Origin of the sequence: Nocardioides sp. Root240 (genome assembly GCF_001428825.1) — a bacterium.
In the GTDB taxonomy this organism is placed as follows: Bacteria; Actinomycetota; Actinomycetes; order Propionibacteriales; family Nocardioidaceae; genus Nocardioides.
Map to the genome: position 1 here is coordinate 1 of NZ_LMIT01000001.1, position 54,742 is coordinate 54,742.

General features: G+C 71.0%; 59 protein-coding genes and 1 riboswitch (1 of these 60 cut by a window edge). Of the genes, 10 read left to right on the forward strand and 49 right to left on the reverse strand.

The window, feature by feature from the left end:
- Positions 1-298: 298 nt before the first annotated feature.
- From argH to ASE20_RS00095, 19 genes are all read right to left on the reverse strand, one after another.
- Positions 299-1,726: an argininosuccinate lyase gene (gene argH / locus ASE20_RS00005; RefSeq protein ID WP_056892500.1), complete on the reverse strand. Its 1,428-nt coding sequence runs from the start codon at positions 1,724-1,726 to the stop codon at positions 299-301.
- 16 nt (positions 1,727-1,742) lie between these two features.
- The gene (locus ASE20_RS00010; RefSeq protein WP_056892501.1) at positions 1,743-2,234 is read right to left on the reverse strand and encodes an NUDIX hydrolase; all 492 of its coding nucleotides are present in this window, start codon (positions 2,232-2,234) and stop codon (positions 1,743-1,745) included.
- On the reverse strand, positions 2,234-3,664 hold the full coding sequence (gene argG, locus ASE20_RS00015; RefSeq protein WP_056892502.1) for an argininosuccinate synthase: 1,431 nt from the start codon (positions 3,662-3,664) through the stop codon (positions 2,234-2,236). The genes ASE20_RS00010 and argG overlap by 1 nt, the downstream gene beginning before the upstream one ends.
- Positions 3,661-4,176 (reverse strand): arginine repressor, encoded by a 516-nt coding sequence (locus tag ASE20_RS00020; RefSeq protein WP_056892503.1) that lies wholly within the window; start codon positions 4,174-4,176, stop codon positions 3,661-3,663. Before ASE20_RS00020 ends, argG begins: the two co-directional genes overlap by 4 nt.
- Positions 4,173-5,090 (reverse strand): ornithine carbamoyltransferase, encoded by a 918-nt coding sequence (gene argF / locus ASE20_RS00025; protein WP_056892504.1) that lies wholly within the window; start codon positions 5,088-5,090, stop codon positions 4,173-4,175. The genes ASE20_RS00020 and argF overlap by 4 nt, the downstream gene beginning before the upstream one ends.
- Entirely contained in the window at positions 5,087-6,283 is a 1,197-nt protein-coding gene (locus tag ASE20_RS00030; RefSeq protein ID WP_056892505.1) for an acetylornithine transaminase, read from the reverse strand. Before ASE20_RS00030 ends, argF begins: the two co-directional genes overlap by 4 nt.
- Positions 6,280-7,227 carry an acetylglutamate kinase gene (argB, locus tag ASE20_RS00035; RefSeq protein ID WP_056892506.1) on the reverse strand — a complete coding sequence of 316 codons (948 nt, stop codon included), beginning with the start codon at positions 7,225-7,227 and terminating at the stop codon, positions 6,280-6,282. The genes ASE20_RS00030 and argB overlap by 4 nt, the downstream gene beginning before the upstream one ends.
- Positions 7,224-8,375: a bifunctional glutamate N-acetyltransferase/amino-acid acetyltransferase ArgJ gene (argJ, locus tag ASE20_RS00040; RefSeq protein WP_056892507.1), complete on the reverse strand. Its 1,152-nt coding sequence runs from the start codon at positions 8,373-8,375 to the stop codon at positions 7,224-7,226. Before argJ ends, argB begins: the two co-directional genes overlap by 4 nt.
- A gap of 46 nt (positions 8,376-8,421) precedes the next feature.
- Positions 8,422-8,844, reverse strand: coding sequence for an ACT domain-containing protein (locus ASE20_RS00045; RefSeq protein ID WP_200952669.1), 423 nt, complete (start codon positions 8,842-8,844; stop codon positions 8,422-8,424).
- Positions 8,841-9,896 carry an N-acetyl-gamma-glutamyl-phosphate reductase gene (gene argC / locus ASE20_RS00050; protein ID WP_056893031.1) on the reverse strand — a complete coding sequence of 352 codons (1,056 nt, stop codon included), beginning with the start codon at positions 9,894-9,896 and terminating at the stop codon, positions 8,841-8,843. Before argC ends, ASE20_RS00045 begins: the two co-directional genes overlap by 4 nt.
- Before the next feature lie 53 nt (positions 9,897-9,949).
- Positions 9,950-12,436: a phenylalanine--tRNA ligase subunit beta gene (gene pheT, locus ASE20_RS00055; RefSeq protein ID WP_056892508.1), complete on the reverse strand. Its 2,487-nt coding sequence runs from the start codon at positions 12,434-12,436 to the stop codon at positions 9,950-9,952.
- A 1-nt stretch (position 12,437) separates the two neighbouring features.
- Complete coding sequence (pheS, locus tag ASE20_RS00060) at positions 12,438-13,556, reverse strand: phenylalanine--tRNA ligase subunit alpha (protein WP_056892509.1); 1,119 nt, start codon at positions 13,554-13,556, stop codon at positions 12,438-12,440.
- 46 nt (positions 13,557-13,602) lie between these two features.
- Positions 13,603-14,214, reverse strand: a complete 612-nt coding sequence (locus tag ASE20_RS00065; RefSeq protein ID WP_056892510.1) for a DinB family protein — start codon at positions 14,212-14,214, stop codon at positions 13,603-13,605.
- Between the two features lie 4 nt (positions 14,215-14,218).
- The gene (locus ASE20_RS00070) at positions 14,219-15,253 is read right to left on the reverse strand and encodes a PAS domain-containing sensor histidine kinase (protein WP_056892511.1); all 1,035 of its coding nucleotides are present in this window, start codon (positions 15,251-15,253) and stop codon (positions 14,219-14,221) included.
- Positions 15,250-16,017: a TrmH family RNA methyltransferase gene (locus ASE20_RS00075; RefSeq protein ID WP_225868971.1), complete on the reverse strand. Its 768-nt coding sequence runs from the start codon at positions 16,015-16,017 to the stop codon at positions 15,250-15,252. The genes ASE20_RS00070 and ASE20_RS00075 overlap by 4 nt, the downstream gene beginning before the upstream one ends.
- Positions 16,018-16,034: 17 nt before the next feature.
- Positions 16,035-16,421: a 50S ribosomal protein L20 gene (gene rplT, locus ASE20_RS00080; RefSeq protein ID WP_056892513.1), complete on the reverse strand. Its 387-nt coding sequence runs from the start codon at positions 16,419-16,421 to the stop codon at positions 16,035-16,037.
- Positions 16,422-16,461: 40 nt separating this feature from the next.
- Positions 16,462-16,656, reverse strand: a complete 195-nt coding sequence (rpmI, locus tag ASE20_RS00085; RefSeq protein ID WP_028654205.1) for a 50S ribosomal protein L35 — start codon at positions 16,654-16,656, stop codon at positions 16,462-16,464.
- 30 nt (positions 16,657-16,686) lie between these two features.
- Positions 16,687-17,439, reverse strand: coding sequence for a translation initiation factor IF-3 (gene infC, locus ASE20_RS00090; RefSeq protein ID WP_318655565.1), 753 nt, complete (start codon positions 17,437-17,439; stop codon positions 16,687-16,689).
- 189 nt (positions 17,440-17,628) lie between these two features.
- Positions 17,629-18,159 (reverse strand): SseB family protein, encoded by a 531-nt coding sequence (locus ASE20_RS00095; protein WP_056892514.1) that lies wholly within the window; start codon positions 18,157-18,159, stop codon positions 17,629-17,631.
- A gap of 26 nt (positions 18,160-18,185) precedes the next feature.
- Here ASE20_RS00095 and ASE20_RS00100 point away from each other — a divergent pair, with 26 nt between their 5' ends.
- The 3 genes from ASE20_RS00100 to ASE20_RS00110 are packed head-to-tail and all read left to right on the forward strand — an operon-like array spanning position 18,186 to position 20,873.
- Entirely contained in the window at positions 18,186-19,430 is a 1,245-nt protein-coding gene (locus ASE20_RS00100) for an amino acid deaminase/aldolase (protein WP_056892515.1), read from the forward strand.
- Positions 19,408-19,968 carry a uridine kinase gene (locus tag ASE20_RS00105; RefSeq protein WP_225868970.1) on the forward strand — a complete coding sequence of 187 codons (561 nt, stop codon included), beginning with the start codon at positions 19,408-19,410 and terminating at the stop codon, positions 19,966-19,968. Before ASE20_RS00100 ends, ASE20_RS00105 begins: the two co-directional genes overlap by 23 nt.
- A 20-nt stretch (positions 19,969-19,988) precedes the next feature.
- Positions 19,989-20,873 carry an aldose 1-epimerase family protein gene (locus ASE20_RS00110; RefSeq protein ID WP_056892516.1) on the forward strand — a complete coding sequence of 295 codons (885 nt, stop codon included), beginning with the start codon at positions 19,989-19,991 and terminating at the stop codon, positions 20,871-20,873.
- 274 nt (positions 20,874-21,147) lie between these two features.
- Here ASE20_RS00110 and ASE20_RS00115 read toward each other — a convergent pair whose 3' ends face one another.
- The 7 genes from ASE20_RS00115 to ribD are packed head-to-tail and all read right to left on the reverse strand — an operon-like array spanning position 21,148 to position 26,178.
- The gene (locus ASE20_RS00115; RefSeq protein WP_225868969.1) at positions 21,148-21,603 is read right to left on the reverse strand and encodes a PH domain-containing protein; all 456 of its coding nucleotides are present in this window, start codon (positions 21,601-21,603) and stop codon (positions 21,148-21,150) included.
- A complete protein-coding gene (gene hisG / locus ASE20_RS00120) occupies positions 21,603-22,445 on the reverse strand; it encodes an ATP phosphoribosyltransferase (protein WP_056892518.1) in 843 nt (280 codons plus the stop codon). The genes ASE20_RS00115 and hisG overlap by 1 nt, the downstream gene beginning before the upstream one ends.
- 13 nt (positions 22,446-22,458) lie before the next feature.
- On the reverse strand, positions 22,459-22,722 hold the full coding sequence (locus ASE20_RS00125) for a phosphoribosyl-ATP diphosphatase (RefSeq protein WP_056892519.1): 264 nt from the start codon (positions 22,720-22,722) through the stop codon (positions 22,459-22,461).
- A gap of 59 nt (positions 22,723-22,781) precedes the next feature.
- Positions 22,782-23,270: a 6,7-dimethyl-8-ribityllumazine synthase gene (gene ribH / locus ASE20_RS00130; RefSeq protein ID WP_056892520.1), complete on the reverse strand. Its 489-nt coding sequence runs from the start codon at positions 23,268-23,270 to the stop codon at positions 22,782-22,784.
- Between the two features lies 1 nt (position 23,271).
- Entirely contained in the window at positions 23,272-24,519 is a 1,248-nt protein-coding gene (locus tag ASE20_RS00135; RefSeq protein WP_056892521.1) for a bifunctional 3,4-dihydroxy-2-butanone-4-phosphate synthase/GTP cyclohydrolase II, read from the reverse strand.
- Complete coding sequence (locus ASE20_RS00140) at positions 24,516-25,124, reverse strand: riboflavin synthase (RefSeq protein ID WP_056892522.1); 609 nt, start codon at positions 25,122-25,124, stop codon at positions 24,516-24,518. The genes ASE20_RS00135 and ASE20_RS00140 overlap by 4 nt, the downstream gene beginning before the upstream one ends.
- 1 nt (position 25,125) lies before the next feature.
- On the reverse strand, positions 25,126-26,178 hold the full coding sequence (gene ribD / locus ASE20_RS00145; protein ID WP_056893034.1) for a bifunctional diaminohydroxyphosphoribosylaminopyrimidine deaminase/5-amino-6-(5-phosphoribosylamino)uracil reductase RibD: 1,053 nt from the start codon (positions 26,176-26,178) through the stop codon (positions 25,126-25,128).
- A gap of 140 nt (positions 26,179-26,318) precedes the next feature.
- Positions 26,319-26,448: riboswitch (FMN riboswitch) on the reverse strand.
- Between the two features lie 82 nt (positions 26,449-26,530).
- Between ribD and ASE20_RS24525 the strand changes: the two genes are divergently transcribed.
- Genes ASE20_RS24525 through ASE20_RS00155 form a run of 3 tightly spaced genes read left to right on the forward strand, consistent with a single transcriptional unit; the run spans position 26,531 to position 27,995 of the window.
- Complete coding sequence (locus ASE20_RS24525; RefSeq protein WP_157538348.1) at positions 26,531-26,674, forward strand: hypothetical protein; 144 nt, start codon at positions 26,531-26,533, stop codon at positions 26,672-26,674.
- A gap of 29 nt (positions 26,675-26,703) precedes the next feature.
- The gene (locus ASE20_RS00150; protein WP_056892523.1) at positions 26,704-27,201 is read left to right on the forward strand and encodes a cupin domain-containing protein; all 498 of its coding nucleotides are present in this window, start codon (positions 26,704-26,706) and stop codon (positions 27,199-27,201) included.
- A gap of 26 nt (positions 27,202-27,227) precedes the next feature.
- Positions 27,228-27,995, forward strand: a complete 768-nt coding sequence (locus tag ASE20_RS00155; RefSeq protein WP_225868968.1) for a DUF817 domain-containing protein — start codon at positions 27,228-27,230, stop codon at positions 27,993-27,995.
- Here the strand turns inward: ASE20_RS00155 and ASE20_RS00160 are convergent.
- From ASE20_RS00160 to ASE20_RS00180, 5 genes are read right to left on the reverse strand one after another with little or no spacing between them, the layout of a single operon-like run.
- Positions 27,985-29,157, reverse strand: coding sequence for a lipid-transfer protein (locus ASE20_RS00160; protein ID WP_056892524.1), 1,173 nt, complete (start codon positions 29,155-29,157; stop codon positions 27,985-27,987). The two genes, ASE20_RS00155 and ASE20_RS00160, sit on opposite strands and share 11 nt — an antisense overlap.
- On the reverse strand, positions 29,154-29,543 hold the full coding sequence (locus ASE20_RS00165; RefSeq protein ID WP_056892525.1) for a MaoC family dehydratase: 390 nt from the start codon (positions 29,541-29,543) through the stop codon (positions 29,154-29,156). The genes ASE20_RS00160 and ASE20_RS00165 overlap by 4 nt, the downstream gene beginning before the upstream one ends.
- Entirely contained in the window at positions 29,540-29,929 is a 390-nt protein-coding gene (locus ASE20_RS25110; protein WP_056892526.1) for a Zn-ribbon domain-containing OB-fold protein, read from the reverse strand. Before ASE20_RS25110 ends, ASE20_RS00165 begins: the two co-directional genes overlap by 4 nt.
- Positions 29,926-30,450, reverse strand: a complete 525-nt coding sequence (locus tag ASE20_RS25115; RefSeq protein ID WP_056892527.1) for an FAS1-like dehydratase domain-containing protein — start codon at positions 30,448-30,450, stop codon at positions 29,926-29,928. Before ASE20_RS25115 ends, ASE20_RS25110 begins: the two co-directional genes overlap by 4 nt.
- Complete coding sequence (locus ASE20_RS00180) at positions 30,447-32,618, reverse strand: acyl-CoA dehydrogenase (protein ID WP_225868967.1); 2,172 nt, start codon at positions 32,616-32,618, stop codon at positions 30,447-30,449. The genes ASE20_RS25115 and ASE20_RS00180 overlap by 4 nt, the downstream gene beginning before the upstream one ends.
- 34 nt (positions 32,619-32,652) lie before the next feature.
- On the opposite strand from ASE20_RS00180, the gene ASE20_RS00185 reads away from it, so the two are divergent.
- Complete coding sequence (locus tag ASE20_RS00185) at positions 32,653-33,570, forward strand: alpha/beta fold hydrolase (protein ID WP_056892529.1); 918 nt, start codon at positions 32,653-32,655, stop codon at positions 33,568-33,570.
- 131 nt (positions 33,571-33,701) lie between these two features.
- Here the strand turns inward: ASE20_RS00185 and ASE20_RS00190 are convergent, their stop codons facing one another.
- Positions 33,702-35,111 (reverse strand): WS/DGAT/MGAT family O-acyltransferase, encoded by a 1,410-nt coding sequence (locus ASE20_RS00190; RefSeq protein WP_056892530.1) that lies wholly within the window; start codon positions 35,109-35,111, stop codon positions 33,702-33,704.
- A gap of 67 nt (positions 35,112-35,178) precedes the next feature.
- On the opposite strand from ASE20_RS00190, the gene ASE20_RS00195 reads away from it, so the two are divergent.
- The gene (locus tag ASE20_RS00195; RefSeq protein ID WP_056892531.1) at positions 35,179-36,462 is read left to right on the forward strand and encodes an alpha/beta hydrolase; all 1,284 of its coding nucleotides are present in this window, start codon (positions 35,179-35,181) and stop codon (positions 36,460-36,462) included.
- A 52-nt stretch (positions 36,463-36,514) separates the two neighbouring features.
- Here ASE20_RS00195 and ASE20_RS00200 read toward each other — a convergent pair whose 3' ends face one another.
- On the reverse strand, positions 36,515-38,560 hold the full coding sequence (locus ASE20_RS00200; protein WP_056892532.1) for an acyl-CoA dehydrogenase: 2,046 nt from the start codon (positions 38,558-38,560) through the stop codon (positions 36,515-36,517).
- A gap of 90 nt (positions 38,561-38,650) precedes the next feature.
- Here ASE20_RS00200 and ASE20_RS00205 point away from each other — a divergent pair, with 90 nt between their 5' ends.
- Positions 38,651-39,325, forward strand: coding sequence for a class I SAM-dependent methyltransferase (locus tag ASE20_RS00205; protein ID WP_225868966.1), 675 nt, complete (start codon positions 38,651-38,653; stop codon positions 39,323-39,325).
- Between the two features lie 190 nt (positions 39,326-39,515).
- On the opposite strand, the gene ASE20_RS00210 is transcribed toward ASE20_RS00205, so the two are convergent.
- Genes ASE20_RS00210 through ASE20_RS00220 form a run of 3 tightly spaced genes read right to left on the reverse strand, consistent with a single transcriptional unit; the run spans position 39,516 to position 42,682 of the window.
- Complete coding sequence (locus tag ASE20_RS00210) at positions 39,516-40,634, reverse strand: prenyltransferase (protein ID WP_225868965.1); 1,119 nt, start codon at positions 40,632-40,634, stop codon at positions 39,516-39,518.
- A gap of 11 nt (positions 40,635-40,645) precedes the next feature.
- Positions 40,646-41,395, reverse strand: a complete 750-nt coding sequence (locus ASE20_RS00215) for a class I SAM-dependent methyltransferase (protein ID WP_056892534.1) — start codon at positions 41,393-41,395, stop codon at positions 40,646-40,648.
- A 12-nt stretch (positions 41,396-41,407) separates the two neighbouring features.
- The gene (locus tag ASE20_RS00220; protein ID WP_056892535.1) at positions 41,408-42,682 is read right to left on the reverse strand and encodes a glycosyltransferase family 4 protein; all 1,275 of its coding nucleotides are present in this window, start codon (positions 42,680-42,682) and stop codon (positions 41,408-41,410) included.
- Positions 42,683-42,833: 151 nt separating this feature from the next.
- Between ASE20_RS00220 and ASE20_RS00225 the strand changes: the two genes are divergently transcribed.
- The gene (locus ASE20_RS00225; protein ID WP_082612021.1) at positions 42,834-43,445 is read left to right on the forward strand and encodes a TetR family transcriptional regulator; all 612 of its coding nucleotides are present in this window, start codon (positions 42,834-42,836) and stop codon (positions 43,443-43,445) included.
- A gap of 1 nt (position 43,446) precedes the next feature.
- Here ASE20_RS00225 and ASE20_RS00230 read toward each other — a convergent pair whose 3' ends face one another.
- The 13 genes in view from ASE20_RS00230 to ASE20_RS00290 are tightly spaced (at most 20 nt apart) and all read right to left on the reverse strand, a layout consistent with a single transcriptional unit that may run on beyond the window.
- Complete coding sequence (locus ASE20_RS00230) at positions 43,447-44,217, reverse strand: SDR family NAD(P)-dependent oxidoreductase (protein WP_056892536.1); 771 nt, start codon at positions 44,215-44,217, stop codon at positions 43,447-43,449.
- A gap of 2 nt (positions 44,218-44,219) precedes the next feature.
- Positions 44,220-45,125 carry a 3-oxoacyl-ACP reductase gene (locus ASE20_RS00235; protein WP_056892537.1) on the reverse strand — a complete coding sequence of 302 codons (906 nt, stop codon included), beginning with the start codon at positions 45,123-45,125 and terminating at the stop codon, positions 44,220-44,222.
- 2 nt (positions 45,126-45,127) lie between these two features.
- On the reverse strand, positions 45,128-45,322 hold the full coding sequence (locus tag ASE20_RS00240) for a ferredoxin (RefSeq protein WP_056892538.1): 195 nt from the start codon (positions 45,320-45,322) through the stop codon (positions 45,128-45,130).
- Between the two features lie 11 nt (positions 45,323-45,333).
- Positions 45,334-45,801 carry a pyridoxamine 5'-phosphate oxidase family protein gene (locus ASE20_RS00245; RefSeq protein WP_056892539.1) on the reverse strand — a complete coding sequence of 156 codons (468 nt, stop codon included), beginning with the start codon at positions 45,799-45,801 and terminating at the stop codon, positions 45,334-45,336.
- 1 nt (position 45,802) lies between these two features.
- Positions 45,803-46,795, reverse strand: coding sequence for an NAD(P)/FAD-dependent oxidoreductase (locus ASE20_RS00250; protein ID WP_056892540.1), 993 nt, complete (start codon positions 46,793-46,795; stop codon positions 45,803-45,805).
- 20 nt (positions 46,796-46,815) lie between these two features.
- The gene (locus ASE20_RS00255; protein ID WP_056892541.1) at positions 46,816-47,634 is read right to left on the reverse strand and encodes a hypothetical protein; all 819 of its coding nucleotides are present in this window, start codon (positions 47,632-47,634) and stop codon (positions 46,816-46,818) included.
- 8 nt (positions 47,635-47,642) lie between these two features.
- Positions 47,643-48,287 carry a hypothetical protein gene (locus tag ASE20_RS00260; protein ID WP_082619246.1) on the reverse strand — a complete coding sequence of 215 codons (645 nt, stop codon included), beginning with the start codon at positions 48,285-48,287 and terminating at the stop codon, positions 47,643-47,645.
- Complete coding sequence (locus ASE20_RS00265) at positions 48,254-49,525, reverse strand: MCE family protein (protein ID WP_082612022.1); 1,272 nt, start codon at positions 49,523-49,525, stop codon at positions 48,254-48,256. Before ASE20_RS00265 ends, ASE20_RS00260 begins: the two co-directional genes overlap by 34 nt.
- On the reverse strand, positions 49,522-50,859 hold the full coding sequence (locus ASE20_RS00270) for an MCE family protein (RefSeq protein WP_056892544.1): 1,338 nt from the start codon (positions 50,857-50,859) through the stop codon (positions 49,522-49,524). The genes ASE20_RS00265 and ASE20_RS00270 overlap by 4 nt, the downstream gene beginning before the upstream one ends.
- Complete coding sequence (locus ASE20_RS00275; protein ID WP_056892545.1) at positions 50,859-52,109, reverse strand: MCE family protein; 1,251 nt, start codon at positions 52,107-52,109, stop codon at positions 50,859-50,861. The genes ASE20_RS00270 and ASE20_RS00275 overlap by 1 nt, the downstream gene beginning before the upstream one ends.
- Positions 52,109-53,089, reverse strand: a complete 981-nt coding sequence (locus ASE20_RS00280; RefSeq protein ID WP_056892546.1) for an MCE family protein — start codon at positions 53,087-53,089, stop codon at positions 52,109-52,111. The genes ASE20_RS00275 and ASE20_RS00280 overlap by 1 nt, the downstream gene beginning before the upstream one ends.
- Entirely contained in the window at positions 53,089-54,192 is a 1,104-nt protein-coding gene (locus ASE20_RS00285) for an MCE family protein (RefSeq protein WP_056892547.1), read from the reverse strand. The genes ASE20_RS00280 and ASE20_RS00285 overlap by 1 nt, the downstream gene beginning before the upstream one ends.
- On the reverse strand, positions 54,189-54,742 hold the 3' portion of the coding sequence (locus ASE20_RS00290; protein ID WP_056892548.1) for an MCE family protein. The gene runs 766 nt beyond the window's last position; 554 of the gene's 1,320 nt are visible here — the last part of the coding sequence; its start codon lies beyond the right edge, outside the window — the gene reads right to left on this strand; its stop codon occupies positions 54,189-54,191. The genes ASE20_RS00285 and ASE20_RS00290 overlap by 4 nt, the downstream gene beginning before the upstream one ends.

Consider the following 54,742-nt stretch of genomic DNA (forward strand, 5'->3'; position numbering starts at 1 on the left):
GCACACAAACGTCACAAACAATCTATGCATGACACACTGTTGAGTTCTCAAACATCACACGCTCTCGCGCCTCAGCCCTTCTGGGCCTCGGTCGCGGGGCAACCTGTGAAACGTTACTGGTTCGGATCTTGCTCGTCAACTCCGGGGAACCGGAGCCTCGGACCGGAGTCCGAACCAAGCTGCGGGCACACCGAAAACCTCTTGTTTGGGCCCTTGGCCCGGAGGTTTTCGCTGCGTTCCCCGCAACGAGAAGAACATTAACAGCACACGTCCCCCCCGTTGCAAATCGGGGTGCCCCTCAACTTCCGGAGCGGGCCCCTGTGACGCGTTTGCGCAGGTCAGCGAGCTGTTCGGCCACACGGACGGGTGCGGTGCCACCCCGCCCGGAGCGGGAGGCGACCGATCCCTCGACCGTCAGGACGGTGCGAACTTCGGGGGTCAGGTGCTCTGAAATGGCGGCGAACTGCTCGTCGGACAGCTCGTCGAGCTCGATGCCGAGCTCCTCGCAGCGTCGTACGCACGCGCCGGCGACTTCGTGGGCGATGCGGAAGGGCACTCCCTGGCGCACCAGCCACTCGGCGATGTCGGTCGCCAGGGAGAAGCCCTGGGGCGCGAGCTCCCCCATCCGTGCGGTGTCGAACACCAGGGTGGCGATCTGGCCGGTGAAGGCCGGCAGCAGCACCGCGAGGGTGTCGACGGAGTCGAAGACGGGCTCCTTGTCCTCCTGGAGGTCGCGGTTGTACGCGAGCGGGAGGGCCTTGAGGGTGGTCAGCAGGCCGGTCAGGTTGCCGACGAGGCGGCCTGCCTTGCCCCGGGCCAGCTCGGAGATGTCGGGGTTCTTCTTCTGCGGCATGATGCTCGACCCCGTCGACCAGGAGTCGTGGAGCGTCGCGAAGCCGAACTCCTTGGTCGCCCAGAGGATGACCTCCTCGGCGATCCGGCTGATGTCGATGCCGGTCTGGGCGGCGACGAAGGCGAACTCCGCGACGAAGTCACGCGACGCCGTGCCGTCGATGGAGTTCGCGGTGGAGCCGGTGAAGCCCAGCTCGCGGGCGACCAGCTCCGGGTCGAGGCCCAGGCTCTGGCCGGCCAACGCCCCGGAGCCGTACGGCGAGTCGCCGGCCACACGGCGGCGCCAGTCCCCGAGCCGTTCGACATCACGCAGCAACGCCCAGGCGTGGGCCAGCAGGTGGTGCGAGAGGAGCACGGGTTGCGCGTGCTGGAGGTGGGTGCGGCCCGGCATGATCGCCGGTCCCCCGTCGACCGACGTCAGGTGCGTCTCGGCCTGCCCAGCCAGCGCGTCGACCAGGTCGAGGACGAGTCCCCCGACGGTGAGCGAGTGGTCGAGCAGGTAGCAGCGGAAGAGGGTCGCGATCTGGTCGTTGCGGGAACGACCGGCGCGGAGCTTGCCGCCGACGTCCGTACCGACCTCCACGATCAGCAGGCGCTCGAGGGCGCCGTGGACGTCCTCGTCGGAGGGATCGGGCCGCAACGAGCCGTCGGTCAGGCCCTGGGCGAGGACGTCGAGCCCGCGGTGCAGCTCGGCCTCCTCGGCGGGCGTGAGCAGGCCGGCCGCCGCGAGCGCCTTCGCGTGCGCGTGCGAGCCGGCGATGTCGTAGAGGCCCAGGCGCCAGTCGAAGTGGGTCGAGCGCGACAGCGCCTCCAGCTCCGGGGACGGCCCGCCCTCGAAGCGTCCGCCCCACAGCTTGCCGGTGTTGGTGCTCATCCGCTGGTCTCCTTCGTCACTGCGGAGTGCGGACGTGCGCGATCGCCGCCCGCATCTGGTCGATCAGGCGCGGGTCGACCGCGCCGCCGTCGTCGTCGAGCTCCTCGGGCGTCCACCAGCGCGCGTCGAAGATCGACTGCGACTCCAGGTGGTCCAGGCCCTCGAAGCTGATGGGCGTCTCCTCCAGCGCGACGGCGAAGAGGGTCGACTCGTTGGTGTAGCTCCGGCCGTCCCACGCGAAGGTCACCTCGAAGGTGCCGAACGGCTCCCCCAGCAGGTCCGGCGCCACCTCGACGCCGGTCTCCTCGCGCAGCTCGCGGGCCGCCGCCTCGGCGAGGGTCTCCCCCGGGTCGACGCCGCCGCCGACGGAGAACCAGTACCGGACCTCGGGCACCGCCGGGTCGCTGCCGAGCAGCAGGAGGACGCGGTCCTCGCTGCTGACCGGCAGCACCCGTGCGACGGTACGGCGGGTCGGCTCGCCCGGGAGCCCGCCCGGTGAGGCAGGCATCAGTCGGTCCCGGACTCCATCGCCACCTCGTCGAGGATCGCCTCGGCCTCGTCGCCGCCGTCGGGGTTGGCGGTGATCTGGTCGTAGCCGCCCGGCGGCAGCTCGCCGAAGAGCGTGCCGTTCTCCACCAGGACGGTGCCCTGGTCGAGCGGCTGGCCGGCGTACAGCTCGAGCTTGGCGCGCGAGTCGGCGATGTCGAGGTTGCGCATCGTCAGCTGGCCGATCCGGTCGGTAGGGCCGAAGGCGGCGTTCTCGACGCGCTCCATGGAGAGCTTCTCGGGGTGGTAGGAGAAGTTCGGGCCCTCGGTGCTGACGATCGTGTAGTCGTCACCGCGGCGCAGGCGCAGCGTGACGGTGCCGGTGACGAGCGAGGCGATCCAGCGCTGGATCGACTCCCGCAGCATCAGCGCCTGCGGGTCGAGCCAGCGGCCCTCGTAGAGCAGGCGACCGAGCTTGCGGCCCTCGAGGTGGTAGTTGGCGAGCGTGTCCTCGTTGTGGATCGCGTTGAGCAGGCGCTCGTAGGCCGCGAACAGCAGCGCCATTCCGGGCGCCTCGTAGATGCCGCGCGACTTGGCCTCGATGATCCGGTTCTCGATCTGGTCCGACATGCCCAGGCCGTGGCGGCCACCGATGGTGTTGGCCTCGAGGACCAGGGCGACCGCGTCGTCGTACCGCTTGCCGTTGAGGGCGACCGGACGGCCGGCCTCGAAGGTGACCGTGACGTCCTCGGTCTCGATCGCGACGGACGGGTCCCAGAACTTCACGCCCATGATCGGCTCGACGATCTCGAGCGAGACGTCGAGGTGCTCGAGCACCTTGGCCTCGTGGGTGGCGCCCCAGATGTTGGCGTCGGTGGAGTACGCCTTCTCGGTGGCGTCGCGGTAGGGCAGGTCGTGGGCCACGAGCCACTCCGACATCTCGTGGCGGCCGCCGAGCTCGCGGACGAAGGTCTCGTCGAGCCACGGCTTGTAGATGCGCAGCTCGGGGTTGGCCATCAGGCCGTAGCGGTAGAACCGCTCGATGTCGTTGCCCTTGTAGGTCGAGCCGTCACCCCAGATGTTGACGTCGTCGGCCTGCATCGCGCGCACCAGCATGGTGCCGGTGACGGCGCGGCCCAGCGGCGTGGTGTTGAAGTAGGCCTTCGCGCCCGAGCGGATGTGGAAGGCGCCGCAGGCGAGCGCGGCCAGGCCCTCCTCGACGAGCTGCGGCTTGATGTCCACGGCACGGGCGATCTCGGCGCCGTACTGCCGGGCACGGACCGGCACGCCGCTGATGTCGGGCTCGTCGGGCTGGCCGATGTCGGCCGTGTAGGTGCAGGGCACCGCGCCCTTGTCGCGCATCCACGCCACCGCGACGGAGGTGTCGAGGCCGCCGGAGAAGGCGATGCCGACGCGCTCTCCCACGGGGAGGGAGGTCAGGACCTTGCTCAACTTTCGTTCCTTTCGGCAAGGGAGGTGAACCGGAGCGCCAGGGCTTCGCCTCCGGCGGGGTCGCGCCCGATCACGAGCACGGTGTCGTCGCCGGCGATGGTGCCGAGGACGTCGGGGATCTCGACCTTGTCGACGGCGCTGGCCAGGAACTGGGCAGCTCCGGGCGGGGTACGCAGCACGACGAGGTTGGCGCTCGCCTCCGCGCTGACCAGCAGCTCGGAGCAGAGGCGGGCGAGGCGGTGCTGGGCCGCCGGGCTGTCGCCGGCGACCGGGGTGCGGTCGCCGCCCTCAGCGGGGACGGCGTACACGAGGTTGCCGTGGGCGGAGCGCACCTTGACCGCGTCGAGCTCGACGAGGTCGCGGCTCAACGTGGCCTGGGTGACGTGCACGCCCCGGTGACCGAGCAGGTCGGCGAGCTCGGGCTGCGAGCGCACCTCCCGGCTCTCGAGCAGCTCGACGATGAGCGCTTGGCGGGCGTTCTTCGTCAGCGGGGTCAGGGCGTGCTCGCTCACGACAGGTCCTGCAACCACTTCATGATCGCCTTCTGGGCGTGCCGGCGGTTCTCGGCCTCGTCCCAGACGACGCTCTGCGGGCCGTCGATCACCTCGGCGGCGATCTCGGAGCCCCGGTACGCCGGCAGGCAGTGCATCACGATCGCGTCGGGCTTGGCGTGGGCGACCAGCTCGGTGGTCAGCGCGTAGGGGCCGAAGACCTCGTGACGTGCGGCGGCCTCGTCCTCCTTGCCCATCGAGACCCAGGTGTCGGTGACGACGACGTCGACACCGCCGACGGCGGCGACGGGGTCGTCGAACACCGAGACCGTGCCGCCCGTCCTGAGCGCCGAGGCCTGCGCGAGCACCTCAGCGTCGGGGGCGTAGCCCTCGGGGCAGCCGAAGCGGACGTGCATGCCGGCGGTGACGCCCGCCAGCGCCCACGAGTTGCCCATGTTGCAGGCGGCGTCGCCGACGAAGGCGACCGTCAGGCCCGCGAGCGTGCCCTTGTGCTCCTGGACGGTCAGCAGGTCCGCGAGGAGCTGGCAGGGGTGGAACTCGTCGGTCAGCGCGTTGATGACGGGAACGCCGGAGAAGGCGGCCATCTCGTCGAGGTCGGCCTGGGCGTAGGTGCGCCACACGATCTGCGAGGCCTGCCGGCCCAGGACCCGCGCGACGTCGGCGACCGACTCGCGCTTGCCGATGCCGGCGAGGTGGCCGTCCACGAGCATCGGGTGGCCACCCAGCTCGGCGATACCGGCGGCGAACGATGCCTGGGTGCGCAGGGTCGGCTTGTCGAAGACCATCGCGACCGTGCGCGGGCCGGCGAGCGGCTTGTGGTCGTAGGGCTCGGCCTTGAGCTTCGCGGCCAGGGCGAGCACCTCGGCCTGCTCGGCCGCGGCGAGGTCGTCGTCGCGGAGGAAGGAGCGGATCATGCCTGCACCCCCGCGTGGTCGAGGATCGAGGACCACGCCGCCGCGAACGCGTCGATGTCCGCATCGGTCAGCACCAGCGGCGGCGCCATCCGGACCCGCTCGGGCGTCGCGCCGTTGACGATGAACCCGGCGTCCTGCGCAGCGCTGACGACCTCGGCCGACTTCGGCTCGGCCAGGGTGAGCCCGACGAGCAGCCCCGCGCCCCGGGTCTCCACGACCCGCGCGTCAGCGGCGGCAGCGGCCTTGAGCCGCTCCCCCGCCTCGGTGACCCGGGCGAGGAAGCCGTCCTCGGCGATGACGTCGAGCACGGCGAGTGCGGCGGCGGCCGCGACCGGGTTGCCGCCGAAGGTGGTGCCGTGGTTGCCGGGGTCGAAGAGCTTCCCGGCGCCGTGGGTCGCGAGGCAGGCACCGATCGGGATGCCGCCCGCGAGGCCCTTGGCGAGGGTCACGATGTCGGGGACCACGGGCTCCGACACCAGCGCGGGGTTCTGGTGCGCGTACCAAGCGCCGGTGCGGCCGATGCCGGTCTGGATCTCGTCGAGCCAGAGCAGCGCCCCGTGCTCGTGGGCGATCCGCTGCGCGGCCGGGAGGTAGTCGCGCGGCGGGACGATGACGCCCGCCTCGCCCTGGACCGGCTCGACCAGCACGGCTGCCGTCGTGTCGTCGACCGCCGCATCGAGGGCAGCGATGTCGCCGTACTCGACGAAGGTGACGTCGCCGGGCAGCGGCTCGAAGGGTTCGCGGTAGGCCTGCTTCGAGGTCAGCGCGAGTGCGCCCATCGTGCGGCCGTGGAAGGAGCCGGCGGTCGCCACGATCCTCGTGCGACCGGTACGACGGGTCAGCTTGAAGGCCGCCTCGTTGGCCTCGGCGCCGGAGTTCGTGAAGAACACCCGCGCCTCGGTGCCGAGCAGCCCCACGAGCCGTTCGGCGAGGGCGATCTGCGGCTCGCTGGCGAAGAAGTTCGAGACGTGGCCGAGGGTCTGCAGCTGCGTGGTGACCGCCTCGACGAGCCGCGGATGGGCGTGGCCGAGGGCGTTGACGGCGATGCCGCCCAGCAGGTCGACGTACTCGCGGCCGTCGGCGTCCCAGACATGGGCACCCTGCCCCCGGGTCAGCACCAGCTTCGGCGGACCGAAGGTGTTCATCAGCGAGCCGGCGTACCGCTCGGTCCACTCGGCGTTGGTCGCGCTCACTTCAGGATCTCCCGGGCCTTGCGGGTCTTCGTCGTCACGCCGGGCAGCACCTGGGTGCCGACGCCCTCGTCCGTGAACAGCTCCAGCAGCACGGCGTGCGCCTGACGGCCGTCGACGACCGTGGCGCGGCCGACGCCCCCGCGCACGGCCTGCAGGCACGCGCTCATCTTGGGGATCATGCCGCTGGCCAGCGTCGGGAGGATGTCCTCCAGCGCCTCGGGGCTGATCTCGCCGATGACCTCCTCGGGGTCCGGCCAGTCGAGGTAGAGGCCCTCGACGTCGGTGAGGACGAGGAGCTTCTCGGCGCCGAGCGCGACAGCGAGCGACGCGGCGGCGGAGTCGGCGTTCACGTTGTGCACGACGCCGTCGATGTCGGGCGCGACGCTGGAGACGACGGGGATCCGGCCGGCCTCGATGAGGTCGAGGACCGCCTCGGGCCGCACGTGGGCGACCTCGCCGACGAGGCCGAGATCGACCTCCTCACCGTCGACGATCGTGCCGGTGGCCTCGGCCGTGAACAGGTGGGCGTCCTCCCCCGACAGGCCGACGGCCAACGGGCCGTGCTCGTTGATCAGGCCGACCAGCTCGCGCTGGACCTGGCCCACGAGGACCATCCGCACGACGTCCATCGCCTCGGGCGTCGTGACCCGGAGCCCTCCGCGGAACTCGGACTCGATGCCGAGCCGGTCGAGCATCTGCGAGATCTGCGGGCCACCGCCGTGCACGACGACCGGGCGGAAGCCGGCGAAGCGCAGGAAGGCGATGTCCTCGGCGAACGCCCGCTTCAGGGTGTCGTCGGTCATGGCGTTGCCGCCGTACTTCACCACCACGACCTTGCCGTGGTAGGCCTTCAGCCACGGCAGCGCACCCGCGAGGGTCGCTGCCTTGTAGGGGTCCGGCTTGCCGGGCTCGCTGGTCATGTCGTTGCTCGCGTCGGTGCTCATGAGGAGTAGGCGCTGTTCTCGTGGACGTAGGCGTGGGTCAGGTCGTTGGTCCAGACGGTGGCCTCGGCATCGCCTGCCTTGAGGTCGATCGTCACCGTGACCTTGCGGTCGGAGAGGTCGACGAGCGCCGGGTCCTCGGCGGGGGTGCTGTTGCGGCACACCCACACCCCGTTCATCGCGACGTCGAGGTTCGCCGGGTCGAAGGCGGCGCTCGTCGTACCGATGGAGGCGAGGACGCGGCCCCAGTTGGGGTCCTTGCCGAACACGGCGGCCTTGAACAGGTTGCTCCGCGCGACGCTCCGGCCGACCTCGACCGCCTCGTCCTCGGTGGCGGCGTTGACCGCGGTGATCGCGATCTCGTGGTCGGCGCCCTCGGCGTCGGCCAGCAGCTGCTGGGCGAGGTCGGTGCAGAGCTCGGTGAGCGCTGCGGTGAACTGCTCGGTCGTCGGCGTGACCCCGGAGGCACCGCTCGCCATGAGGGTCACCGTGTCGTTGGTCGACTGGCAGCCGTCCGAGTCGAGCCGGTCGAAGCTGACCCGGGTCGCGGCCCGCAGCGCCTTGTCGAGCTCGGAGGCAGGGACCACGGCGTCGGTCGTGATGACGACGAGCATCGTGGCGAGCGCGGGCGCCAGCATGCCGGCACCCTTCGCCATGCCGCCGATCGACCAGCCGTCTCCTTCGACCACGACCTGCTTGGAGACGGTGTCGGTGGTCATGATCGCCTCGGCCGCGTCGTTGCCGCCGTCGGCCGACAGCTGCGCGTGGAGGACGTGCACGCCGTCGAGCAGCTTCTGCCGGTCGTTGGCCAGGCCGATCAGGCCGGTGGAGCAGACGACGACGTCGCCGGCACCGATGTCGAGCACCTTGCCGACCTCCTCGGCCACCTGGTGGGTGGTGAGGAAGCCGTCGGGGCCGGTGTAGCAGTTGGCGCCGCCGGAGTTGAGGACGACGGCGCGCACGACGCCGTCCTTGACGACCTGCTCGCTCCACAGCACCGGGTTGGCCTTGCAGCGGTTGCTGGTGAAGACGGTGGCCGAGTCGGCGGTGGGGCCCTGGTTGACGACGAGGGCGAAGTCCTTGTTGCCGCTGGCCTTGAGGCCGATGGCTGCGCCGGCGGCGGCGAAGCCGGCGGGGTGGGTGACGCTCATGGGTTCGACTTTCTCGGGGGAGGTACGAGCGCGCGAGCTCGCGACCTCAGACGGGGACGGCGGGGGCGACGGTGTGACCCGATCGTCGCCACGCCTCCTCGGCCCGGTCCGCGTCACCGGTCGGGACCAGGATCCAGTCGGTGTCGAAGGTGGAGAGCGGGAAGACGCTGATCCCTTCCTCCGCGAGCGGCGTCAGCAGGGTGACCAGCACGCCGGTGAGGCCGAAGTCGAGCGGGCCGGCGACCTCGAAGGCGGTCAGCGGCTTCTCGTGCCGGACCTTCTTCGGGACGCTGCGGCCGGCGCAGACGAGCGAGGTCTCGGTCGCCGTGGCGGTGATCGAGAAGACGGAGGACGACTCGGCCCACATCGGGATCTCGGCGCCGGGGCCGAGCCGGACGACGGCGAGCGTCTCCGGGTAGCGGGCGAGGGAGAAGATCTGCTGCTGCGGCTGCTGCGGCTGCTCGGTCACGGTGCAAGTCCTACGGTGGTCAGGCCGGTGGTCTCCTCGAGACCGAGGGCGAGGTTCATGCACTGCACGGCGGCGCCGGCGGTGCCCTTGGCGAGGTTGTCGACAGCGCCGACCGCGACCAACCGGCCGGCGGCCTCGTCGACCGCGACCTGGAGGTGGACGGCGTTCGAGCCGAGCACGGCCTGGGTCTGGGGCCACTGGCCCGGGGCGAGCACGTGGACGAAGGGCTCGTCGGCGTAGGCCTTGACGTACGCCGCGTGGGCCTCCTCGGTCGTCAGCGGACCGGCCAGCGGGGCCGAGCAGGTCGCGAGGATGCCCCGCGACATCGGCACCAGCAGGGGCGTGAAGCTGACCTTCACCGACTCCGGGCCGCCGGGCACGAGCCGGCCGAGGTTCTGCGTGATCTCCGGCGTGTGCCGGTGGACCCCACCGACGCCGTAGGCGCTGGTGTTGCCCATGACCTCGCTGCCGAGCAGGTGCGTCTTGGCCGCCTTGCCGGCGCCGCTCGTGCCCGAGGCAGCGACGACCACGACGTCCGGGACGACGAGGCCGGCGGCCACGGCGGGCGCCAGGGTCAGCGAGGAGACGGTCGGGTAGCAGCCGGGTACGGCGACTCGCCGGGTCCCCCGCAACGCGTCCCGGTTGCCGGGGAGCTCCGGAAGGCCGTAGGGCCAGGTGCCGGCGTGGGCGCTGCCGTAGAACCGCTCCCAGGCAGCGGCGTCGTCGAGCCGGAAGTCCGCGCCGCAGTCGATGACCACGACGTCGGCGTCGAGGTCGGTCAGCTCCGCCGCCAATGCCCCCGACTGCCCGTGGGGCAGGCCGAGGAAGACCACGTCATGACCGGCGAGCACGTCGACCGTCGTCGGCTCGAGCACCCGCTCGGCCAGCGGCACCAGGTGCGGCTGGAGGGCGCCGAGGCGCTCCCCCGCATTGCTCGCCGCGGTGAGTGCGCCGATCTCGACGCCCGGGTGACCCAGCAACAGCCGCAGCACCTCGCCGCCGGCGTACCCACTGGCGCCGGCGACCGCGACCCGAACCTTGCTCATGTGCATGAACATACAGGGTCCTGCATGTTCTTTGCCACTTGGCTCGCGGTTCGGTCGGCTCAGCGCTGGACGGCGCCCGTGCGCTCCGCGGCGGCCGCGACCGCGGCGTCGCGCGCGGCGCCCGTCTCGGCCTCGGTGAGGGTGCGGTCGGCGGCACGGAAGCGCAGCGCGAAGGCCAGGGACTTGCGGCCCTCGCCGATCTGCTCGCCGGTGTAGACGTCGAACAGGCGCACCGACTCGAGCAGCTCGCCGGCACCGTCACGCAGGGCGTCCTCGACAGCGGCCACGGTGACGGCGTCGTCGACCACGAGGGCGACGTCCTCCTTCGCCAGTGGCATCGTCGAGAAGACGGGACCGGGCGTGACGTCGACGGCCGCGGCCATCAGCGCGTCCAGGTCCAGCTCGACCGCTGCGCTGCGGACCGGCAGGCCGAACGCCTTGCAGACCGTCGGGTGCAGCTCGCCGGCGTGGCCGATGACGACCTCGTCGACCGAGATGACCGCGCAGCGACCCGGGTGCCACGGCATCCGCGCGGCGCTGGTGACCTCGATCTCGACACCCAGCTCGTCGGCGAGGCGTCGTACGACGGACAGGGCGTCGCTCCAGCCGGCCTCGGCACCGGCACCCCACCAGCCCGAGCGGGTGCGCTCGCCGGCGAGGACGACGGCGAGGTGCAGCGGCTGCACCGGCAGCGCCTCGAACAGCTTCTCCAGCTCGGCCTCCGACGGGCGGGTGTGCACGCCGTAGATCGGGGCGGGACCGTTGTCGGACGGGAACGCGACCGTGCCCGTCTCGAACAGCGCCACGCCCGGAGCGCCGCGGCCGACATTGCGCGCCGCGGCGTTGAGCAGGCCCGGCAGCAATGTCGTGGTGTACGACGGCTCCTCGCTCGAGAGCGGGTTGGCCAGTCCGACCGTGGTCCGCAGCGGGTCGTCGGCAGCAAGGCCCAGCTTGTCGAAGGTGGCCGGTCCGACGAACGGGAAGCTGACGACCTCGACGCAGCCGGCACCGGCCAGGGTCCGGCCGATGCGACGGCGCAGGCGCTGCGTGCGGCTCAGGCCGCGGCCCGTCGCCCGGCGCGGAAGCACGCTCGGGACCTGGTCGTAGCCGACGATCCGGACGACCTCCTCGACGAGGTCGTAGGGGTCGTTGATGTCGGGGCGCCAGCTCGGCGGGACGACCTCGAGCGCGCCGGACTCGTGCTCGGTCACCACGGCGCCGATGGCCCGGAGGTGCTCGACGGTCGTCATCGCGGAGATGTCGATGCCACTCAGCCGGGCCGGCAGGTCCGGCGCGATCGTGATGGTCGGGCGCTCCGGTGCGGTGCCGACGAGCGTGAAGCCGGGCTCCGCGGTGGCGCCACCGTGGGCGACGAGCAGCTCGACCACGCGGTCGACCGCCACGCCGGGGAGCAACGGGTCGACGCCGCGCTCGTTGCGCTTGCCGGCCTCGGAGGTCAGCTTGTGGCGCTTGCCGGTGCGGAACATCGAGGTGGCGTCCCAGTGGGCGGCCTCGACGAGGATGCGGGTGGTGGTGTCGGACATCTCCGTCGTCGCGCCACCCATCACGCCGGCGAGGCCGATCGGGCCGGAGTCGTCGGTGATGACGAGGTCCTCGGTGGAGAGCTCGCGGACGGCGTCGTCGAGCGTGGTGAGCCGCTCGCCGGACCGTGCGCGGCGGACGCCGAGCCCGCCGGCGACCTTGTCGGCGTCGTAGCCGTGGATCGGCTGACCGAGCTCGAGCATGACGTAGTTGGTGACGTCGACGGCGAGCGAGATCGAGCGCATGCCGGCCTGCTCGACGCGGCGCTGGATGAACTCCGGCGTCGGGCGGGTCGGGTCGAAGCCGCTCACGAGGCGGGCGGCGAAGACTGGGCAGCCGGCCGGGTCCTCGACGTCGACCTGCCATGCCTTGCCGTCGACCTCGGGAAGCTCGCGGACGGCGGGGTCGGTGAACGCCACGTCGAACCCGAGCGCGGCCTCGCGGGCAACGCCGCGCAGCGACAGGGCGTAGGCACGGTCGGGGTTGATCTCGAACTCGATGACCTCGTCGCCGAAGCCGAGGAACTCACGCGCGTCGGTGCCGGGCTCGGGGCCGTCGGCGGGGACGACGATGATGCCGTCCGCACCGTCGTCGGGCAGGCCGAGCTCGGCGGCGGAGCAGATCATGCCTGCCGAGAGGTGGCCGTAGGTCTTGCGCTCGGAGATGCGGAAGTCGCCGGGCAGCACGCCACCGGGCAGGATCACGACGACCTTGTCGCCGGGCCCGAAGTTGTGGGCTCCGCAGACGATGCCCTGCGGCTCGCCGCTGCCGTTGGCGTCACCGACATCCACGGTGCACCAGTTGATGACCTTGCCGTTCTTCTGCGGCTCCTTGTCCTGGGTCAGGACGCGGCCGATGACGAGCGGGCCCTCGATGCCCGCGCCCGCGGCGTGGATGCCCTCGAGCTTGAGGCCGAGCGCGGTGAGCCGGTCGGTCAGCACCTCGGTGGTCACGGACTCCGGCAGGTCGACGAGCTCCCGGATCCAGGAGACAGGGGCCTTCATCTCAGAGCTCGCTTCCGAATGCCGTGGTGAAGCGCACGTCGCCCTCGAAGAGGGTGCGCAGGTCCTCGAGGCCGTGCCGGAACATCAGCGTCCGGTCGATGCCCATGCCGAACGCGAAGCCGGAGTAGCGGGTCGAGTCGACGCCGCACGCCTGGAGCACGCGCGGGTTGACGATGCCGCAGCCGCCCCACTCGATCCAGCCCTCGCCGCGACAGGTGCGGCAGACGCCCTTGTCGTCGTGTCCGACACCGCGGCAGACAAAACAAATGAGGTCCACCTCGGCGGAGGGCTCGGTGAAGGGGAAGTACGACGGGCGGAAGCGCGTCGTGATGCCCTCGCCGAACATCTGGCTCGCGAAGTGGTCGAGGGTGCCCTTGAGGTGCGCCATCGAGATGCCCTCGTCGATGGCGAGGCCCTCGACCTGGTGGAACATCGGCGAGTGGGTGGCGTCGTACTCGTCGGTGCGGAACACGCGGCCGGGGCACACGACGTAGATGGGGGCCCCCTCACTGACACCGCGGGTGAGCATGGTGCGCGCCTGGACCGGGCTGGTGTGCGTGCGCAGGACGAGGTGATCCTCGCCCGGGTCGGTCCAGAAGGTGTCCTGCATGGTGCGCGCCGGGTGGTCCGGGCCCAGGTTGAGCGCGTCGAAGTTCAGCCACTCCGCCTCGATGACGGGGCCCTCCGCGACCTCCCAGCCCATCGCGACGAAGATGTCGGCGATCAGCTCGGCGCCGGTGGTCAGCGGGTGCCGGGCACCGACCGGGTCGCGGTCAGTCGGCAGCGTGACGTCGACGGCCTCCTCGACGAGGATCCGCGCCTCGTTGTCGGCCTCGAGCTCGACCTGCCGGGCGGCCAGCGCCTGGTTGACGGCGCCGCGAGCCTGACCCACGCGCTGACCCGCCTCCTTGCGGGCCTGGGGCGGCAGCGCACCGATCTCGCGGTTGGCGAGCGCCAGCGGCGAACGGTCACCCGCGTGCTCGGTGCGCACCGCCTTGAGCTGCTCCAGGTCGGCGGCGGCGGCGATCGCGGCCAGTGCGGCGTCGCGCGCGGCCTCCACCTCGGCAGGGCTCACGGCGGCGACCTCCACGGGGTCGTAGTCAGTGTTAGGGCCAGACATATCGGGCCAAGTCTAGGAAGGCAGGTCCCCTGCCCGCGAACCGGTATCAGCGGGCGGCGTCGTCGGGGAACTGCGTGGCGATCGCGGTCAGCCGCTCGACGTACGACGGCCAGCCCTCCGCGTCCGGCAGGTTGGACACCGCCGGCGTGTACCCGGCCGCCCCGTCGAGCTGCTCGCGGAGGATGTCGGCGTGGCCCGCGTGGCGGTGCAGGTCGGTCATCACGTGGACCGCGATCCGGTGCAGCGTGGTCGTCGCGCGCTCCTGGGGCCACCACGGCACCCGGCCCACCGTGTCGAGCGGGAGATCGGCGAGGGCGGCGTCCACGAACTGGCCGACCCGGGCGTAGAAGGCCACCAGCTCGGCCGTCGAGACCTCCGCCGGCACGGTCCAGTCGGCCTGCGGGTCGGTGTCGTAGGCGTCCTCGGGGACGAACGCGGGGTGGTCCGTCTCGGGCCATACCCGGCCGAACGTGGCGCCGAAGTAGCCGATCTCGACGTTCGCGCAGTGCAGCACGATGCCGAGCAGGCTGGTGCCCGTCGGGGTCCGGGGCAGCCGGACCGCGCGCGCACCCAGGCCGTCGAGCTTCCAGACCAGCGCCTCCCGGGCCCGGCCCAGGTAGGTGCGCAGAACGTCGGCGGGCAGGTCGAGGGTGGTCATCGCGTCATTCTGCCTGCGGCCACGCGGTCAGGACACGTGCTCCCCCGCCGGGCCGGTCGTCGACCGTGACCGTGCCGCCGTGGGCCTTCACCAGGCCGCGCACGATGTAGAGGCCGAGGCCCGAGCCGCTCCGGGCGCTCCCGGTCCAGAACTTGGTGAAGATCCGCTTGCGCAGCTCCTCGGGGATGCCCTCGCCCTCGTCGGTGACGGTCACCGCGACGTACGACGGGTCGTCGGCCCAGCGGCCGACGTGGATCCGCACCGGTCCGCTGCCGTGGCGCACCGCGTTCTCCACGAGGTTGGTGACCACCTGGATCACCTTGTCGGGGTCGGCGTCGATCAACGGCAGGTCGGCCTCGGCGTCCACCTCGACCGGGGTCGAGGTCGCGACGCTGATCGACTCCTGGACCCGGAGCACCTTCTTGACCACGTCGGTCGGGCGTCGGTGCAGCTGGAGGCGCCCGGTGTCGATGCGGGCCACGTCGAGGAGCTCGGTGATGAGGCGGCTGAGCCGGTCGGCGTCGGCGCTCGCCATCGTCAGCATCAGCTTCTTCTGCTCGTCGGTCAGCTTGTCCCACCGGGCCAGCAACGCCTGCACGAAGCCCTTGACCCCGGTCAGGGGCGAGCGCAGCTCGTGGGCGAGCGTGGCCACGAGGTCGGAGCGGTCCCGGTCGAGACGGGCCCGGCCGCGACCGGAGCGCAGTGAGATCGCGACCGACGCGACCGGACCGATCCGGACCGGCCGGTGCAGGCGCGCGGTCACCAGGACCTCGGTGCCGTCGGGGAGCAGCCACGCCTGCTCGGGCACGGCCTTGCGGGTCGGCAGGCCGTCGTACGGCGCGTTGGCGTCGGTCCACGCCTGGCCGTCGTGGTCGGTCAGGGCCAGCACCTCGGCCAGCGGCCGGCCGACGACCTGCGCCGGCGGACCGGCGTCGAGCATCCCGGCGGCGACCGCGTTGATCGCCGTCACCGTGCCCTCGGCATCGGCGACGACCACTCCGTCGGGGAGGAGGTCGAGGTGGTCGGGGTGCTCCGTCACCCGTTCATCATGGCGCGCGCGCTGGCGTAGAGGCACACCGCAGCCGCCGTGGCGAGGTTCAGGGACTCCGCCCGGCCCGGGATCGGGATGCGCACCCGGTGGTCGGCGAGGGCACCGAGCTCGTCGGGAAGGCCCCACGCCTCGTTGCCGAACAGCCAGGCGGTCGGGCGGGCGAGGAGCTCGTCGGCCTCGAACAGGTCGACCTCTCCCCCGCCGTCGGCGGCGAGCACGACGAGGCCCGCGGCCTGCGCCGCGCGGACGGCGGCCGCCGGGTCGCGCTCGGTGACGACGGGCAGGTGGAACAGGCTGCCCACACTGGCGCGGACCGCCTTGGGGTTGTAGGCGTCGACCGCGTCGCCGGCGAGGACGACGCCGTCGCCACCGGCCGCGTCGGTGGTGCGGACGAGGTTGCCGGCGTTGCCCGGGTCGCGCACGTCGGCCGCGATGGTGAGCAACCGTGGCGCCTCGGGCAGCTGGCGGTCGAGGAACCGGCACACGGCGACGAGGCCGGCCGGGTTGACGCTGTCGCTGAGACCGCCCAGGGCGCGGTCGTCGACGAGGGTCACCGGGGCGCCGACCAGCAGGTCGGCGTACTGCCGCGCCGCGTCGGGGGTCACGAAGACCTCCACGACGACACCGGCGCCGAGCGCGCCCTCGACGGCCTTGGGACCGTCAGCAAGGAAACACCGCCGCCCGGATCGCTCCGGACGGCGGTGCAGCTTGCGTGCCTCCTTGACCCTGCTGTTTCCAGCGGTCAGGGGCACAGCCTGATCCGGCATGGTCAGGCAGAGACCTTGGGCGCGTTGACGTCCTCGGGCAGCGCGGCCTTGGCCTGCGCGACGAGGGCGGAGAACGCGGCCGGCTCGTTGACGGCCAGGTCGGCGAGGATCTTGCGGTCGACCTCGATGCCCGCCAGGTTCAGGCCCTGGATGAAGCGGTTGTAGGTCATGCCCTCGGCGCGGGCGGCCGCGTTGATCCGCTGGATCCACAGGCGGCGGAAGTTGCCCTTGTTCTTCTTGCGGTCGTTGTAGCTGTAGACCAGGGAGTGGGTGACCTGCTCCTTGGCCTTGCGGTACAGCCGCGAGCGCTGGCCGCGGTAGCCGGCGGCCCGCTCGAGGGTGGTACGACGCTTCTTCTGCGCGTTCACTGCGCGCTTGACGCGTGCCATCTTCTAACTCCTTGTTTCAGTGCTCAGGTGCGAGGGCCGGTCAGAGACCGAGCATCTTCTTCGCGCGCGGGACGTCGTTCTTGGCAACCTCGACCGTGCCGGTCAGGCGGCGGGTGACCTTCGAGGCCTTCTTCTCGAGGTTGTGGCGCTTGCCGGCCTTCTCGCGCAGGATCTTGCCGCTGCCCGTGACCTTGAACCGCTTGCTGGCACCGGAGTGCGTCTTGTTCTTCGGCATGTCGTCTCTTCCTTGTGTCGTTCGTCGGTCTCAGGCGTCGATCTCGGGATCGAGGTTCTCCGAGCGACCACGTTCCTTCTTCTGAGCCGCCGGCTTCTGGGCGACCCGCTCCGCCTGGGCGGCGGCGTCCATGGCCGCCTCGGCCTCGCGCTCGGCGCGACGCTCCTCCTTGGCGGCCTGGACCTCGGCCTTGGCCTCGGCCTTCTTCTTGTGCGGACCGAGGACCATGACCATGTTGCGGCCGTCCTGCTTGGGGTTGGACTCGATGAAGCCCAGCTCCTGGACGTCCTCGGCCAGCTTCTGCAGCAGTCGGTAGCCCAGCTCGGGGCGGTGCTGCTCGCGGCCGCGGAACATGATCGTGATCTTGACCTTGTCGCCTGCCTTGAGGAAACGAACGACGTGACCCTTCTTGGTGTCGTAGTCGTGCGCGTCGATCTTCGGCCGGAGCTTCATCTCCTTGATGATGACGTTGGTCTGGTTCCGTCGTGCCTCACGGGCCTTCTGGGCGTTCTCGTACTTGAACTTCCCGTAGTCCATGAGCTTGCAGACAGGGGGCTTCCCCATCGGGGCGATCTCCACCAGGTCCAGGTCGGCCTCTTGCGCCAGCTTGAGGGCCTGATCGGTGGGGACGATGCCGACGGTCTCGCCGTTGGGTCCCACGAGCCGGACCTCGGGAACCCGGATCCGCTCGTTGATGCGCAGCTCGGTGCTGATGTGTCCTCCAAATTCGTTCGGCCGGGAGGTCTTCAGCCCTGCAAATGAGAAGAGGCTCCCGCTAGTCACAAGCGGAAGCCAGTCATGAGCCCCCGACCGAAATCAGTCGTGGGCTCTCCATGGACCGGACCCGACGACCTGGCGGCCGATGCGGGTGGGAGACGATGGTGCTGGTCCCCGCTTGTGGGATCTGCCATCCCCTCGCGGGCATGACGGATCGGTCAACGCCAGATGCTACCCGGTTTGTTCCCGGGCGTGCTAATCGCCGGCGGACTCGTCCGTCGAGCCCAGCCAGGCCCAGTCGCCGTCGTCGACCCGGACCGGACGCCAGCCGGCGGCGATCCGGTGCAGGTCGTCCCCGGACAGCACGAACCGGCGCGGGCCGGCCAGGTCCACGACGAGCGCGTCGGCCCCCTCCTGCACCGCGGTCTGGGCCGCCAGGTCGGCGCGCACCGGCACCGGGCGGGCCTGCGGGTCCCAACCCGCCAGGGTGCTCATCGCGGAGAACGCCAGCAGCGCCAGCCGACCGTCGGCGCCAGTCAGCAGCACGGCGGCCATGTCGCTGCTCTTGTCGCGCGCCAGTCCGTCGTCACCGACCTCGACCTCGCCCAGCAGGGCCACGACCGGCACCAGCAGGCGGGCGCCGGCCAGCACGCCGAGCACCTCGGGGTACGACGCTGTGCCGTCGTCGTACCCGATGAGGGCGGCGGCGAGGGCCGGGTCGGCGGAACCGTCGTCGTCGACGTACTCGGAACCCTGCAGACGGCGCTGCTCCGGCGGTTCGGTCACTGATCGATTCTCGCATCCGTGGAAGCATGGCCGACGTGCACCACTCGTTCGTCGCTCGGAACCGCCTCTGGCGGAGACTGGGTGAGGCCGTGCAGGCCTGGCCCGAGCCCCTGACCACCCCGACCTTCGTGGTCGACCTCGACGCCTTCGACGCCAACGCAGCGGACCTGGTCCGCCGTGCGGGCGGCAAGCCGATCCGGGTCGCCTCGAAGTCGCTGCGCGTGCCTGCGCTGGTCAGCCGCGCGCTGGCCACGCCAGGGTTCGAGGGGGTGCTGGCCTACACCCTCGCCGAGGCGCTGTGGCTGGTGGAGCAGGACGTGTGCGACGACGTGGTGGTCGCCTACCCCAGTGTCGACCGCGCCGCCCTCGCTGCCCTGGTCGCCTCGCCCCGCGCCGCCTCGCGGATCACGATCATGGTCGACGACGTCGCCCACCTCGACGCCGTGGACGCACTGCGCGCCTCGACGGCGGTGCCCGTCCGGATCGCCCTCGACGTCGACGCAGGGCTGCGCTGGGGTGGGCAGCAGGTCGGTCCGCGGCGCTCGCCGCTGTTCGACGTGGGCGCGATCGCGGAGCTCGCGCGGGCGGTGATCGACCGGCCGGGCTTCCAGCTCGTCGGGGTCATGACGTACGAGGGCCAGGTGGCCGGCGTACCGGACGACGTGCCGACGCAGCGCGCGAAGTCGGCGGTGGTCCGCAAGATCAAGCAGCTCTCCGTGGCGCAGCTCGAGGTCCGTCGTACCGCCATCGGGGAGGCGCTCGACGCGCTCGCCGGGCACGGCGACTTCACCGGCCTCACCTTCTGGAACGCGGGCGGCTCGGGCTCGTTGGAGAGCTCCGCCGCCGACCCGGTCGTCACCGAGGTGACCGCCGGCTCGGGGCTCTTCGGGCCGACCCTCTTCGACCACTACCGCGCGTTCGCGCCCCAACCGGCCGCCTTCTTCGGGCTGCCGGTGACGCGGCGACCCTCGGCCGACGTCGCGACCGTGCACGGCGGCGGGCTGATCGCCTCCGGTCCCACCGGCGCCGACAGGGCACCGACGCCGTGGGCCCCTGCGGGACTGCGTCTCACGGGCCTCGAGGGGGCAGGCGAGGTGCAGACCCCGCTCGTCGGGACCAATGCAGGCACGCTGGGGATCGGCGACCTGGTGTGGTTCCGGCACGCGAAGTCGGGCGAGCCCTTCGAGCACGGACGCACGGTGCTGCTGGCGCAGGGCGACCGGTTCGTCGAGGAGGTCCCGACCTACCGTGGGCACGGCGTCGCCTTCTGAGCCCCTCTCCCCCGCCGCGATCCTGTCGCTCGCGCTGTCGCGGCCGCCGACGCTCGGTGCAGGACGACTGATCTGCATCGACGGGCTCGCCGGCTCGGGCAAGACGACTCTCGCTCGTTCGCTGGCCACCCTCGCACCCGAGGCCGTCGTGCTCGGTACCGACGAGATGCTCGAAGGGTGGCGTGGACTGCCCGGCCTGGGCGCCTCCGTCGAGGCGTTGCTGCGGCCACTGGCCGCGGGTGCTCCGGGCAGCTACCGCCGGTGGGACTGGTACGCCGACCGCTGGGCCGAGTCGGTGACCGTCGAGCCCGCTCCCCTGCTGGTCGTCGAGGGCGTGGGATCGGCCGCTTCGTCGTACCGGGACCTGGTGACCATCCTGGTCTGGGTCGAGGCGGACCGCGACGTCCGCCTGGCCCGGTGGCTCGAGCGCGACGGCGAGGACCAGCGGCCGCACTGGGCGGACTGGCTGGCCGACGAGGAGGCGCTGCACCTGCGGGAGGGGACGCGGGCGCGGGCCGACGTGGTGGTCGCGACCTAGCCGCTCCTAGGCTTCGGGCCGTGAACGCACCCACCGGAGAGCAGTACGCCATCGCGTCCCACGGCTACGAGGCGGTGGTCACCCAGAGTGGCGTCCTGCGCCGGCTCCGGTACGACGGCCGCGACCTCGTCGACGGATTCGACGCGGACGCGATGCCGGCCGGAGGCCGCAGCCAGCTGCTCGTGCCGTGGCCGAACCGGCTGCGCGACGGCCGCTACGAGTTCGGCGGCGCGACCCACCAGCTCGCGCTGACCGAGCCGAAGCGCGGCAACGCCTCCCACGGCCTGGTGCGGTGGGTGTCATGGACCGTCGCCCGGCACGAGGCCGACGTCATCGAGCTGCGGTACTTCCTGCCGGCCCAGACCGGCTACCCGTGGGCGCTCTCCCTGACGGTGACCTACGCGCTCGGTGCGGACGGGCTCACCGTGACGCAGGGCGCGACCAACGAGGCGGACTCCCCCGCGCCCTACGCCTCCGGCGCGCACCCGTACCTGCTGGCAGGTCCCGGTCCCTGCGACGGCTGGGAGCTCGAGCTGCCGGCGTCGACGTACCTGACGGTGGATGACGAGCGACTGCTGCCGACCGGTCGGGCACCCTTCGCCGGCGTGGTCGCGTCGCCGCTGGGCGGGACCGTGCTCAACCACGCGGTGACCGACCTCGAGCGGGACGCGGACGGGGTCGCGACGGTACGGCTGAGGGCCGGCGGGACCGGGGTAACGCTGTGGGTCGACGGGCACCACCGGTGGCTGCAGGTCTACACCGGCGACGACACCCCGACGCCGCGGGTGAGTGTGGCCGTGGAGCCGATGACCGCTCCGCCGGATGCCTTCAACTCGGGCGAGGACCTGGTCGTGCTGGAGCCGGGGGCGAGCTCTTCGGCGTCCTGGGGCATCCGGGCGATCTGAGCCCGGCGGGCTGGGTGGCCCGACGCCGGCCACGGGGACGAGGCGGATCAGTCGATGACGTCGGGGCGTCGGTTGGGCGGAAACCGCATGCCGCACCGGCGTGTCGTCTGCGGTTTGGGACCAAACCGCAACACTCGCGGGTGTCGGTGGCGGGATCTCCGCGGGATCCGGCCCCAGCGAGGACCGGGCACCGTTTGGGCGGAAACCGCATGGCCCATCGGCGTGTCGCCTGCGGTTTGGGACCAAACCGCAGGGCGAAGCGGACCCGGAGCTGTCAGGCGGTGTGCTCTGCGACGACGGCGCGCAACTGCCGGACCGCGGTGGCGGCACGACCGCCGTCGGAGGTGTGGATGCCCATGATCGGGATGCGGGAGTCCTCGCCCTGCTCGAGGTGCGGCCACGGGGCGCCCTGGGGCATCCGGAAGGTGCCGACCTCGGACCACGCGAGCCGGCGCGTCCGGTAGCCGTTGACGATCGTGAGGCCCTCGGGCGTGGCGACGACACGCGAACGGGCCAGGCCGTTGAGCAGGACGAGGCCGCCGAGGACGATCGCGATCACGGTGCCGCGCTCGTAGACGTTGACGCTCGCCTTGGTGCCGTCGTCGAAGGTGATCCAGAGCCACGCGAAGCCCGCGACCAGTACGACGCCGAAGACCGCCGCCGCCATCCGCGGCCCGAACGGCCGCCAGGTGTGCGGCAGGGCGGGCGCGGTGACGGGCTGCTGGGACATCAGAGCCGGCATGCGTGGATGTCGGTGGTCAGGATGGCTCGCGCGCCGAGCGCGAACAGCTCGTCCATGACCCGCTGCGCCGTGGCCCGCTTCACCATCGAGCGGACCGCGACCCACCCCTCGCGGTGGAGCGGGCTGACGGTGGGACTCTCGATGCCGGGGGTCAGGGCGATGGCCTGCTCGACCTTCTCGGCCCGGATGTCGTAGTCCATCATCACGTAGGCGCGGGCGACCAGGACGCCCTGCAGCCGGCGGGTGAAGATCTCGAGGCCGGCCTCGTCGGCGCCCTGGCGGGTGATCATCACGGCCTCGGACTCGAGGATGACGTCGCCGAAGACCTCCAAGCCCGCGTTGCGCAGGGTGCTGCCCGTCTCCACGACGTCGGCGATCACGTCGGCGACACCGAGCTGGATGCTGGTCTCGACCGCGCCGTCGAGGCGGACGACGGAGGCCTCGATGCCCTGCTCGGCGAGGTAGCGCTTCACCACGCCGTCGTACGACGTCGCGATCCGCTTGCCCGCCAGGTCGGCCACCGACGTGGCGGTGCCGGGACGCGCGGCGAAGCGGAACTTGGACCGGCCGAAGCCGAGCTGGAGCGACTCCGCGGCGGTGGCGTGGGAGTCGAGGAGCAGGTCTCGGCCGGTGATCCCGGCGTCGAGGGTGCCCTCGCCGACGTACAGCGCGATGTCGCGCGGACGCAGGTAGAAGAACTCGACCTCGTTGTCGGGGTCGAGCTTGGTGAGCTGCTTGGACTCCGAGCGCTGGGCGTAGCCAGCCTCCCGGAGCATGCCCGAGGCGGCCTCGGACAGGGCGCCCTTGTTGGGCACGGCGATCTTCAGCATGGGAAGTGCTTCCTCAGAGGTTGGCGTAGACGTCCTCGAGCGAGAGTCCGCTCGCGATCATGAGGACCTGGGCGTGGTAGAGCAGCTGGCTGATCTCCAGCGCGGTGGCTTCCCGGCCCTCGTGCTCGGCGGCCATCCAGGACTCAGCGGCCTCCTCGATCAGCTTCTTGCCGATCGCATGGACGCCGGCGTCGAGCGCCCGGACGGTACCGGACCCCTCGGGCCGCGTCTGTGCCTTCTCGCTGAGCTCTGCGAACAGCTCGTCGAACGTCTTCACAGGGGTGGAGCCTACGGCGTCGCGGCGGACCGTCCCGCACCGGTCTCACCCCGGCGGAGTCAGCCGGTGTAGCCCCGGCTGCGCACCTTCTTCAGCGTGGCGGCGGTCTGCAGCGCCGCCGAAGCGGCCTCGTAGCCCTTGTCCTCGTGGGACCCCTCGAGGCCCGCGCGGTCCAGGGCCTGCTCCTCGTTGTCACACGTGAGCACGCCGAAGCCGACCGGGGTGTGGTGGTCGAGCGAGACCCGGGTGAGGCCGTCGGTCGCGGCGTTGCAGACGTAGTCGAAGTGCGGCGTACCGCCGCGGATGACCACGCCCAGCGCGATCACGGCGTCGTACGACGGCGCGAGGGCCGCCGCCGTGACGGGCAGCTCGAACACGCCGGGCACCCGCACCACGACCGGCGCCTCGAGCTTGTGGTCGGCGAACGCACGCTGCGCGCCGGCGATCAGTCCGTCCATCACCACGCTGTGCCAGCTGGCCGCGACGACCGCGACGCGGAGGTCGTGACAGTCGACGGGGGCGATGTCGGGGGCGCCGTGTCCGGCCATGTCAGAGGTCTCCTTCGAGGTCGTTCAGTCCGGGCAGCTGGTGGCCCATGCGGTCGCGCTTGGTGAGCAGGTAGGCGAGGTTGTGGCCGTTGGGGTGCGGCGTCAGGGGCACCCGCTCGGCGACCTTGATGCCGTAGTCCTCCAGCGAGCTGACCTTGTCGGGGTTGTTGGTCAGCAGGCGGACCTCGTCGACGCCCAGGTCCTTGAGGATCTGGGTCGCGGCGCCGTAGTGGCGCGCGTCGGCCGGGAGGCCGAGGTCGAGGTTGGCGTCGACGGTGTCGCGGCCGCCGTCCTGCAGCTGGTAGGCCTGCAGCTTGGCGACCAGGCCGATCCCCCGGCCCTCGTGGCCGCGCAGGTAGACCACCACGCCGCTGCCGTTCTCGACGATGCGGTCCATCGCCTCCTCGAGCTGCGGGCCGCAGTCGCACCGGCTGCTGCCGAAGACGTCGCCCGTGAGGCACTCGGAGTGGACCCGGGTCAGGACCGGGCCGCTCTCGCCGAGGGTCTCCGGGTCGCCGTAGACCAGCGCGACGTGCTCGCTGCCGTCGACGGTGATGGTGTAGCCGATGGCCGTGAAGTCACCGTGGCTGGTCGGCAGACTGGTCTCGGCCTCGCGGACGACGTGGCGCTCGACGCGACGGCGGTAGCGGACCAGGTCCTCGATGGAGATCATCGCGAGGCCGTGCTCGTCGGCGAAGGCGCGCAGCTCGGGCGCGCGCTTCATGGTGCCGTCGTCGTTGACGACCTCGACCAGGACGCCGGTCGGCGTCAGGCCGGCGAGGCGGCACAGGTCGACGGCGGCCTCGGTGTGGCCGCGGCGGACCAGGACGCCGCCCTCGCGGTAGCGCAGCGGGAACACGTGGCCGGGGCGGGTGAGCTCCCACGGCTCGGTGGCCGAGTCGGCGAGGGTGCGCACGGTGCGGGCACGGTCCGCGGCGGAGATGCCGGTCGTCGTACCGTCGCGGGCGTCCACGGAGATCGTGTACGCCGTACGGTAGGCGTCCTTGTTGTGGGGGGTCATCAGCGGGATCTCGAGCCGGTCGAGCATGGCCCCCGGCATCGGCGCGCAGATCACGCCGCTGGAGTAGCGGATCGTCCAGGCCATCAGCTCCGGCGTCGCCTTGCTGGCGGCGAAGATGATGTCGCCCTCGTTCTCGCGGTCCTCGTCGTCGACGACCACCACGGCCTTGCCGGCGGCGATGTCGGCGATCGCGCGCTCGACGTCGTCGAGCCTGACCTTGTCACTCATGCGTTGTTCTCCTTGGTGTACGCACGGACCAGCTTCTCCACGTGCTTGGCGATGACGTCGACCTCGAGGTTCACGCGGTCGCCGGGCGACCGGAAGCCGAGGGTGGTGCGGGCGAGGGTCTCGGGGATGAGGCTCACCGTGAAGCTGTCGTCGCCGGCCTCGACGACCGTCAGCGAGATGCCGTCGACGGTGATCGACCCCTTGTCGACGAGGTAGCGGCCCATCTCGGCGGGCATGGAGATCTCGACGACCTCCCAGTGCTCGCTGGGCGTACGGCGTACGACCTGGCCGACGCCGTCGACGTGGCCCTGGACGATGTGGCCACCCAGCCGCTTCTCGGCGGTGACCGCTCGCTCGAGGTTGACCCGGTCGCCGACCGCGAGGTCGCCGAGGCTGGTCTTCGCCAGGCTCTCGGCCATCACATCGGCCGTCCAGGTGCCGTCCGTGCGCTCCGCGACGGTCAGGCAGCAGCCGTTGACGGCGATCGAGTCACCGAGGCCCGCGTCGGACAACGTGATGTCGGAGGCGATGGTCAGGCGGATCGCGTCGCCTTGGTCCTCGATGGCCTCGATGGTGCCGAATTCCTCGACGATGCCGGTGAACACGTCATTGCTCCTCTCGGTGGTTGAGGTGCGAGCTCGTGAGCCTCGAAACCTCGTGGACCGGGCGCAGGACCAGGCGGACGTTGGCGTCGGCGCCCTCCCCGACCACGGTCGTGTCGGTGATCTCGAGGCGCAACGCCTTGTCGATCGATCGGATTCCGAGCCGGCCGACGGCCGACCTGCCGCTGCCGAGCAGCAGCGGTGCGACGTAGGTGATCACCTCGTCGACGACGCCCGCCTTGAGGAAGGCCGCGGCCAGGGTCGGGCCGCCCTCGAGGAAGACGTGGTGGCGGTCGTGCTCGGAGTACAGGGTCCGCAGCGCGTCGAGCGGGTCGTGGGTGCGCAGATGCAGCGTCTCGGCGGCGTCGTCGAAGATGCGTCGATCGGCCGGGAGGTCGCGGTCACCGACGACCACACGCAGCGGCTGGTGGGCCAGCGGCTGGTCGTCGTCGTCGCGGACGGTCAGCTGGGGGTCGTCGACCTCGACCGTGCCGGTGCCGACCATCATCGTGTCGCACAGCGCGCGCAGCAGGTGGGTGTCGCGGCGCGCGGGCAGGGACGAGACCCAGCGCGAGCTGCCGTCGGAGGCCGCACTGCGGCCGTCGAGGGTGGTCGCGAACTTCCACGTCACGAAGGGGCGGCCGTTGAGGTGCGCGAAGGTCCACGCGCGGTTGAGCGCGGCGGCCTCGTCGGCCAGCAACCCGTCCTCGACCTCGACGCCCGCCTCGAGCAGGGTCTCCCGGCCACCGCCCGCCAGCGGGTTCGGGTCGCGCTGGGCGACGACGACCCGTCGTACGCCGGCGGCGATGAGGGCCTGCGCGCAGGGGCCGGTGCGGCCGGTGTGGTTGCACGGCTCGAGGGTGACCACAGCGGTGGCCCCACGGGTCCGGTCGCCCGCGACCGCGAGCGCCTCGACCTCGGCGTGCGGCGTGCCCGCGCCGTGGTGGTAGCCCTCGCCGACGACGGTGCCGTCCTCGGCGAGCAGCACGCAGCCGACGCGCGGGTTGGGGTGCAGCGGCACGCCCGGGCTCGCCGCCAGGGCGATCGCACGACGCATCGCGTCGTACTCCCGGGCGAAGCTCCCGGCCGATGTGCTGGTCACTGCTGGCCTCTCGTGGTCCGTTGCTGCGGACTCCGGGGCTTGCAGGACGTCGGTCGGACGGAGGACCCGAAGCGGGCTTGCGCGTCCGACGACGCTTGCGTGCACTTCCCATCCGGACTTTGACCGTCGGTCCAGGAATTCCACCTGGTCAACCGATCACTGGCTGCGATCGGGTCGCGGACTTTCACCGCCGGCTCGGATTTTCACCGACCCCAGAGCACGCGAGCTCTTGAGGACATGGTGGCACAGCGGCGTGGGTTTGCGGATGTGGGCCCCCTCACGTGGACACGCGGGCTACCGTCGAGGGATGAACTGGCAGGCCCTCGGACTCGGATGCCTGGCCGGCGTGCTGCTGTGGTTCACGACCGACCGTTTCCTCCTGCTGCTCCTCGGGGTGCTGCTCGGCATCGCCTTCGGGATCGGGTTGGGCAACGGCACGAAATCCGAGTGACCCGGCCACCCCGGGCATAGCGTGGCGGCATGTCGTATCCCCCACCCCTGTACGACGGCGACGGCGAGGTCTCGGCGTGGGCCCGGCCCGGTGACGCACTGCCCGACCTCGTCTACCCCAACGGCAACCGGGTCCACCACCTCGCCCGCGGCGAGACGACCGGCGGGCTCTTCGGGCTCTACCGCTGGGAGTTCTCCGAGGCGGTGAGCGGCCCCGGGCTGCACTTCCACCGCTCGATGGCCGAGTCGTTCTACGTCCTGGACGGCGAGATCCGGATCCACGACGGCGTCGAGTGGGTCCGCGCCCGGTCCGGCGACTTCGTGCACGTGCCGCCGGGCGGCCTGCACGGCTTCCGCAACGAGTCCGGGGCGCGGGCGTCGATGCTGCTGCACTTCTCCCCCGGCGCCCCTCGTGAGCCCTACTTCGACGGCCTCGACCGGCTGGCGCGCGGCGAGCAGTGGACGCCCGAGGAGTACGACGCGTTCATGGCCGAGCACGACAACGTCTGGGTCGAGGACCCGTCCTGACCGTACGACGGCTCGTCACGCAGCTGGTGCGCTTCGGATGGCTCGAGCTGCAGTCGTGCGCCTTCGCGATCGGCGTGTTCGCAGGACTGGCCCTGGCCTTCGTCGTACCGCTCCCGGTGGCGAGGTACGACGCCCTCCTGGTCTGGTGCGTGGCGTTGACCCTCGGCTTCTGGGCGGTCGGGCTGGAGACCTGGCGCGAGGTGCTGGTGATCGTGGCCTTCCACGCACTCGGGCTCGGCCTCGAGCTGTTCAAGGTGCACGTCGGCTCGTGGGTCTACCCCGGCGACGCGGTGACCAAGGTCGGCGGGGTGCCGCTGTCCTCCGGCTTCATGTACGCCGCCGTGGGCTCCTACATCTGCCAGGCGTGGCGCCGCTTCGACCTGCGCGTCTCCCACTACCCACCCGTGCCGGTCACGCTCGTGGCGATCGGCATCTACGCCAACTTCTTCACCCACCACTGGATCGTCGACCTGCGGGTGGTGCTGGCGGTCGTCGGCCTGTGGGTGCTGCGCCGCTGCCAGGTCCACTTCACCGTCGGCGACGCCCGCTACCGGATGCCGCTGTCGCTGTCGTTCCTGCTGATCGGCTTCTTCCTCTGGCTCGCCGAGAACCTGGCGACCCTGCTGAACGCCTGGCGCTACCCCGGGCAGGTCGAGGTGTGGGAGGTCGTGCACACGTCGAAGCTCGGGGCGTGGGCGCTGCTGGTGACGATGAGCTTCGTGCTCGTCGCCACCGTGAAGGCGCAGGAGGGGCGGCTCTACCACGTGCCGGGCGAGCCGCACGTCACGCGCTGAGGATCAACCCGCTCGTCGGCACACCCGTGCCCGCCGTGACGAGGACGTTCTCCACGTCCGCGACCGGGTTGACCGACGTACCGCGGACCTGGCGCACGCCTTCGGCGATGCCGTTCATGCCGTGGATGTAGGCCTCGCCGAGCTGGCCGCCGTGGGTGTTGATCGGGAGGCGACCACCGACCTCGAGGGCGCCGTCCCTCACGAAGTCCTTGGCCTCACCGCGGCCGCAGAAGCCGAGCTCCTCGAGCTGCATGAGGACGTACGGCGTGAAGTGGTCGTAGAGGATCGCCATCGGCAGGTCGGCGGGCGTGAGGCCGGACTGCTTCCAGAGCTCGCGACCGACGACGCCGATCTCCGGGATGCCGATGTCCTCGCGGTAGTACGAGGTCATCACGAACTGGTCCTTGCCCGAGCCCTGCGCGGCGGCGGTGATGTACGCCGGCTTCTGGGCCAGGTCGCGGGCGCGCTCGGCGGAAACGACGACGATCGCGACGGCGCCGTCCGACTCCTGGCAGCAGTCGAGCAGGTGCAGCGGGTCGGCGATCATCCGGGAGGCCTGGTGCTCCTCGAGGGTGATCGGCTTGCCGAAGAAGAACGCGGCAGGGTTGGTGGCGGCGTGGCGGCGGTCGGCGACGGCGACGCGGCCGAAGTCCTCGGAGGTGGCGCCGTACTCGTGCATGTAGCGGCGGGCCTGCATGGCGACCGTCGCCGCGGGCGTGGAGAGGCCGAGGGGGTAGGTCCACGCGTTGTCGAGGCCGTTGGTGTTGACCTGCGCGGCGGCCCAGTTGGAGACCTGGCCGAAACGGTCGCCGGAGCGCTCGTTGAAGCCGCGGTAGGCGACCACGACGTCCGCGACGCCCGTGGCGACGGCCATCGCAGCCTGCTGGACGGTGGCGCACGCGGCGCCACCGCCGTAGTTGATGCGGCTGAAGAAGCGCAGCTCCGGGATGCCGAGCTCGCGGGCGACCGCGATCTCCGAGGAGGTGTCCATCGTGAAGGTCACCAGGCCGTCGACGTCCGCGGGCGTGAGGCCGCAGTCGGTGAGGGCGTGGCGGACCGCCTCGACGGAGAGCTGGAGCTCGGAGCGGCCGGACTCCTTGGAGAACTCCGTGGCGCCGATGCCGGCGATCGCGGCCTTGCCGGAGAGGGTGCGCTCGCTCATGCGGCCACCTTGACCGTTCCGATGACGTGGTCACCGAGGGACACCGCGCCGACCACCTTGATGGTGGCAACGCCGTCCTCGACCTCGGTCACCTCGCCGGTGAACGTGAAGGTGTCGTAGGGGTACGCCGGCGCCCCGAGCCGGATCGCGATGCCCCGGATCTGCACGTCGGGGCCGGCCCAGTCGGTCACGTAGCGCTCGCACAGCGCCGTCGAGGTCAGGATGTTGACGAAGATGTCCTTCGAGCCGGCCGCCTGCGCGATGTCGCGGTCGTGGTGGACGTCCTGGAAGTCGCGGGTCGCGATGGCGGTCGAGACGACCAGGGTCGGGGTGATGGGCAGGCTCCAATCGGGCAGCCGGTCCCCCACCTTCAGCGCGCTGCTCATCGGTCCACCTTCGTCCAGATCGGGAGGGTCAGGTCGTCGTCGATCACGTTCCAGCCGACGTTCGCGCGGTCGCCGATCTCGACGGGTCCGGTCATCTCGGCCACCATCCGCACGCCCTCGTCGAGGTCGAGCAGCGCGATGACCAGCGGCAGCTCCTTGCCGGGCACCTGTGGGGCGTGGTGGACGAGGTACGAGAACACCGTCCCCTCGCCGGCGGACACGACGTAGCCGCGGTCGAACGCGCCGCAGTCCGGGCAGGCTGGGCCGGGAGGGTGGCGCAGGACGCCACACTGGTTGCACTTCTGGATGCGCAGCTCGCGGTTCGCCGTACCTTCGAAGAAGTAGGCGTTGTCCCGGTTGACGACCGGGCGCACCGGGCCGCTCATGAGTCCCCCTTGGGGATGAACTTGAGGACCCGGAACAGCATGGTCGCCACCCGCTCGTCACCGACGTACCAGGTGTTGCGGGAGGTGACGAAGTACCCGACACCCATGCCGGTGGCCTTCGGTCCGACGACGGAGTCGAGCGCGGTGGTCACCCGGAGCTGCTCGCCCACCGTGAGGTAGCGGTCGTAGGCCTGTTCGCAGTTGGTGCCGAGGACGGCGGTGAAGCCGGCGTCGGTCAGCGCGCGCATCATCGCGTGCAGCGGGTCGTCCTCGGACGGCCTCCCGCCGAGGCCGTACATCGTCCAGACCTGGGCCATGGACGGCGGTGCCTCGCCCGCCTTGAAGCGGGGGTTGTCGACACCCATCGCCTCGAGCCAGTTGTTGATCGTCGGCTGGTTGACCTCGTCGCGGGCGTACCGCTCGGCGGCCTCGCCCCACGCCTTGATCCGCTCCGCCTCCGCCATCACCTTCTCGTGGACGGCCGGGTCCACCAGCTGCTGCGGCTCGACCGGGGCGCTCATCGAGGAACCCGCGGCAGGCCGAGGCCGAACATCGAGATCAGCTCGCGCTGGACCTCCTGGACACCGCCACCGAAGGTGATGACGAGGTTCCGCTTGGCCTGGCCGTCGAGGTAGTCGAGCAGGTCACGGGTCGCCGGGTCACCGGGATCGCCGTGGCGGTGGACCAGGGAGACCAGGTCGGCGAGCAGGTGCTGGACCTGGTCGGAGGCGAACACCTTGGACGACGACGCGTCGGCCACCTGGAGCTCGCCCGAGGCCGCGGCGCGCGCGACCTCCCAGTTGAGCAGCTCGTTGATGCGGAAGACCGCGGTGGTCTTGCCGAGCAGGTCGCGGACGTCGGGCTCGTCACGCACGCCTGCGGCGTCGGCCCACCGGATGACGCGGTCGCGCAGGCCCTCGATCCGGCCGGCCGGGCCGAGCATGACCCGCTCGTGGTTGAGCTGCGTCGTGATCAGCTTCCAGCCCTGGTTCTCCTCGCCGACGAGCATGTCGACGGGGACGCGCACGTCGTTGAAGTAGGTCGCGTTGACGTGGTGCGAGCCGTCGGCCGTGATGATCGGCGTCCAGCTGTAGCCGGGGTCCGAGGTGTCGACGATGAGGATCGAGATCCCCTTGTGCTTCGGGGCGTCGGGATCGGTGCGCACCGCGAGCCACAGGTAGTCGGCGTGGTGGCCGCCGGTGGTCCACATCTTCTGGCCGTTGACGACGTAGTGGTCGCCGTCCCGCCTGGCCGTCGTCCGCAGCGAGGCGAGGTCGGTGCCGGCGTCGGGCTCGCTGTAGCCGATGGCGAAGTGCACGTCGCCCTTGAGGATCCGCTCCAGGAACAGGTCCTTCTGCTTCTGCGTGCCGTAGCGGATCAGGGTCGGGCCGACGGTCTGCAGCGTGACGGACGGCAGGTGCACGTCGGCGTACTGCGCCTCGTTGGCGAAGATCGTCTGCTCGATCTCGCCGAGTCCGTGGCCGCCGTACTCCTTGGGCCAGCCGACGCCCATCCAGCCGTCGGTGCCGAGCTGCCGGATCAGGCGGGAGTACGTCGGGCCGTGGCGGTCCCACGCGCCCTCGACCGGGTCGGGGTCGTGCAGGCCCTCGTACTGCGCGGCGACGCCACCGAAGTACGCGCGCAGGCGGTCCTTGAGGTCGCGCTGCTCGGCGGTGAGCTCGAGGTTCTTGGCGTCCCTGGACTCGACGGGAACCTGTGCGGCCGTCGTGTCGAGCGCGTGGGCGAGGTCGGTGCCCCACGTGGTGAACCCGACGAGCGGGTAGGTGATGTCGACACCCATGCCGCCGTGGAGGTGGTGGCAGGTGCGGAAGGCGTAGGGCGCGACCTGGCTCGCCCAGTACCCGGCGACCGCCAGGTCCTCGGCGGCCGGGAGGCCCTCGGCGACCCGCCAGACGGCGTTGTCGGCGGCGAGGTCGAGGGTGCGGGAGGCGACGTAGACGTCGGCCATCTGCAGCGACACGGCCTGGAACTCGGCAAGCGCACGGCCGAACTGCTGGCGCCCCTTGACGTAGCCGGCGGTCAGGTCGCGTGCACCGCAGAGCACGCCGGCGGCGGTGACGGCGAGGCCGGCCCGGGCGAGGTCCCGGAGGCGGGCCGCGGCGCCGTCCTCGAGCACCTCGGCGGGCGCCCCATCGAGGACGACGGTGTGCTGCGGAGCCGCGCTGGACGCGCTCGACGGCAGCAGCTCGACGCCCTCGCCACGCGGGTCGACGAGCACGACGACCTCGCGGTCGCCCTCGGTGGCGACGACGAGGAGGCGGTGGGCGGCCTCGACATGGGTCACGGCCAGCTTGCGGCCGGTGACCCGGCTGCCGTCGTACACAGCGTCGCCGCGGAGGGCGGGCGTGACGACCAGCTCGCCGGTCGCGATGCCGGGCAGCAGGTCCTTGCGCTGCACCTCGGTGCCGTACGACGCCAGGGTGAGCGCGCCGCAGCAGAGCGTCTCCCACGCCGGCACCTGCACCGCGTGGCGGCCGGCCTCGCGGAGCAGCACGGCCACCTCGGTCAGGCCCAGGCCCTCCCCGCCGTGCTCCTCGGGAACGGGGAGCGCGGTCAGGCCGGCAGCGGCCCAGGCCGCCCACTCACGGGCGTCCGACTCGCGCTCGAGGACCTCGGCGACGACGGCGCGGACTGCCTCGCCCGCCTCATTGTTTGACTCAGCATCCACGATGCAAACTGTAACGTGTTCTAGTCTTGAGCGCATGGGGGTCGTCTCACTGGCAGAGGTCGCGCGCAACCGGGTCTACATCCCGTGGGTGCCGATCCCTCCGGGACGGATGGTCGAGCTGCCCGGACGCGGCGGCGCGACGTACGTGACCGACACGCCGGGGCCGAGCCCCGACTCCCCCACCATCGTCCTGCTCCACGCGCTGGGGACGACCGGGCTGCTGACCTGGTTCCCCGCGATCCAGCCCCTGTCGAAGCGGTTCCGCGTCGTCACCCTCGACCAACGCTGGCACGGGCAGGGCATCCGCAGCGAGGAGTTCTCGCTCACGGACTGCGCCGACGACGTCGCCGCGCTGATCGACGTGCTCGAACTGCGCGACGTGGTCGTCGGCGGCTACTCGATGGGGTCGATCGTCGCCCAGCGGGTCTGGCGCCAGCACCCCGACAAGGTCGACGGGCTGGTGCTCGGCGCCACCACCGACCGCTTCCAGCTCAACGCTGCCGAGCGCGGCTTCTTCCTCGGGATGGGCTCGACCATGCTCGCGCTGCGCGGCGTGTCGCGCTCCCGGACCGCTCTCAAGGCCGGGCGGCTCGCCGCCCGCGGCGGTCTGGCTCCCTCGGACATGCACGAGTGGGCGCTGCGGGAGTTCCGCTCGACCAGCCCGTGGGCCGTCGGCCAGGCCCTCGCGGCGCTCGGGCGGCACCACTCGCGACCGTGGATCGGCCGGATCGACGTACCGACGGCGGTGGTGGTGATGATGCGCGACCGGGTCATCCCGACCTCACGCCAGATCGCGCTGGCGCGCTCGATCCCCGGCGCGACCATCCACGAGGTCGACGACGGGCACGCCGGGTGCGTGCTGGCGTCGGAGAAGTTCGTGCCGAGGTTCGTCGAGGCCGCCGCGACGGTGAACGCGCGGCGGCGCGACTTCAGGCGGCCGGAGCCGCGCTGAGGATCCGGGCGCGGTAATCCGGGCGGCGTGAACCGGACGGGCCTCGATTGGGCACGAACCGCATGCCCGCACGGCGTGTCGCATGCGGTTTGGGACCAAACCGCAACCACTTCGGGCGGGACGAAGCGCACTCAGCCCAGCGCGTCGACCGCAGCGGTGAGCCGCTCGAGCTCTGCCGGGAAGTGCCGGACGAGCGCGTCGGTGTCGGGCATCGACTCGCGGCAGGCGATGGCGCCGACGTGCATCCTGCCGGCGTTCGACATCACCGTGACGTTGAGGCCGGCTCCGTGGAAGACGGGGCCGAGCGGGCACAGCGCCTCGATCCGCGCGCCCATGAAGTAGAGCGGGATCGGCGGGCCGGGCACGTTGGAGATGACCAGGTTGTGCACCACGGGGTGCCGCTCGGCGAGGCGCAGGTTGGCGTAGGTGCGGACGGCGAGCCCGAAGGTCCGCGGAGCGGCGAACTCCGCCCAGTCCTGCAGCGCGTCGGCGCTGATCGCGTTGTGGTGCTCCTTGGCGTGCTGGTTGCGCTCGGCGAGCATCCGCAGTCGATCGAGCGGGTCGCCGATGTCGGTACCGAGCTTCGTGAACAGCGCGGAGACCTTGTTGGCGCCGCTGGAGCGGCGTGAGCTGTCGCGGACGCTGACCGGGACGGTCGCCAGCAGGGAGGACGTCGGCAGCTCGTCGCGCTCGGCGAGGTAGGCGCGCAGCGCCCCGCCGGCGACGGCGAGGACGACGTCGTTGACGGTCGTTCCAGTCGCCTTCTTGATGCGGCGGATCTCGTCGAGGTCGAGGTCGGCCATGGCGATCGAGCGGTGCGAGGTGATGGTGCCGTTGAAGGAGGTGCGCGGCGCGGAGAAGGGTGCGGCCATGGCGGTGCCTTGGCGGGCCCGGCCGATGCTCTTGGTGATCAGCTGGGCCGACGGCTTGAGGACCTTGACGAGGGTGACCGGGCGGGCCGCCGTACCGATGACGGCGCGACCGAGCAGCTCGCCCCGGCCGGGGTCACGCGGGTGCCGCTGCTCGGTGGGGACCAAGGGGGCCGCGCCCGGCTCGATGGAGCACAGGTGGGAGATCAGGTTCGCGCCGGAGACCCCATCGACCGTGGCGTGGTGCATCTTGGCGAAGACGACGACCTTCTCGGCGTCCTCACCCTCGGGCCGGTAGCCCTCGATGACCCACATCTCCCACAGTGGCCGAGAGCGGTCCAGCGGCAACGAGGCGAGGTGGGCGCACAGGTCCATCAGCTCGGCGTACCCGCCGGGGGTCGGCAGGGCCAGGCGGTGCACGTGGCGCTCGATGTCGAAGTTGCGGTCGCGGACCCAGACCGGGTGGTCGAGGCCCAGGGGGACGCCCCGGATCTTGCGGGTGAAGCCCGGGACGTCGTGGACCGACTCACCGATGCGCGCCTGGATCGCGTCGAAGGAGTACGGCGACGTCATCGTCTCCGGGTCGAGGACCATGACCGCGCACACGTGCATGAGCTGCGCCGGGGTCTCGAGGTACAGGAAGCTCGCGTCGAGCCCGGACAGCCGATCCATTCGTTGACCCCCATGGAAAACTAGAACGAGTACCAGTTTCTCACAACGAGCCGGATATCCTCGGGTCATGGGATTCGTACGGCGCCAGGCGATCACCGCAGCGCTGACCGCCAACGCCATCCGGCCCCTGCCCGGCTTCCGCGCCGGCATCCCGGCCTTCTTCGCCGGCTGGATCACCGGTGAGCTGGCCCCGCACCTGCTCGGCCTCACCGCCGCCGACGCGGCCGCCCACCTGAGCCGGTCTCGACGCGACTGGCGCGGACTCGCGCTCGCCGGGGGCTCGGCCGCCGGGCTCGCGTACCTGATCGGCCAGAGCCGACAGGCCGTGAAGGATGCCGAGGACGCGCTGGTCGAGGGTCTCGGTGTCGACTACGTCGAGCAGCTCGACGCCAAGCCCACCCCGGCCGACCTGGCCACGCCGTGGCGGAGCCTCGTCAACCCGTTCGCCTTCGGGCGGGCAGCGCGACGAGCCGGCATCGAGGTCCACCGCGACATCCGCTACACGTCGTACGGGCGCCGAGGTCTGCTGGACGTCTACACCTCCGAGGTGACCCCTGCATCGGGAGCTCCCGTGCTCCTGCAGGTGCACGGCGGCGGCTGGACGATCGGCAACAAGGACCAGCAGGGCCTGCCGCTCATGCAGCACATGGCGGCCAAGGGGTGGATCTGCGTCGCGATCAACTACCGGCTCGCGCCCCGCGACCCGTGGCCCGCGCAGATCGTCGACGTCAAGGCCGCGATCGCCTGGATCAAGGACAACATCGCGGACTACGGCGGCGATCCCGACTACGTCGCCATCACGGGAGGCTCGGCCGGCGGGCACCTGACCGCCCTCGCCGCCACGACGCCCAACGCGCCGGAGTTCCAGCCGGGCTTCGAGTCCGCCGACACCTCGGTCGAGGCGGCTGTGCCCTACTACGGCGTCTACGACTGGGCGGGAGTGTCCGGGCTGCGCTCCGCCGCGCTGATGCGGGACAAGTTCATCGCCCCCCGGGTGGTCAAGCGGCGCTTCCGCGACGAGCCCGAGGTCTTCGAGCAGGCCTCTCCCCTGCTGCGCGTCACCCCCGACGACCCGGACTTCTTCGTGATCCACGGCTCCCGCGACACCCTCGTCGACCCCGGCCAGGCGCGCGCCTTCGTCGCCGCCCTGCGCCAGACCTCCAAGCGCACCGTCGTCTACGCCGAGCTCCCGGGCGCCCAGCACGCCTTCGACATCTTCCCGTCGATCAGGTCGCAGCACCTGGTCCGGGCCACGGACCGCTTCCTGACCTGGCACTGGAACAACTGGCGCCGCGAGCGGTTGTCCGCAGGCGCGGCGGACCCGATGGATCCGGCCGCCGACGCGAGGTAGCGGCACCGCACGACCAACCCCAAGGGGCGTCCTCGCCACCGCGGACGACCGACTAGCGGGGCAACCCGAGGATCCGCTCGCCCGCGACATTGCGCAGGATCTGCGTCGTCCCGCCCGCGATCGACAGGCAACGGGTGTTGAGCTGCTCCCACAGGTCCGCCGCCAGCGGTACGTCGGACGCCTTGCCGATCACGTCGAGCAGGGCCAGGTTGTCGCCCTGCAGGCGGACGACCAGCTCCGAGGAGTCCTGGCGGCTGCGGACACCGAGCAGCTTGGCGACACTCGACTCGGCACCGGGGCCGTGCCCGCCGAGGGCGCGCAGCGTCGTACGGACACCCAGGAGGGCACAGACGGTGGCGAGGGCGACCTGGTGGCCGACCTGGACCCGGGCGACGGGGCCGACCTCGCCGGCGGCGGCCAGCTCGACGGCCCGCTCGACGCTCCTGGTGAGGCGGGCACTGGCCATGGCGACGCGCTCGTTGGCGAGGGTGGTGCGGGCCAGGCGCCAGCCGTCACCGGGCTCGGCGACCACGCACTCGTCGGGGACGAAGACGTCGTCGAGGAAGACCTCGTTGAAGAGCGCCTCGCCGGTGATCTCGCGCAGCGGGCGGACCTCGATGCCGGACGACCTCATGTCGACGAGGAAGTAGGTGATGCCCTTGTGCTGCGGGGCGTCGGGGTCGGTGCGGGCCAGGCAGATACCCCAGTCGGCGCGCTCGGCTACCGAGGTCCACACCTTCTGGCCGGTCAGCGACCAGCCACCGTCGACCTTGACCGCGCGGGTGCGCAGCGAGGCGAGGTCGGAGCCGGAGCCGGGCTCGGAGAACAGCTGGCACCAGGTCAGCTCGCCGAGCAGCGAGGGCCGCACGAAGCGCTCGCGCTGCGCGTCGGTGCCGTGCGAGAGGATCGTCGGGACCGCCCAGCCGGCGATCACCAGGTCCGGCCGTACGACGCCCGCGCGACCGAGCTCCTGGTCGATCACGATCTGCAGCGTGGGGTCGGCGCCGAGTCCGTAGGGCGTCGGCCAGTGCGGCGTGAGGTAGCCCGCGTCGACGAGGGCGGCGCGCTGCTCCCCCGCCGGCAGCGCGGCGATCCGTTCGGCGGTGGCGCGGGCGTCGGGCCGGACCACCTCGTCGCGGCCCTCGAGGTCGACGTCGACCTGGCGCCGGACGCCCGCCACGGCGGCGGCGGTCAGTCGCTCGGCCGCGTCGTCGGCCGAGCCGACGAGGGCGCGCAGGGTGAGCGCCCGGCGGAGGTAGAGGTGGGCGTCGTGCTCGTAGGTGAAGCCGATGCCGCCGAGCACCTGGATGCACGACTTGGCGACCTCGACGGCGCCGTCGAAGCAGGTCGCCTGGGCGACGTCGACGGCGAAGGCCCACTGCACGTCGTCGCCCTCCCCCTCGTCGAGCGCCGTGGCCGCGGCCGCGGCGTCCCACGCGGCGGCGGTCACGGACTCGGCGGTCTCGAGCATCTGGGCGCAGAGGTGCTTGATCGCCTGGAAGGCGCCGATCCTCTGGCCGAACTGCTCGCGCACCTTGGCGTAGTCGACGGCGGTCTCGAGGCACCAGCGGGCGACGCCGGCCGCCTCGGCGGCGGCGAGCGTCACGGCCAGCAGGCGCCGACGCTCGTCGCCAGTGTCGCCGTTGCCGCCGTTGCCGCCGGCGACCGACGCATGCCGGCTGCCGAGGTCGACGCCGAGGGCGACGGCCAGCGGGCCCTCGTCGAGGAGCAGCTGCTCGTCGGCCGTACCGCCGTCCCAGACGACGCCGCCGGGGCGCACCTGCACGCCGTACCGGCCCGGGCGTCCGGTGAGCGTCGCCCCGATCGCGGCGCCGAGCAGTCCGCCCGGCACCAGCTCCCGGGCGCAGGCCTCGAGCGCGACCGCCTGGTCGAGCACCGTGCCACCCCCACCGCCGGCGGACTCCGGGACCGCGATGGCCGCGATGCCCATCTCCTCGGCGGCGGACCAGACCGCAGCGAAGTCCGCGGCGACGTCGCCCTCGGCCGCGCGCGCGGCCTCCAGCGGACCGAGGCTCGCGGCCCACTTGCGCAGGCTGTCGGCGAGCTCGACCTGCTCGTCGGTGATGCCGATCGACATGGTGCCGCCTATCCGGTGGTTGAGGAGCTCGCGAGGAACGAGCGAGCGTCTCGAAACTAGAACGCGTTCTAACTCTACTAGAGTGGTCGGGTGACCGACACCATGCCGTCCGACCTGCTGGACCACGCCCGGCTAGCCAAGGGCTTCATGCCCGAGAACGAGGGCGACCTCCTGTTCCGGATCGCGCTCGAGCGCCTGCCTCATGGCCCCGCACTCGAGGTCGGCACCTACTGCGGCAAGTCCGGGATCTACCTGGGTGCGGCCGCACAGCAGGTCACCGCCGCCACCGGTACGACGGCCGTCGTCTTCACCGTCGACCACCACCGCGGCTCCGAGGAGAACCAGGCCGGCTGGGAGCACCACGACTCCAGCGTGGTCGACCCGGAGCTCGGGCTGATGGACACGCTCGGCCAGTTCCGCAAGAACATCGCGCGCGCCGGCCTCGAGGACCACGTCGTCGCCGTCGTCGGGCAGTCCACCACGGTGTCGGCGCACTGGCGCACGCCGCTGTCGCTGCTGTTCATCGACGGCGGGCACGGCGAGCAGCCCGCGCGCGACGACTTCGCCGGCTGGGCCCACTGGGTCGAGGCGGGCGGCTACCTCGCCATCCACGACGTCTTCCCGGACCCGGCCGACGGGGGACGTCCGCCGTACGAGCTGATCTACCTGCCGGCGCTCGCCAGCGGGCAGTTCACGGAGGTCACCAGCACCGGCTCCCTCCGTGTCCTGCAGCGCACCTCAGGCGCGGCCGGCGACCCGCTCTGACCCCACGAACCGTGCCAAGTGGCACCACGAACCGTCGATGATGGCTCTCCGAGCCGTTGCTCGTGGCACCACGACCAGTCAGTGATGGTGCAGCGAACCTGGCGTCACGTGACACGGTTCGTCGTGCCACGAGGCACGGTTCGTCGTGCCACGAGGCACGGTTCGTGGTGCCACGAGGCACGGTTCGTGGTCAGCGGACCGGCGTGGAGGTGCAGTCGCACTCGAGCGCGATCTCGTCGAAGTGCGGGGCGAGGGACGTGCCGCGCATGATCCCCGAGCCCGGGGTGGCGTGGCCGTAGGTCTCTCCCAGCGCGTCGACGGCGAGCAGCACCGCGGCGGCGGTGTAGGTCGTGTGCTCGTGGGGCCAGTGCACGTTGCGCGGCTCGTCGGCCGGTGCCGGACGGCTCGGGTCGTCGTAGACCCAGCCGGTCCAGTAGCGGCCGTCGTCCTCGCGCAGGTGCTGCATGTCGGTCAGCAGGGTCAGCGCGGAGCGCTGGTCGCCGAGCACGTCGAGCGCCATCGCGAGCTCGCAGGTCTCCGCGCCGGTCACCCACGGGTTGGTGTCGACGCAGTGGATGCCGAGGCCGGGGACGACGAACTGGTCCCACCGCTTCGACAGCAGCGACCGGGCGGCGTCGCCGCGGACCGGGCCGCCGAGGACCGGGTAGTACCAGTCCATGGAGTACGTCGACTTGTCCTCGAACAGGTCGGCGTGCGAGCGCACGGCGTGGCCGAGCCGGCCCCCGGCGAGCTCCCACTCAGGCTGCGGGTCGTCCATCAGGTCCGCGAGGGCGACGCCGGCGCGCAGCGAGTGGTAGATCGAGGAGTTGCCGGTCAGCAGGCAGAAGTCGTCGACCGGCGTCCAGCGGATGCCGCCGAAGGGCTCCTGGAGCGAGACCACGAAGTCGAGCCCGGCCCGCACCGAGGGCCAGTAGCGCTCGACGAAGCGGATGTCGCGACGCACCAGCCAGTGGTGCCACACGCCGACGGCGAAGTACGCCGACATGTTGACCTCGCCGCGCTCGTCGTCGGCGACGCCGCCCACGATCTTCATCGGCCAGGAGCCGTCGGCGCGCTGCATGGTGGGCACCCAGGCGTAGGCGCGCTCGGCGGCCTCGACCTGGCCGCCGACGAGCATCGCCATCGCGGCCTCGACGTGGTTCCAGATGTCGACGTGCTCACCGGTGGTCCACGGCACGGCGCCCCACGGCTCCTGCATGGCCGCGATGGCTGCCGCGGTGTCGGCGACCTGCTGCGCGGAGAGAACGCCCTCGACGTACGGCAGGCGGCTCAGCGGGACCTCGGGCACGGCTCCGCGCGTCACAGGCTCTCCGGCTTCCGGAAGTACAGCACCATGCTCTTGCCGATCATCGGGTCGAGCACCTTGCCCGCCAGCTGGAGGGCCCTGGGCTGCTTCATGATCTCCCAGACCAGCAGCTTGTGGTACGCCTTCGCCAGCGGGTGGTTGTCGTTCTCGACGCCGACGGCGCACTTGATCCACCAGTACGGCGCGTGCAGGCCGTGCGTGTAGGACTTGCCCTCGAAGACCATGGCCTCACCGGGCGTGCCGTCGTTGAACCGGCCGCCCTTGGTGACCTTGTCGACCAGCTCGTGGTCGGTGTAGATGCGGATGTGGCCGCCCTCGGCGTTGTGGTAGTCGGCCGACAGGCGCCAGTTGATGACCTCGGGCAGCCACCGGGGCACCGTCACGGCGAGGGTGCCGCCGGGACGCAGCACGCGGATCAGCTCGCGGATCGCCGCGACGTCGTCGTGGATGTGCTCGAGCACCTCGGAGCAGACGATCCGGTCGAACTCGCCGTCGGCGAAGGGCAGCGCGAGCGCGTCACCCTGCTTGACGTCGGCCTCGGCGCCCTCGGGCACCTCCCCGGCCTCCTTCATCGCGACGAACAGGTCGCGGACGCCCTCGAGCTCGTCGGCATCGAGGTCGAACGCGATCACGTCGGCGCCGCGGCGGTACATCTCGAAGCTGTGACGACCGGCACCGGCGCCCATGTCGAGGACGCGGTCACCGGCCCGCAGGCCCAGGCGGTCGAAGTCAACGGTCAGCATCTCTGTTCTCCCTCAGGCCTTCTCGGCCTTGTATTCGGCGATCACGTCTTCGAGTACGGCGGCGGTGCTCGCCGCGACGGCGGTCCAGCTGAAGAGCTCCTTGACCCGGCGACGCCCGGCAGCACCCATCTCGGCGCGTCGGGCGGGGTCGTCGAGCAGCGCCGCGACGGCACTCGTCAGGGCACCGACGTCGCCGGGCTCGACGACGTCCGCGCAGAGGCCGTCGGGACCGACGACCTCGGGGATGGCACCGGCGCGCGAGACGACGAGCGGGGTCTCGCAGGCCATCAGCTCGGCGGTCGGCAGCGAGAAGCCCTCGTAGAGCGAGGGGACGCAGGCCAGCTCGGCCGAGCCCATCAACGCGACGAGCTCGTCGTCGGTGAGGCCGTTGGCGAAGGAGACGCGGTCGACGATGCCGAGCCGGTCGATGAGCTTCTCGGTGACGCCACCCGCCTTGGGCTTGGTCACCAGCACCAGCTCGAGGTCGCGCTCGACGACGAGCTTGGCGAAGGCCTCGAGGAGCACCGAGATGCCCTTGAGCGGCGCGTCGGCGCTGGCCATCGCGAGGATCCGGCCGGGCACGCGGGGCTCGGTCGGCGGGACGAAGCGGTCGTCGACGCCGAGCAGGATCGTCTCGATCCGCGCCGGGTCGACGCCGAACTCGCGCACGACGTCGCGCTTCGACGACTCCGACGGCACGACGACGCGGCGCAGCCTCGGCGCCGTGCGCTTCTGCTCGGTGAGGAAGGAGTACCAGCGCCAGACGCCGATCTTCGGCAGCTCGAAGCGCCACTTCGAGCCGGCCTTGCGCTTGGCCCAGACCGCGGCGGCGAGCTCGATGCGGCGGTCCATCGTGATCGGGTGGTGGATCGTGGCCGCGAGCGGCAGGCCCAGGTCCTCGACGCCGAGCAGCGGGGTGGCGAGGGTCTGGTTGTCGAAGACGATGTCGAAGTCGTCCACGCGCCGCTTGAGCACCTTGACCACGCGCTTGCTGAAGGTCATCGGCTCCGGGAAGGCGCCGCTGCGCATGGTCAGCCACTCCTCGACGTCGATCAGGTCGCGGTACTCGCTCGGGCGCGGGTTCCGGAACTCGTCGCCGGGGCGGTAGAGGTCGAGGCTCGGCACCTTGGTGAGGGTGACGCCCTCGTCGAGCTCGGGGTAGGGCTGGCCGGAGAACACCTCGACCGTGTGGCCGAGCGCCACGAGCTCCCGGGTCAGCCGCCGGATGTAGATCCCCTGGCCGCCCACGTGGGGCTTGCTGCGGTAGGACAGCATCGCGATTCGCATCAGGTGGTTCTCCCCAAGTCGTGCTCCCGGGGAGCAGGGTTGTAACAAAATCGTGGTGGAACGTGTTCCAAATTATGCGCTACCTGCCGGTAGCCTATCGACTGGGTCCTCAACAACCCGCCTCGTCATCTTCACCCCAGGGGGACATTCCGTGAGCATCGCGAACTCGGCCACGTCCGAGGACCTCGGATCCGCCGCGCAGCGCGAGCGCCGCAAGCGGATCCTCGACGCGACCTACGAGCTGGCCAAGTCCGGCGGCTTCGACGCCGTGCAGATGCGCGCCGTGGCCGAGCAGGCCGACGTCGCCCTCGGCACGCTCTACCGTTACTTCCCGTCGAAGATCCACCTGCTGGTCAGCGCCCTGGGCCGCCAGTTCGACGAGGCCTCGGTCCGCCTCAACGACCGAGAGATCCCCGGCGACACCCAGGCCGACCGCGTGCTCTACGTGCTCAAGCGGATGGCGCGCGGCATGCAGGGCGATCCCAAGCTCACCGAGGCCCTGACCCGTGCCTTCATGTTCGCCGACAGCAGCGTGGCCAACGAGATCCACGTCGTCGGCATGGCGATGACCTCGATCGTCACGCACGCCATGCACGGCGGCGTGCCCGCCGAGGGCGCGCTGACCGACCAGGACGTCGCCGTCGCGCGGGTCCTGGGCGACGTGTGGCTGTCCGCCCTGGTGGCGTGGGTGACCGGCCGCTCCACGGCCGCGGAGACCGCGGCGCACATGGAGACGGCCGTTCACCTGATCCTCCGCGACTGACTCAGGCACCGAAGGCGTGCGTCGACGTCACGCCGCCGTCCACCGCGATCTCCGCACCGTTGATGTACGACGACTCGTCGCTGGCGAGGAAGACGTAGACGGGCGCGATGTCCTCGGGCAGGCCGACCCGGCGCAGCGGCACCTTGCTGGCGCCGTACTCCATCGCGGCGTCGCCACCGTGCACGCGGGTCATCGGGGTGTCGATCATGCCGGGGTGCACGGAGTTGACCCGGATGCCCTTCGGGCCGAGCTCCATCGCCGCGCACTTGGTCATGCCGCGGATCGCCCACTTGGTGGCGGCGTACGCCGTGCACGACGGCATACCGGCCAGGCCCTCGACCGACGAGGCGTTGATGATCGAGCCGCCGCCGTTCTTGCGCATGGTGCGGGCCACGGCTTGCATGCCGAGGAAGACACCGAGCTGGTTGACCCGCCAGACCAGCTCGACCTCGGCAGCCGGCATCCGCTCGATGTCGCCGAAGCGGAGGATGCCGGCGTTGTTCGCGAGCACGTCGACCGGACCGAAGCGGGTGTTGGTGTCCTCGACCAGCGCGGTCCACGACGCCTCGTCGCTCACGTCGTGGTGGGCGAAGTGCGCGTTCGCGCCCCCCGAGGTCCGGCACAGCTCGTCGGCGAGCGCCTGGCCCTCGTCCTTCGCCACGTCGGCGATGACGACCTTGGCACCCTCCGCGACGTAGGCGCGCGCGATCGCGGCACCCTGGCCCTGCGCGCCGCCGGTCACGATCGCGACCTTGTTGTCCAGTCGTCCCATGGTCACACCGTCAGCTTCATGATCGTGTCGGCCGCGAAGCCGACGTGGGGGTCGCGGTCGGCGAAGAAGCCACCGAGCTGCTTGTCGAGGTCGTCACCGGTCCACAGGTCACCCGAGGCGTCGAAGCGCTGCTCGACGACCGGGGCAGCGACCAGGGCCACCATGCCGCCGTACACGACGAAGACCTGGCCGGTGATCCGCTCGGCGGCCGGCGAGGCGAGGTAGGCCACCAGCGGCGCGACGTGCTCGGCGGAGTACGGGTCGACGCTCTGGCCGGACTCGTCCTCGCCGAAGACGGCGGCGGTCATCGCGGTGCGTGCCCGCGGGCAGATGGCGTTGGCGCGGACGCCGATCTTCGCCAGGCCGCGTGCGGTCGACAGGGTCAGGGCTGCGATGCCGGCCTTGGCCGCGGCGTAGTTGGCCTGGCCGGGCGAGCCGCCGAGGAAGGCCTCGGATGCGGTGTTGACGATGCTGCCGTAGACCGTGCCGGACTCGCTCAGCCTCGACTGCTCGCGCCAGTACGACGCGGCGTTGCGCGAGAGCAGGAAGTGGCCGCGCAGGTGGACCGCGATGACCGCGTCCCACTCGTCGTCGGACAGGTTGAAGAGCATCCGGTCGCGGGTCATGCCGGCGTTGTTGACGACGATGTCGAGCCCGCCGAGCTGATCGACGGCGGCGGCCATCATCGCGTCGGCCGTCTCGCGCCGGCTCACGTCACCCGGTACGACGAGAGCCTCGCCCCCGAAGGAGCGGATCTCCTCGACCGCGTCGTCGCCCGCACCCGGCAGGTCGTTGACGACCACCCGGGCACCGGCCCGGGCCAGGGCGAGTGCCTCGGCGCGGCCGAGACCGGCACCGGCACCGGTGACGATCGCGACCTTGCCCTCCAGGGACGTGCCCTGATCCATGCTCACTCCTCCACCAGCGTGATCGCGGCCCGCGGACAGGCCGCGACCGCACGCCGGACGTTGTCGATGTTCTCGTCGGTGGTCTGCTCGGTGTGCAGCTGGAGGAAGTCGTCGTCATCCAGCTCGAACACCTCGGGCGCCATGGCCTCGCACAGGCCGTTGGACTCGCAGAGGTCGAAGTCGACCTTGATCTTCATCAGGTGGCCTTTCAGGTCATCTTCCGGTGGTCCCAGGACGCGACCCGGTCCGGGTGGATGATCACGCCCACCCGCTTGGTCGCCTGCTTCTCGACGGCCTGGACGCCGAACTCGCCGAGCTCCTCGAAGGAGCCGACCCCGGCCATCCGGGTCGCGACTGCCGAGCCGATCTCGAAGATCGTGTCGCGGTCGCGGACGATCTCGGCCCGGCCCTCGATCGACACGCCCCGCAGCTCGAAGTAGTCCACGCCGTCCTCGACGAGCGCGGTCACGTGGGGGTCGCGTTCGAGGTTGACGATCTTCTGGCTGCGGCCGTAGGTCCAGAACGCGATCCTCCCGTCGCGCACGACGTAGAAGAGCGTGGTCAGGTGCGGAAAGCCGTCCTTGCCGTTGGCGGCCACCTGGACCTTCAGGTTCTCCTCGAGGAGGGCCTGCACCTCTTCGTCGGTCAGCTTGACCTGGTTGCGTCCGCTGCTCATCTCAGGATCCTTCCGAGGAGTGGCCCGGGAACACGTGGGCCGTCGGGTCCACGACGACGGCGGCGTTGTTGACGGCGGTCGCCGCCTCGCCGAAGCCGACCGCGATCAGGCGGACCTTGCCGTCGTACTCGGTGATGTCGCCGGCCGCGAAGACGCGCGGCAGGTTGGTGCGCATGGCGCCGTCGACGACGACGTGGCGGCGGTGGGTCTCGAGGCCCCACTGCTGGAGCGGGCCGAGGTCGGCGACGAAGCCGAGCGCGGCGACAATCGCCTGCGCGGGCCGGGTCGTGGCCTCGCCGTCGACCGTGATCTCGATCTCGGCGAGCTCGCCGGCCGCTCCCCCGGCGGCGTCGCGCAGGGCGGTGACCTCCGCGCGGGTGACGATCTCGACCGACGACGCCTGGACCTGCTCGACCGTGCGCTGGTGCGCACGGAAGGCGTCGCGGCGGTGGACCAGGGTGACCGAGCGGGCGATCGGCTCCAGGTGGTGCGCCCAGTCGAAGGCGCTGTCGCCGCCGCCGACGATGACGACGTCCTTGCCGGCGTACGGGGCGAAGCTCGGCACGAAGAACTCGACGCCGCGGCCCACCCAGCCCTCGGCGGCCGGGAGCGGGCGTGGGCTGAACTTGCCGATGCCGGCGGTGATGATCAGGGCCTTGGCCTGGACCAGCGTGCCGTCGTCGAGGGTGAGCTCGACACCGGTCTCCTCGTCGACCTTCAGTCCGCTGGCCGTGCGGCCCAGCAGCTGGACCGGGTCGGCGGTGAGCGCCTGCGCGACCAGGCCGTCGACGAGCTCGCGCCCCTTGACGGTCGGGAAGCCGGCGACGTCGAGTATCGCCTTCTCCGGGTACATCGCGGTGACCTGGCCGCCCAGCTCGGGCAACGAGTCGACCAGCGCGACCCGGAGGCCGCGGAAGCCCGCGTAGTACGTCGCGAACAGGCCTGACGGGCCGGCTCCGATGACGGCGACGTCGCAGTCCACAGGGGTGCTCACACCCCGAACTGTAACGTGTTCTAGTTGTTCTTGTCTCGTGTCCCGTCGGTGTCGAGACCATCGACGAACCAACCCTGGTCGGTGTGGACCATCGTGACGAGCACCTTGTAGGGGGTCACGACGGTCTCCGGCTTGCCGTTGCGCTCGCGCACGACCGCCTGGTTGAGGAAGACCAGCGCCTGCAGCCGGGTCCGGTTCGCGCGAACGACGGCCTGCGCCACGACCGGCGCCTGCACGATCGTCTTGTTGGCGACGAACTCGTCCTCGATGTCGCCCGCGGTCCGTCGGTACTGGGTCTCGAACGACGACGTCATCAGGTCGGCGGCGTCGTCGACCTCCTCGTCGTACTTCTTGTAGTCGACCGAGACGATCTCCTGCGCAGCCTTCGCAGCGGCGTCGACGCCCTCCTTGACGTCGAGGTCGTCGGCGATGACGGGCCGGCCGTCAGGCACGGTGACCTGCCCGTCGTTGTCGGCGGCCTCGACCTTCGGGTCGTCGTCACCGACCTTGTCGACGACCAGCATCGCGGCCTCGAGACCGAGGGCGAGAGCGACCAGGACGAGCGTGGCGATCAGCACGCGGGTCGTCTTCTGGCGGGCCAGGACGCTGGGGCGCACCGGGCCGGCGGGCTCGTCGGGGCCCGACAGTGCGGGAGGCGGGGTGGGTACGACGGCCTGCTTGCGCAGCCGGACGCCGGGCTCGACCGTCGCGTCCTCCGTGGTCGCGGTGCCGGTGGCCTCGTCCTCGGGACGGGTCGCGCCTGCCTGCCCGGCGATCTTGCGCGGGCGTTGCGTGCCCCCACGGGAGGTGGCGGGACGGCGGGGGGTGGGTCGCGTCATCGTCTTCCTCAGGGAACGTACTGGAGGTCGGAGGTGAGCCAGGCGCCCTTGTCGAGGACGAGCTCCACCTGCATCCGGTAGTTCCGGGCCTCTTCCTTGAACTCGGTGGTCTTGCTGGCCGCCGTGCCGGTGGCCGCGACGATCACCGTGGCGGAGTCCTTGTCACCGGACACCAGTCCGGTCCAGACCACGTCGCCCTTGGTCGTCGACTGGGCCCGCTCGGCCAGCGACTTCACGTTGGCGCTCGCCTTGTCCCACTGGTCGAGGAAGGTTCCGGTCGCCAGGCCGCGCACGGCCTCGATGTCGTCGTCGACCGTCTTGTAGTCGAGGTTGACCATCGCGTCCACGACCTTGGTCGCCGCGTCGAGCTGGGCCGCGACCCGCTCCTGGTCGGCCTCGTCGGCCGCGTCGAGCGCGGTCACCACGCCGCGGCCGGTGTCCTGGCCCACGCCCGGCGTCGTCGACGACGCGTCGTCGTCCTTCCAGAACGCGAGGTCGAGGTCGCTGCGCTGGATCACGATGCCGAGGAAGATCGCGACGCACCCCAGCAGCACCGTGGCTGCGTAGAGCGTGACGTTGAGCCGGATCCGGCCTGCCTCCTCCGACGACGTCGCCGGGGTCACCGGCTCGCCACCGGACCGATCAGCAGCCACTTCCACGCATCCCCTCCCAGGACCGACAGGTCCTCCTGCCCCTTGAGCCGCACCGGGTTCCCGGCGTTGTCCTCGAGCCCCGGCACCGACCCGGTCACCGGATCGTAGACGCCACTGTAGACGCGGGCCGGGGAGGCGTGGTTGCGGCGGTTGCCGGGGGCGTACTTGCTGCCCCGCATGTTGTACGGCGGACCCGCGGTGCAGCTCACCTCGGCGGCGGTGGCATCCGTCAGGGTCTGGGTGGAGCGCCAGTCCTCGGGCTTCACGTAGCCCTGGGTGCACGGCGGCACGCTGTAGTCGAACTGCAGGTTGACGTGGCCCCAGCCGTCAGCCGTGCTTCCGCTCGGACCTCCGGAGATCAGGGCGGGATAGGTCACCAGCAGCTGCTCGATGCCATCGAGCTCGCTGACCAGGATCTGGTTGGTGGTGACCAGGTTGCCGAGCAGCACCGGCAGCGTGGGCTCGAGCTCCTTGAGCAGCTGGTCGACCGCGCGCGCCGCTCCGGGCGTCTGGCTGAGCACCGTCCGCAGGTTCTTGTCCTGCCCGCGCAGGGCCGTCGTGATCGTGTTCAGGTCGGCGGCGAAGCTGCGGATGTTCTCCTTCTGCCCGCGCTGGGTCCTCAGCACGGTCAGGCTGTTGTCGAGCAACGCGATGGTCTCGTCGGTGTGCTCGCTCGCCTCGGCGATGAAGGTGGAGCCACCGTCGAGCAACCGCTGGAGGTCCCGACCGGTGTCGCCGAACATGACGCCGAGCTCCTTGACGACCTTCTGCAGGCTCTCCTTGTCGACGGAGTCGACGAACCGGCTCAGGTCGACCAGCAGGTCGCCCTCGTCGACGGGCAGCGAGTCGGCGTTCCCCTGGTAGTGGGCGCCGTCCGCGGCGTACGGGCCGTCGGCGTTCTTCGGCTGGAAGTCGAGGTACTGCTCGCCGACCGCGGAGAGGTTGTGGACGAAGACCTGCGCGTCGAGCGGCAGCTCGGTGCCGTGCTCCAGCTCGAGCTTCAGGTCGACGCCCTCCTCGGTCGGCTCCATGCTGGAGACCTTGCCGACCTTGACGCCTCGGTAGGTGACCTCGCTGCCCTCGAACAGGCCGCCGGAGCCGGGCAGACTGGCGGTGACGGTGATGTTGCGGCCGGTCACCCGGTCGACGACGCCGAGGTAGCTGGCCGTGATGTAGGTGATGCCGACCGCACTGAGGACGACGAACGCCATCAACCGGATCCGTACGCCCCTGCTCATGCTGTCGCTCCCAGCAGCTGCTTCGTCGTTCCGCCACCCGTGGACCCGGACGGGGCGAGCCCACCGGTCAGCCCGGACAGCAGCCCGTTGGGACCGAGCAGGCCGCCGTTCAGCAGCTGGCTCAGGTCGAGGTTCGGCAGCGAGTTGAGCAGCTTGCAGACCGGGCTGCCCTTCAGCGCGACCTTCTTGCAGTCGGCCTTCATCTGCTTGAGCAGGTCGAGGTCGCTGAGCACCCTGGCGCAGGCCGTGCTGGTCAGGCTGCCGCTCTTGAGGCAGCGACCGACCTGGTCCAGCACCTGACCGAGGTCGGGCAGCTGGATGGCCGGCAGGCCCAAGGTGTGGAACAGGTTCGTGAGGTCGATGTCGACGCGGGCGATGGTGTCGGCGTAGTCGCCCTGGACGATGTCGTTGGCCGACTGGGGGAAGGGGAAGCTCACCAGCAGGTTGAGCCCCGGTGCCAGCTGCTCGTCGGCCTGACGGAGGCGGCGCAGGATCGGGCTCAGGTCCTCCAGGATCGCGAGCACGTCCTCCTTGCTCGCGTTGATCACCCTCGTGCCGACCTTGCCGAGCCGGTCGAGTGCGCCGAGCATGTCGATCAGCTCGTCGTGCTGGGCCGAGAGGACCTCGATCGCCGGGCCCGTCGCGTCGAGCGCGTCGCTGATCGTCTGCTTCTCGGAGTTCAGCGTGGAGGTCAGGTTGTTGAGCGACTCGAGGGCGTTGATGATCTGGACCTTCTGCTGGTCCACGGTGCCCACGACCGAGTCGAGCGAGGACAGCAGGTTGCGCAGCCGGTCCTCCCGACCGGACATCACCTGGTTGGCCTCGCGGGTGATGGTGCCGAGCTGGGCCACGCCGCCGCCGCTGAGCAGGAAGGACAGTGCGCCGAGCACCTCCTCGACCTCGGGGTTGCGCCCGGTCTTGGCGAGGTCGATCGTGTCGCCCTCGGCCAGCCGACCCGTCGGCGCCTCCTCCTTCGGCGCCTCCAGGGCGACGTACTTCTCGCCGAGGAGCGACACCTGACGGATGTCCGCGATCGCGTTGTCGGGCAGCTCGACGTCCTTGCGGATCAGCAGCTTGACCTTGGCGTTCCAGCCGGAACGCTCCACCTCGGACACCTCGCCGACGGTGACGTCGTCGACCATCACCGGCGAGCGCGGCACGACGTTGAGGACGTCCTTGAAGTAGACCGTGATCTCGAAGGCGTCGTCCGCGTCGACCTCGTGGCCGGGCAGCGGCAGGTCATAGGCGCCGTCGAAGCTGCTGCAGCCCGTCAGGACGGCGAGCCCCAGCAGTCCCGCCAGAGCGGAACGCCAGCTGCGGATCGATCGGGTCATCACGAGCCACCTCCGAGCAGGGTCGCCATGGAGACACCGTCTCCGCTCATGTACGACACCGGCATCGCACCGGGAAGCTGGATCCCTCGGCTCGTGTCGGCCCCTGCCTGCTTGGCCTTGGGCAGGTACGACTTGTACTCCGGCGGGAGCCAGGGAAGCTTGGTGAGCACCGGCTCGAGCACCTTCTCGACGAGGGCGCACGCGGTGTCCTTGAGGGCCGGCGGCATCGCGGGGTTCTGCTGGATGACGGCACAGATGAACCCGTCGGCGTCCCACACGTAGCCACCGATGCCGATCCTGCTGTTCTGCGAGTCGCTCACGTGGTCGAAGCCGGCCTGCAGGTTGGCCATCGCGGTCGGCGCGGCGCGCATCGCCCGGGCCAGGCTGTCCTTCTCGGAGACGATCGTGTTCATCACGTCGGTGAGCTTGCGGACGTCGGTCACGAACGCGTCGCGGTTCTTGGTCACGAAGCCCTTCACGCTGCCGACGGCCTGGGCCACGGAGGCCACGGCCCGCTCGAGCTCGTCGCTCTCCTCGGCCAGCATCCCCGACACCCCGGCCAGGTCCTTCATGAAGGCCCGGACCAGCTTGTCGTTCTTCGCGAGGGTGTCGGTGAACTCGGCGAGCTGGGTCACGGTCTCGAACAGCGGCCCCGCGCCGTTGCCGAAGGTCTCGGCGGCGTCGGCGAGGTCGTGGATCATCTGGTTGCCCTGGGCCCCCTGGCCGTCGAAGGCCTTCTCCCCCGCCTCGAGCAGGTGGTCGAGGGTGCCGTCCTTGTTCACGCCGTTCGGGCCGAGGGCCCGGGTCAGCGTCTGGAGGCTGTTGTAGATCCGGTCCAGCTCGACCGGCACGCCGGTCTGCTGGAGCGCGATGTCCGCTCCGTCGGCCATTGCCTTGTCGCCGTCACCGAAGACCGGGGTCAGCTGGACGAAGCGGTCCGCGACGAGCGTCGGGGTCACGATGACCGCCTGGGCGTCGGCGGGGATCTGGTACTGCGCGTCGTACTCCATCTCGACGCGCACCGAGTTGCCCTCGGGGATCACGGCGGTCACCTTGCCGACGTTGACGCCGAGCACGCGCACGTCGGTGCCCTCGTAGACACTGACAGCGCGCGGGAAGTGCGCGGTCACGGTCTTGATCTCGGCCGGCGAGCGGAGCAGGTTGACCGTCACGGCGACGAGCAGGAGCACGGCGAGGCCGGCCAGCACGCGGCGTTCGATGCGCTTGAGGATCGTGGTCACCATCGTCATCACTCCACGAACCCGGGTACGAACTCGCCGGTCGGCAGGGCCAGCAGGTTGGACGCGTAGGCGTCGAACCACGGGCCGGTGCCGACGATGTTGCCGAGGATGTCGACGTAGGGGCCGAGCGCCGCGAGCGTCTCCTTGAGCTTCTTCTTCTTCGAGACGAGGAAGCTGACGAGTCCGTCGACCTCCTTGAGGGCCGGGCCGATCTGCTTCTCGTTGTCCTTGACCAGGCCTCGGAGCTCGACGGCGAGGCTGCGGGCGTTGACCAGCAGGTCGTGCACGGCGGCCTTGCGCTTGGTCAGCTCCTGGAAGACGAGGTCGCTGTTCTTCATCAGGCCCACGATGTCGCCGCTGCGGTCGGCCAGGACCTTGCTGACGTCCTTCGAGCTGTCGAGCAGCGTCTGCAGCTCCTCGTCGCGGGAGGCCACGCTCCGCGAGAGACGGGCGATGCCGTCGAACGAGGCCTGGATCTCGGGCGCGGAGACGTCGAGGGTGTCGGCCACCGTGTCCAGCGCCTTCGAGAGCTGCTCGGTGTCGATCTTCTCGGTCGTGGAGGCCAGGTCGCCGAACACGCCCACGATGTCGTACGCCGACTCCGTCCGCTCGAGCGGGATGGTCCCACCCGCCGCCAGCTGGCCACTGCCGCCCGGCTGGACGTCGAGGAACTTCTCGCCGAGCAGGTTCAGCACCTCGATCGAGGCCGCACTGTCCTTGCCGAACTCGACGTCGCCGTCGAGCTCGAACTTGACCTTCACCCGGTCGCCGGCGAGGGCCACCTGGGTGACGCGGCCGACCCGGATGCCGCCCACCTGGACGATGTTGCCCTTGTGGATGCCGCTGGCGTCGCTGAACTCGGCGTAGTAGGTCGTCCCGCGGAAACCGGGGAACTTGCCGAGGTTGAAGGTGGCCGCGGAGATCACGGCCATCAGCACGAGGGTGATCGTGCCGAGCCGGAGGATGCGGGCCTCGCTCGTGTTCGCCATCAGTGGTCCTGGCACCGGGGAGCGGTGGACTTGAACGAGAAGTTCTCGATGTACTTGGTGATCTGCTTCAGCAGCGCCTGCTCGCCGATGATGGGCAGCTTGATCGTGGCCGAGACCCCACAGATGTAGTACTGGTACCAGGAGCCGTAGGTCCCGGTTCGAGTCTGGTCGTCCATGGTCTCCGGCATCCGGTCGAGCAGCTGACCGAGGTTCTTGCGGTTCTCCGGCCGGTTGAGCAGCTTCGCGAGGTCGCGCAGCGCGGCGATGTCCTCCTTGAGGAGCGGCCGGCCGCGACGGAGCAGGTCGGCCACCGTCACGGTGAGCTGCGAGATGTTGTCGAGGGAGGAGCCGATCGTGTCCCGGTCCCTGGCGAGGTCGGTCATCCAGTCCTTGAGCTCGACGACGAGGGAGCTGAGCTGCTCGTGGCGGTCGTCGACGGTCTTCAGCGTGGTGCTGAGGTTGCCGATGACCTCGCCGATCAGCTGGTCGCGGTTGGCCAGCGAGGTCGTCAGGGACGCGGTGTGGGCCAGCAGGCTCTTGACCGTGCCGCCCTCGCCCTGGAGCACCTGGACCAGGTTCATGCTCAGCTCGTTGACCTGGTCGGGCGTGAGCGCCGCGAACAGCGGCTTGAAGCCGTCGAAGAGGACGGTCAGGTCGAGCGCCGGCTTGGTGTTGCCGACCGGGATGGTCGCACCGTCGGCGAGCGCCTTCGCACCGTCGGCGCCGGAGCCCTCCTCGAGCGCCAGGTAGCGGTCCCCGACGAGGTTGAGGAAGCGGATCTCGGCCCGCGAGGCGGTGGTCATCTCGACCCCCGCGTCGACCTTGAAGGTCACCTTCGCCATCGAGCGCTGGTAGTGCTCGACCTTCTTGACCTCGCCGACGTTGACGCCGGCGACCCGGACGTCGTCGCCCTTCTCGAGCATCGTGGCGTTGGTGAAGATCGCCTGGTACTCGTTGCGCTCGCCGAAGCCGACGTTGCCCATGATCACGACGAGCACGCCGGTGACCAGGATCGAGACGGCCGTGAAGATGCCGAGCTTGATCGCAGCCGCGGTGGTGACCGCGTTGCGGCGGTTGAGCAGGTGGCCCGCGTTGTCGCTCATCCGGCAGCCCTCCCCTCACGCACGACCGGGCCGTAGAGCAGCGTGCCCAGGGAGCCGTACGACGCCGGGTCGTGCCCGCTCTTGTCGGCGAGGATCGCGTTGACCACCTTCTGCTCGGGGGCGCTGCCGGCGTACCCGCTGTTGATGCCGATCGGGTTCGGGTTCTCCAGCCCGGGGATCGGGAACGGCAGGTAGCCGCCCTTCTCGTCGAGGTCGGTGCCCTGGTCGAGCGGCACCGGCGGCGCCGGCACGGTGAACTTCGGCAGGCCCAGGCACCACGGTCCGTGTCCGACCTCGCCGTAGGTCGGCAGGTCGCGCTCGTCGAAGGCGCGGAACTGCGGCGAGCCGAGCTCGATCTTCTGCCTGACCCAGTTGCCCTCGAAGGTCTTGGAGAGGATCGGCTCGTAGTTGGCCGCACCGCGAATCAGGCACGGGAACTCCGGCGAGTAGTCCGCGAGCAGCCCGATGACGGGCTCGGTCACCTCGCCCATCCGGATCAGGTTCTGCTCGTTGGTCGCCAGCAGGCGGGTCGACGTCTTCGCGAGGCCGG

Excerpts from the sequence above, each read along its gene's own strand:
- ASE20_RS24525 (WP_157538348.1), top strand. The coding sequence starts at position 26,531 with ATGAACTGGCAGGCCCTCGGACTCGGATGCCTGGCCGGCGTGCTGCTG.
- ASE20_RS00220 (WP_056892535.1), bottom strand. The coding sequence starts at position 42,682 with ATGCGAATCGCGATGCTGTCCTACCGCAGCAAGCCCCACGTGGGCGGC.
- ASE20_RS00265 (WP_082612022.1), bottom strand. The coding sequence starts at position 49,525 with ATGAGCAGGGGCGTACGGATCCGGTTGATGGCGTTCGTCGTCCTCAGT.
- ASE20_RS25110 (WP_056892526.1), bottom strand. The coding sequence starts at position 29,929 with ATGAGCGGCCCGGTGCGCCCGGTCGTCAACCGGGACAACGCCTACTTC.
- ASE20_RS00010 (WP_056892501.1), bottom strand. The coding sequence starts at position 2,234 with ATGCCTGCCTCACCGGGCGGGCTCCCGGGCGAGCCGACCCGCCGTACC.
- ASE20_RS25115 (WP_056892527.1), bottom strand. The coding sequence starts at position 30,450 with ATGAGCGCCCCGGTCGAGCCGCAGCAGCTGGTGGACCCGGCCGTCCAC.
- argH (WP_056892500.1), bottom strand. The coding sequence starts at position 1,726 with ATGAGCACCAACACCGGCAAGCTGTGGGGCGGACGCTTCGAGGGCGGG.
- ASE20_RS00245 (WP_056892539.1), bottom strand. The coding sequence starts at position 45,801 with ATGAGCAGCGGACGCAACCAGGTCAAGCTGACCGACGAAGAGGTGCAG.
- ASE20_RS00135 (WP_056892521.1), bottom strand. The coding sequence starts at position 24,519 with ATGAGTGACAAGGTCAGGCTCGACGACGTCGAGCGCGCGATCGCCGAC.
- ASE20_RS00160 (WP_056892524.1), bottom strand. The coding sequence starts at position 29,157 with ATGAGCGAGCGCACCCTCTCCGGCAAGGCCGCGATCGCCGGCATCGGC.
- hisG (WP_056892518.1), bottom strand. The coding sequence starts at position 22,445 with ATGCTGAAGATCGCCGTGCCCAACAAGGGCGCCCTGTCCGAGGCCGCC.
- ASE20_RS00185 (WP_056892529.1), top strand. The coding sequence starts at position 32,653 with ATGGGGGTCGTCTCACTGGCAGAGGTCGCGCGCAACCGGGTCTACATC.
- ASE20_RS00285 (WP_056892547.1), bottom strand. The coding sequence starts at position 54,192 with ATGAGCGACAACGCGGGCCACCTGCTCAACCGCCGCAACGCGGTCACC.
- ASE20_RS00165 (WP_056892525.1), bottom strand. The coding sequence starts at position 29,543 with ATGAGCAGCGCGCTGAAGGTGGGGGACCGGCTGCCCGATTGGAGCCTG.
- argF (WP_056892504.1), bottom strand. The coding sequence starts at position 5,090 with ATGATCCGCTCCTTCCTCCGCGACGACGACCTCGCCGCGGCCGAGCAG.
- argB (WP_056892506.1), bottom strand. The coding sequence starts at position 7,227 with ATGAGCACCGACGCGAGCAACGACATGACCAGCGAGCCCGGCAAGCCG.
- ASE20_RS00115 (WP_225868969.1), bottom strand. The coding sequence starts at position 21,603 with ATGTCCCAGCAGCCCGTCACCGCGCCCGCCCTGCCGCACACCTGGCGG.
- pheS (WP_056892509.1), bottom strand. The coding sequence starts at position 13,556 with ATGTCTGGCCCTAACACTGACTACGACCCCGTGGAGGTCGCCGCCGTG.
- ASE20_RS00190 (WP_056892530.1), bottom strand. The coding sequence starts at position 35,111 with ATGGATCGGCTGTCCGGGCTCGACGCGAGCTTCCTGTACCTCGAGACC.
- ASE20_RS00270 (WP_056892544.1), bottom strand. The coding sequence starts at position 50,859 with ATGACCCGATCGATCCGCAGCTGGCGTTCCGCTCTGGCGGGACTGCTG.
- ASE20_RS00100 (WP_056892515.1), top strand. The coding sequence starts at position 18,186 with ATGGCCGACGTGCACCACTCGTTCGTCGCTCGGAACCGCCTCTGGCGG.
- ASE20_RS00240 (WP_056892538.1), bottom strand. The coding sequence starts at position 45,322 with ATGAAGATCAAGGTCGACTTCGACCTCTGCGAGTCCAACGGCCTGTGC.
- argJ (WP_056892507.1), bottom strand. The coding sequence starts at position 8,375 with ATGAGCGTCACCCACCCCGCCGGCTTCGCCGCCGCCGGCGCAGCCATC.
- ASE20_RS00215 (WP_056892534.1), bottom strand. The coding sequence starts at position 41,395 with ATGCTGACCGTTGACTTCGACCGCCTGGGCCTGCGGGCCGGTGACCGC.
- ASE20_RS00255 (WP_056892541.1), bottom strand. The coding sequence starts at position 47,634 with ATGACGCGACCCACCCCCCGCCGTCCCGCCACCTCCCGTGGGGGCACG.
- ASE20_RS00065 (WP_056892510.1), bottom strand. The coding sequence starts at position 14,214 with ATGACCACCCTCGACCTGCCCGCCGACGTTCTGCGCACCTACCTGGGC.
- rplT (WP_056892513.1), bottom strand. The coding sequence starts at position 16,421 with ATGGCACGCGTCAAGCGCGCAGTGAACGCGCAGAAGAAGCGTCGTACC.
- ASE20_RS00230 (WP_056892536.1), bottom strand. The coding sequence starts at position 44,217 with ATGGGACGACTGGACAACAAGGTCGCGATCGTGACCGGCGGCGCGCAG.
- ASE20_RS00150 (WP_056892523.1), top strand. The coding sequence starts at position 26,704 with ATGTCGTATCCCCCACCCCTGTACGACGGCGACGGCGAGGTCTCGGCG.
- ribH (WP_056892520.1), bottom strand. The coding sequence starts at position 23,270 with ATGGCCGGACACGGCGCCCCCGACATCGCCCCCGTCGACTGTCACGAC.
- pheT (WP_056892508.1), bottom strand. The coding sequence starts at position 12,436 with ATGAAGGCCCCTGTCTCCTGGATCCGGGAGCTCGTCGACCTGCCGGAG.
- ASE20_RS00200 (WP_056892532.1), bottom strand. The coding sequence starts at position 38,560 with ATGTCGATCGGCATCACCGACGAGCAGGTCGAGCTCGCCGACAGCCTG.
- ASE20_RS00195 (WP_056892531.1), top strand. The coding sequence starts at position 35,179 with ATGGGATTCGTACGGCGCCAGGCGATCACCGCAGCGCTGACCGCCAAC.
- ASE20_RS00275 (WP_056892545.1), bottom strand. The coding sequence starts at position 52,109 with ATGACGATGGTGACCACGATCCTCAAGCGCATCGAACGCCGCGTGCTG.
- ASE20_RS00280 (WP_056892546.1), bottom strand. The coding sequence starts at position 53,089 with ATGGCGAACACGAGCGAGGCCCGCATCCTCCGGCTCGGCACGATCACC.
- argC (WP_056893031.1), bottom strand. The coding sequence starts at position 9,896 with ATGCACATGAGCAAGGTTCGGGTCGCGGTCGCCGGCGCCAGTGGGTAC.
- rpmI (WP_028654205.1), bottom strand. The coding sequence starts at position 16,656 with ATGCCGAAGAACAAGACGCACTCCGGTGCCAGCAAGCGGTTCAAGGTC.
- ASE20_RS00235 (WP_056892537.1), bottom strand. The coding sequence starts at position 45,125 with ATGGATCAGGGCACGTCCCTGGAGGGCAAGGTCGCGATCGTCACCGGT.
- ribD (WP_056893034.1), bottom strand. The coding sequence starts at position 26,178 with ATGCGTCGTGCGATCGCCCTGGCGGCGAGCCCGGGCGTGCCGCTGCAC.